Source organism: Pseudomonas sp. BS-2016 (assembly GCF_001806145.1).
Taxonomy (GTDB): Bacteria; Pseudomonadota; Gammaproteobacteria; order Pseudomonadales; family Pseudomonadaceae; genus Aquipseudomonas; species Aquipseudomonas lundensis.
This window is the reverse complement of the sequence record NZ_MLCT01000024.1, coordinates 111856-167421: the sequence shown is the minus strand read 5'-3', so window position 1 is coordinate 167421 and position 55566 is coordinate 111856. Positions and strand designations below refer to the sequence as shown.

The following is a 55566-nucleotide window of genomic DNA, read 5'->3' as shown; positions in this document are numbered from 1 at the left end:
TGCCATTTTGCGTGAACAGAATGACCCGGGCTCGTTTGCTGCGCGGGAACAATTGGCCAAAAGCCTCGCGGCCTTGCGCAGTGTCGAACAGCCAGACCGTACCGGCCTGTTCCTGCGACTGGCGGCCTTGCGCGATCAAGTCGCCCAGCTCAATGCGTTGGCCCCGGCTTATCAGGACCAGGGCGACTCATTGCTTGGCCTGACAGCAGACGGGGATGGCGCCAGCCGATGGGCGCAGTGGTGGGACGAAATCTCCCATTACATTCGCATTGATTTCAACGCGGATAAAAATGTCCGGCCCCTGCTGGCAGGGCAAAGCCTGACGCAAGTGCGTCTGGCCTTGAGCCTTGCACTGGAGCAGGCGCAATGGGCGGCGCTCAATGGTCAGGCGCCGGTGTACACCCAGGCTTTGGCGCAGGCTGAAGAGGTGCTTAAAGGCAACTTCAACCAGGACAACCCGCAAAGCCAGAAGCTGCTGGAGCAAGTGGTTGAGCTGAGCAAACAACCGGTCACCGTCAAAACCCCAGACCTGGCTGGCACGCTGAGTGCGGTGCAGGCTTACCTTGAGCGTCGCCACGTCAGTGCCGACGAACCGGGTCAGGCTGCGGGCAACCCGGCGCAGGAGACCAGCCCATGAAACGCCTCTATGTGATTGTGTTTCTGTTGATCGCAGCCGCGGCCTGCATCGGCCTGGCAATCGCCGAAGACGCGGGCTACGTGCTGATCGCTTATAAAAGTTTCCGTTATGAGTCCAGTGTGTGGGCCACGCTGGCGCTGATCGTTGTGCTGTGGCTACTGATCTGGGGCATCAAGCTGCTGGTCGAACTGGTCACCGCCTCAACCGGGCTGGTTAATCCCTGGTCGCGCCGCAACCGCAGCCGTCGTGTGCAAATAGCGATCGAACAGGGCCAGATGGACCTTGCCGAAGGACGCTGGGCCAGTGCGCAAAAGCATTTGGCACGTGCGGCCGAAGCGGAGCGCCAGCCACTGTTGTTTTACCTGGGCGCAGCGCGGGCGGCCAACGAGCTGGGTCATTACGAAGAGAGCGACAAACTGCTTGAGCGCGCGTTGCAGCGTCAGCCACAGGCAGAGCTTGCGATTGCCTTGAGCCATGCGCAGTTGCAAGTAGACCGCGCCGACACCGATGGCGCACTGAACACCCTTCAAGCCATGCACGAGCGTCATCCGCATAACGTGCAGGTGCTGCGTCAGTTACAGCGTCTGCACCAACAGCGTGGCGACTGGACAGCCCTGATCCGCCTGTTGCCGGAACTGCGCAAAGACAAAGTCTTGCCCGCCAAAGAACTTGCCGAGCTGGAAAGCCGGGCGTGGGGGCAAAACCTCAATTTGGCAGCACAACGCGAGACGGAAGGCGAAGCGGCCCTGCAATCGTTGCAGCGTGCGTGGCAGCAATTGACTTCCGCTCAGCGTCAGGAGCCGGCGCTGGTGCTGGCGTATGCAGAACAATTGCGTCAACTGGGGGCTCAAGGTGAGGCCGAAGAAGTGTTGCGAGGTGCTCTGAAACGCAATTACGACAGCCATTTGGTGCGTCTGTATGGTCTATTGCGCGGTAAGGACCCCGTCAAACAACTGCAAACCGCTGAAGGCTGGCTCAAGGCTCATCCGGCAGATCCGAGTCTGCTGTTGACCTTGGGTCGCTTGTGTTTACAAAACAGTTTGTGGGGCAAGGCCCGTGATTACCTGGAGAACAGCCTGAAACTTCAGCGTAACCCTGAGGCATGCGCCGAGCTCGCCAGGCTTTTGGCTCAACTGGGCGAAACCGATCGCAGCAATCAACTGTTTCAAGAAGGTTTGAACCTTCTGGATGAGCGTTTGCTAGCGTTGCCGCTACCGGCGACCGCACGTAGTGTCTAAGAATGGTCCGACTTGTGCGCAAGTATAAGTCGGCCCTTTTTAAAGAAATCTCGTATTAAATTTGCAGAAAGTAAAATTCCTACGAGATGTAACAAACTATCTTTCAGAGCCTGTCGGTTAATCCTTACAGCCTTAAGGACGCTTCCCCTGAGCCCCACCTTGAAAGGGCTAACGGCTTTCCACTACCGTAATTACCTGTCTATTTTGTTACGGAAAAGCCATGTTTTTGGCCGGCTCACGTTTCATATTTCTCCTGATGTTTTTGGCCAGTTCGACTGTGCTGAGCGCCTCCTTGTATCTGGAGTACGGGCCCGGTCTTAAACCGTGTTCCTTATGTTGGGTGCAGCGGTTTTTTCTATTGGCCTTTTGTATCGTGAATTTGATCGCCTATGCGCATGCCACCCGTCCCAAGCGGGTAATGAGTTATTCGATTGTGTCGTTGGTACTGGGGTTTGCGGGGGCGATGAGCGCGGTGCGCCAAGTGATATTACTGCGGGTGCCACCAGAGCAACTGATGTTCTGCCAACCCGACTTCATTTGCTTGCTTCACAACTTTTCCTTGAAAGCTGCCCTTTCCGCGCTGTTCAGAGGAGGCGAGGAATGCGTTCACGTGAGCTGGACGGTCTTCGGCCTCAGCATCCCCGAGCTCAGTTTGCTGGCATTCACCGGCCTGTGCCTGCTCAGCCTTACGCAGATCATTCGCACGCTGATTTCCCGTAAACACAGCCACCCCTGCGACCCGGCGTAGCAGGGTCTATTAAACGCTTGTATGAATTTTCTCTCGTGCGTACCTTGAAGCAGTCACCGTGCGGGCATAATCTGGCCCGCACGCATTACTGGAATATGCCGCCCAATGCCGTTGCGCTCTAGCGCACTTTTGGGTTCAGACAGGCCCGGCCAACGCAGGGTGGCATGAGCCCATAAGGGAAGAGAGATCACCATGCTAGAGAGTTGCAAGAATGCTCAGGAACGTTTCAATGGCGTCCACAAGCTGATTGATAACTGGCTGCATGAGCGCGGCGAACTTGTGAAGGCTTACGAAGCCGTCAAGGTTGAGCATCAGTCCTCGAATCCCAAACGTAAAACCCAAAAAGAGTTTTGCGAGGTGTTGGTCGACTACGTGTCGGCGGGCCACTTCGAGATTTACGATCAGCTCAATCAAGAAGCGAAAGCATTTGATGATGAGCGCGGGCTTGAACTGGCCATTAAACTGTATCCGCGCATACAAACGATCACTCAAGTCGCTCTGGACTTCAATGACCGTTGTGACGGCAAGGATCATCGTCCTGATTGCGAAAAGCTGGCCGCCAAATTCAACGAGCTGGGAGCCTTGCTCCATGAGCGCTTCGAGTTGGAAGACTGCCTGATCGAAGTGCTGCATAACGCTCACAAACAAATCGTCACGGCCAACCCTGATGCCATTCACGCCTGACACGCCGCACCGGTGTGCACGTTGCAGGAGCACCTGCGCTCCTGCGATCGAAGGCGTTGATGGGCTTTATTTTTTGGTGTCGAGCAATTCGATTTCAAACACCAGCGGTGTGTACGGCGCGATCAAATCCCCGGCGCCGTCAGCGCCATAAGCCTGACTGGACGGTATAACCAGTCGCCACTTCGCCCCGACCGGCATTTGAGTCAACGCGCTGCGCCATCCCGCTATGACACTGTCCAGGCGAAACCACTGTGGCTGCGTGCTTTGATCAAACACCGTGCCATCGGGCAGTCGTCCTACATAATTCACGTTGACCCACCCTTGGGCATCAGGCTTTGCACCTGAGCCGGGTTTGAGTTCTGTCTGGAGAATGCCATCCGCCAGTTCACGGGTAGGTGGCTGCGCTTTTTCCTTTGCTAAAAAATCGTGCTCGGCCGACAGCGCTCGTTCGCTGTCTGGCTGCGCGGAGGCTGCATCGATGTGCGCCTGATGCTCCGTCAACACTTGCTCGATGCGGGCATCGCTGAGGGCCAGCGGCTTGCCCTGATAAGCCGCGCGCAACCCTTCAATCAACGCGTTGAGTTGCAAGTCAGGCACCTCTTCGCGCAAGCGTTCTCCCAGGCTGGCACCCAGGCTGTAAGCCAGGTCATGCGCGGCATCGGGCGGTGTTGCCGGCGCTGCGTGGGCCAGCGGAGCAAGGCATAAAAAAGTCCAAAAAAGATAGCGAGCCATGGTCACTCTCCGGCCAAAAGTGCCGGGGATTATGCCAGCCGTGTTGCAGGGCATCGTGATTTATTTGCTCGGCACAATCAGGTGTGGTGAACCGGTAAAAGCACCGCGCAAATAAGGACTGTGCTTGACCAAAGCTTGATCCAGCACAACTTTCGCGACGCCATGCAACGCATAGCTATCGTTAGTGTCAACATGATCTAGCGGCGGTTCTTGCAGAGGTCTAGTATGAGCCGCACTCACTTCAGCCAGGAGGTAAACCATGTCGGCCAAAAAGAAGCCCGTTAATACCCCGTTGCACCTGCTCCAACAGCTCTCAGGCAGCTTGCTTGAGCATTTGGAAAACGCTTGCTCCCAAGCGTTGGCTGATGCTGAGAAACTGCTCGCAAAGCTTGAAAAACAGCGCGGCAAAGCTCAGGAAAAACTGCACAAGTCTCGCGCCAAACTGCAAGACGCGGCCAATTCCGGCAAGTCCAAGGCTCAGTCCAAAGCCAAGTCTGCTGTTAAAGAGCTTGAGCAACTGCTCGATGCCCTGAAAGAGCGTCAAACGGAAACTCGCGATTACATCCTGCAACTCAAGCGCGACGCTCAAGAAAGCCTGAAGCTCGCTCAAGGCGTAGGCCGGGTCAAAGAAGCGGTTGCCAAAGCGTTGACCACCCGCGAAGCCAAGCCTGCTGCCAATGCCAAGAAGTCTGCTGCCAAAGCACCCGCGAAAACAGCCACTAAGGCCCCTGCCAAGGCGCCTGTAAAAGCGGCTACGAAACCTGCGGTGAAAGCAGCAGCACAAAAGCCGGCCCCTGCACGCGCTGCCAAACCTGTGGCCGCCAAAGCCCCGGTCGCCAAGGCTGCTACGAAAACAGCCGCAGCTAAACCTGCCGCTGCCAAACCGGCGGCTAAAGCACCGGTAAAAGCCGCTGCCAAGCCTGCCACCCGAGCGGCTGCCAAACCCGCGGCGAAGCCTGCCGTTAAACCCGCTGTCGCCAAGCCCGCAGCCGCCAAACCTGCCGCCGCCAAACCGGCCGTCAAGCCCGCTGCAAAACCTGCAGTCGCCAAACCGGCTGCAAAGCCGGCTGCCAGAAAGCCTGCGGTCACCAAACCGGCCACAGCCGCCAAGCCTGCCGCAGCGCCTGCTGCAACCCCAGCCTCTGCGCCCGCCACAACGCCCGCTCAAACACCGGCCACTACCCCCGCGGTTACGCCAACCACCGCTTCTTAAGCGTGGTTGATTGCGGCACGCAGCGCCTGCAGCGTGTCGCAATCGGGTTGGCCAGCAACGCGGGCCAGTTCCCGCAGCCAGTCGCACGTCTGCGCGCGTTGGCCTGGCAGCCACTGGCGAGTCAGTGACTCCAACCGCAACAGCAACGTGCGCTCGGCCTCTAACTCCAAGGTTTTAACCTGCATGCGTAAAGTGGCGAGCGTCTCATCGTGCGCAGCCGCTTCACGCCATTGCATCCGTAAGTGGCGCAAAGGCTGTATGACGTCGCGCTGCCAAGGCCTGGCGCAATCCTGAAGCTGTGTCAGTCGGCCCTCATCGCAGTTCACGCCGCGCGTTTGCAACCATGCCGCGCACAGCAGCAGGCACACATCCATCCCCCGGTTTTGCAGCTCAAGGCAAGCGTGCTCGATGCCGGGCCGCGCGTAGAGGTGTAAACAGTAGTTCCACAGGTCAGTGTGCATAGTGCAATTAGCGCCAGTTGAGAGGGAAGCTGGTAGACTCCGCCGCCATTATGATCCGACTTCAGAACCTGACTTTACAGCGTGGCCCGCAACGTCTGCTAGAAGACGCCGAGTTGACGCTGCACGCCGGCCACAAAGCCGGTCTGGTCGGCGCCAACGGCGCCGGTAAATCCACGTTGTTCGCCTTGCTGCTGGGTGAGTTGACCCCCGATTCGGGTGATTGTCTGCTCCCCGCCGACTGGCGGATTGCCCACATGCGGCAAGAAATCGACACCCTCGACCGCATTGCGATCGATTACGTGCTCGATGGCGACCAGCGTCTGCGCCAGGTGCAAGCTGATCTGGCCAAGGCCGAGTTGGCAGAAGACGGCCCGGCTCAGGCACGTCTGCATGCCGAGCTGGACAGCGCCGACGGTTATACCGCCGACGCCCGAGCGCGCAAAATGCTCGCCGGTCTGGGGTTCACTAACGAACAAATGGATCGCCCGGTCGCTGACTTTTCCGGTGGCTGGCGGATGCGCCTGAACCTGGCGCAAGCCCTGATGTGCCCGTCAGACTTGTTGTTGCTCGATGAACCGACCAACCACTTGGACCTTGATGCCATTCTGTGGCTTGAAGACTTCCTCAAAGGTTACCCGGGCACCTTGCTGCTGATTTCCCACGACCGGGATTTTCTCGATGCCGTGGTGGACAACATTGCCCACGTCGAACAGCGCAAAATCACGCTTTACCGCGGCGGTTACTCAGCCTTCGAGCGCGCCCGTGCCGAACGTCTGGCCCAGCAACAGCAGGCTTACGAGAAGCAACAGGCGCAACGTGCGCACATGGAAAGCTACATCGCCCGTTTCAAGGCTCAAGCCACCAAGGCGCGTCAGGCACAAAGCCGGATCAAGGCACTTGAGCGCATGGAAGAACTGAGCGCGGCCCATGTCGATTCGCCGTTCGACTTCGTGTTCCGTGAAGCCGTCAAGCTCTCCAGCCCGCTGCTGGATTTGTCCGATGCCCGTTTGGGGTATGGCGACAAAACCATTCTGGAGAAGGTCAAACTGCAACTGGTGCCGGGCGCCCGCATCGGTTTGCTGGGCCCCAACGGGGCGGGCAAATCGACGTTGATCAAAAACCTCGCGGGCGAGCTGGCGCCGTTGGCTGGCCGGTTGGCCCGTGGCGAGAATCTGGTCGTAGGCTACTTTGCCCAGCACCAGCTCGATTCGCTGGACGCCAAAGCCAGCCCGCTGCTGCATCTGCAACGACTGGCGCCGACTGAACGTGAACAAACCCTGCGCGACTTCTTGGGTGGTTTCGACTTCCGTGGTGCGCGCATTGATGAGCCTGTGCTGAATTTTTCGGGCGGCGAAAAGGCCCGTCTTGCGCTGGCGTTGATTGCGTGGGGTCGTCCTAACCTGTTGCTGCTCGACGAACCGACCAACCACCTTGATCTCGAAATGCGTCTGGCGCTGACCATGGCCTTGCAAGAGTTCAGCGGTGCGGTACTGGTGGTGTCTCACGATCGGCATTTGCTCAAAAGCACCACGGACGAGTTTCTGCTGGTGGCCGACGGCAAGGTGCAAGCGTTCGACGGCGACCTTGAGGACTATGCACGTTGGTTGGCCGATTACCGTTTGCGCAACGCCCCTGTCAGCAATACGCCGGTCAATCCGGACAAGACTGACAAAAAGGCTCAACGCCAGGCCGCCGCTGCACTGCGCCAGCAGTTGGCCCCCCATAAGCGCGAAGCTGACAAGCTTGAGAGCGAGTTGGGCAAGGTCAACGAAAAACTGGCCAGCATTGAAGTCAGTCTGGGCGACAGCGCCGTGTACGAAGCCGCCCGCAAGGATGAGTTGCGTGAGCTGCTGGCCGAGCAGGCCCGGCTTAAAGTGCTGGAAGGCCAGTTGGAAGAGCGCTGGATGGAAGCGCTGGAAGTACTGGAAACCCTTCAGGCCGAGCTTGAGGCCTTGTCCTGATGGAGTCATTGGGCCTGCCTTTACCGGCCGAGTTGATCGCGCCGCTGTGGATTGGCGTCCAGATTCTGCTGATCCTGTTGGCGGGTTATTTCCTGCAGCGCGTCATTGCCCGCTTCCTCACGCGGCTGGGGGAACGCTACCCGCTGCCGCCGCAGTTACTGATGCCCCTGCGCGGCGGCCTGCGCTGGTTCATCATGGGCAGCGCGGTCATCTTCGTGTTGGAGCGTCTGGGTGTGTCAGCCACGGTGTTGTGGACGGCACTCTCGGGGTTCGTCGCAGTGGCGGCCATTGCCTTCTTCGCGATGTGGAGCGTGCTGTCCAACCTCTTGTGTGCCGTGCTGATTTTTACCGTCGGACCGTTCCGGATTGGCGATGTGGTCGAGCTGCTCGACACGCTGGACAAGCCGGGCGTCAAAGGCCGTGTGGTGGCAATCAACTTGCTCTACACCACCTTGATCGAACCCGCAGAAGCGGGCAGTGGCAGCAGCATGGTGCAAGTGCCCAACAGTCTGTTCTTCCAGCGTTCTGTTCGTCGCTGGCGCGAAGGTGACGTCTAAACAGTCTGCGTTCCCACAGGCTTTGCAGCAAAAAACCAGTGGTTAAATTTCAGCCCGCGCATTAGCTTTAAGGACTTGTTACTGATTTTGTCCGGGAGGTGCGTGATGTCGCTGGAAACGTGGTTGGCCTTTTTTGCGGCGTCCTGGGTCATCAGCCTGTCGCCTGGCGCGGGTGCCATTGCTTCAATGTCATGCGGCCTGCAATACGGTTTCTGGCGCGGTTACTGGAATGCCCTCGGCCTGCAACTGGGGCTGGCCCTGCAAATCGCCATTGTGGCTGCCGGGGTCGGTGCAATCCTTGCGGCCTCCTCTACGGCCTTTTACGCCATCAAGTGGTTCGGCGTGGCGTACCTCATCTACCTTGCGGTCAAACAATGGCGTGCCTTGCCCGCTGACCTCAGCGACAACGCCGCCGTTCGCCCCATCGGCAAGCCCCTGGCGCTGGTGTTTCGCGGCTTTCTGGTGAATGTCAGCAACCCCAAGGCATTGGTCTTCATGCTGGCGGTGTTGCCGCAGTTCGTTGATCCGCATGCGCCCTTGCTGTCTCAATATTTGATCCTCGGCACGACCATGATCTGTGTCGATCTGATCGTGATGGCGGGTTACACCGGGTTGGCATCCAAGGTGCTGCGCCTGTTACGCACCCCTAAACAACAGCGCCGCCTGAATCGCACATTTGCCGGGCTATTTGTGGGCGCAGCAGGTTTTCTGGCGACCTTGCACCGCGCAACGACGTAAAGCCCTTGAGAGATTGGGAAGGGAAGTGAACAATGTGTTACTTCTCATTTCCACCCGGATTTCCCCATGACCGCCCGCTCGCGTTTCTTGGTATGGCTGATGCTGCCCATGCTCGCGTTGTGCAGCTTTGTTGTGTCTGCCAACTCCCCGGAAGGTGCCTCGCAGGCACTTCATCTCATTGATTACATTGGCGCGGATTACCCGCCCACGGTCGACCAGGGAAAGGTCATCGACGAGACCGAATACCGCGAGCAACTGGAATTTCTGGCCGTTCTCAAGGGGCTGATTGCCGACTTGCCTGAACGCCCTGAGCGGGCGGAGCTGGCGCAGGGCGTGAATGCGTTGCAAACCGCCATTGAACAGCGCGAGGACGGGGCGGCTGTGGCCCGTGAAGCGCGTCAGTTGGGGGCCAAGCTGGCCGTGGCCTATGAGGTCAGCCAGGCGCCGGTCATTACGCCGGATCCCGCCCGTGGGGCGCCGCTGTATGCACAGCATTGCTCGGTGTGCCATGGCGAAACGGGTGCCGGTGACGGCCCGGCCGGGGTGGGCATGACGCCGCCACCTGCCAACCTGCGCGACGCCGAACGGCTTGATCGCCTGAGCCTCTACGCGATTTACAACACGCTTGGGTTGGGTGTCGAAGGCACGGACATGCCTTCATTTGCCGACCAGCTCGACGAACGTCAGCGCTGGGACCTGGCTACCTACATCGCGGGCCTGAGTGCCGACCCAGGTGCAGCCAAAGCAGACAAAACCTACAACCTGGCCGATCTCGCCCGTCAAACGCCGAATGAAGTCCTGGCCGCTGATGGCCCGCAGGCGGCGGCGACGTTCCGTGCGCAGCGTGCGCAGCCGCCACAGGTGGTGCGCGGGCCTGGCCAGTTGCTCGAATACACCGGTGCCACGCTCGACAAAAGCCTCGCGGCGTATCGCGCAGGCGATCGTGAACAAGCGTATGACCTGTCAGTGGCCGCCTATCTGGAAGGCTTCGAGCTGGTAGAAAGCTCGCTCGATAACGTCGACAGCAACGTGCGGAAAAACACTGAAAAAGCCCTCATGGCGTACCGTCAATCGCTGCAGGACGGCTTGCCCGTCGAGCAGGTTGAGCAGCGGCTCGAGGCGGCCAAAGTGTTGCTCAAGGAATCAGCCGGTTTGCTGGGCAGCGATGGCCTGAGTTGGTCGCTGAGCTACATTTCGGGCTTGTTGATCCTGCTGCGCGAAGGCCTGGAAGCCATTCTGGTGCTGGCGGCAATCCTTGCCTTTTTGCGCAATACCGGGCAGCAGTCGGCCGTTCGCAGCGTCAACATCGGCTGGGGGCTGGCACTGCTGGCGGGTCTGGCGACGTGGGCGTTGGCGGCGTATGTGATCGACGTCAGCGGCGCACAGCGCGAACTGCTCGAAGGTTGTACGGCGTTGTTTGCCAGCGTCATGGTGCTGTGGCTCGGGGTGTGGATGCATGACCGCCGGCATGCTGCGGCATGGCAGGACTACATCAAAAGCAGTCTTGTCAGCGGTGGCGGGCGCTTCGGTTTCGCGATCCTGGCCTTTTTCTCGGTGTACCGCGAGCTGTTTGAGGTGATCCTGTTTTACGAAACCCTGTGGCTGCAAGCAGGTCCGGCCGGGCACAACGCAGTGCTGGCAGGCGGCGCGACGGCCCTGGTGCTGTTGATTGGCCTGGCATGGATCATCCTGCGCGGTTCGGCCAAGTTGCCGTTGGCGTTGTTCTTCGGTATCAACGCGGCATTGCTGTGCGCGTTGTCGGTCGTGTTCGCGGGGCATGGTGTGAAAGCGCTGCAAGAGGCCGGGATTTTCGGCACGCGTCCTGTTCCGTTCTTCGAATTCGACTGGCTGGGCATTCATGCTGATGCGTACTCGTTGGGCGCTCAGGCCATTGCACTGCTGGCGATCATCGTGCTTTACGGGCGCAGCAAACTGGCCGAAAAGCGCAGACTGCCTGCCTGACGTTCACGCCTTGCCATGCTCACAGGTGTCGTCGCTGCGCGGCAGCGATGACACCTCATTAACAGGAGAGTTTGCCCATGCGGGTCTGGATCGACGCCGACGCTTGCCCCAAGGCTGCGAAGGATCAAGTCATCAAGTTCGCTTTAAAGCGTCAGTTTGAAGTGGTGCTGGTGGCCGGGCAGAGCCAGGTCAAGCCGACCTATGCGTTGGTCAAACTGATTGTGGTGCCCAGCGGCCCGGATGCTGCCGACGATTATCTGGTTGAGCACGCGGTGCCCGGCGAGTTGGTGATTTGCAGCGACGTGCCGTTGGCGGACCGGTTGGTGAAGAAGGGCGTGGCCGCACTCGATCCGCGCGGTAAACCGTTCGATGCCCACAACATGGGCGAGCGGTTGGCGGTGCGTAACCTGTTTACGGACCTGCGCGAGCAAGGTCAGGTGAGCGGCGGGCAGGGTGCGTATGGCGAACGCGAGAAACAGGCGTTCGCCAATGCGCTGGACCGTCTATTGACGCGCCTGACGCGCGCCTGATTAATCGTCTTCGTGAGTCAGTTCCAGCACCCGGTCAACCATCTTGTTGATGCCTGAAGCCGCTTCACTGATGGATTGCGCCAGCATGTAGGCCGGGGTGCTCACCAGTTTCCGGGCCTTGTCTTCGACGATATCGCTGACGTCGCACTCTTGGTGAGTGGCGCCCATTTTATTCACGACGGTGGCCGTGTCCGCGTCATTGCCAATGGTGCAGATCACGCCAGGGCCATAAATTTTGGCGGCCATGGCCGGTGAGATGCACATCAACCCCACGGGTTTGCTCGCTTCGGCAAAGGCTTCGGCCAGTGCTAGCACATCAGGCTGCACGGTACATTCAGCGCCTTTAACAGCGAAATCAGACAGATTTTTCGCGGCGCCAAATCCGCCGGGTACGATCAATGCGTCGAAGTCCTCAACGTTCGCCTCGCGAATATCCTTGACCTCGCCACGGGCGATGCGCGCGGACTCCACCAATACGTTACGCGACTCAGGCATCTGTTCGCCGGTCAGGTGGTTGATGACGTGCATTTGCGCCACATTGGGTGCGAAGCATTGTGCATGGGCGCCACGCTGATCGAGGCGCAGCAGGGTGATAACGCTTTCGTGGATTTCGGCACCGTCGTAGACGCCGCAGCCCGACAGAATCACGGCAACTTTTTTCTGGGTCATATGGGTTCTCCTCAAAACGTGATACGTGGCGTTAATGTCGCCTGATTTGGCATCAGATGCCAGAGCGGACAAGTCGGGCGCACGTCGCTGAATGCATGACTAATGGATCGCTTTCAAACGTCAGTGTTCAGTTTAGAAGAGAGAACGCAGGCGCTGTCATGGGCAGCGCCTCGGGAGGTGCGAGTGCGGGCGCACACGCGGTGTTACTCGACGGGCGGGGTGTTGGCGTCGGCGGCTTTGTTTTTTTCATCCAGCGCGGTCTGCCGGGCGATGCGCGCATTCTTGAAGCGACGGCGGATCCACAGGCACACGCCCAGTACCAGCAGCGCACCCAGCACCCACAATTCGTACTTTTTAACGCTGCCGAGCAAGCCTTCCAGCACGGCGCCAAAGTGGTAGGCGGCGGTGGCCAGGGCGATGGCCCAGATGGCGGCACCAATACCGTTGAGCAGCAAATAGCGGCCCGGCGGATACCCGGACAGGCCAATCGCCACCGGCATGACGGTGCGCAGCCCATAGACAAAACGGAAGCTCAGGACCCAGATGTCCGGATGCTTGCGAATGTGCTCCAGCGCCTTGTCGCCCATCAGTTGCCAGCGCGGCTTGCGCGCCAACAGTTTGCGGCCGTGCTTGCGCCCCAGGAAGTACCACAGCTGATCGCCGGCATAACTGCCGAGGAACGCCACGATCATCACCAGTTTGAGGTCCATGTATCCGCGGAACGCCAAGAAGCCTGCGAGTACCAGAATGGTCTCACCTTCAAAGAACGTCCCTAGAAACAGGGCGAAGTAGCCGAATTCTTGAAGAAATTGTTGGAGCATTGTCTGGATGCTGGCGAAATGAACGCGCAGCCTACGCCTTCAAGCGCGTGTATGAAAGTATCGAAATGTGTCTTGTCGTGAACAAATCCTACAATGCACATGGTTTTGACTTACGTCATGCGCGTTGTCATCTGGCGTTCATGACGCGCCGTTATAAAGGTCGCGCGCGTGCAGGCCGAGGTTGTATCGGGTTTTTTTGCAGTCGCAAGCGATGTGCCCCTACGCACCGAAGGCTCTACTAAAGTCGCAGTGGATGACGGGCGGGTGGTGGTGATGCAACGCAGCCTCAGAACAATTTGGCCAAAACACCCTCTAACCAGGCCTCAGCCCGCATAAAGCGCCTCTGAGCGGTTTAATCCCGCAGGCGTTGGTGGCATTCTGGCTGTCAATTTGACTGGCCGCGCCGCTTAACTGTTACGAGAGTCAAACCCGCTCTTATCAGGAACAATCAATGAATACCGAAGGACAGACAGAACTCGTTGCCACCGAACCTCAACCGATCGTTGAGCAGGCCCCCGAACCCCAGCCCGAGCCGCAAGCGCAAGCCCCGGCCGAGAGCCATGGCGCGGCGCACCCGGTGATTACCATTCCGGGTCTGGATGACAGCAGCCTGTATATCCATCGTGAGTTGTCGCAATTGCAGTTCAACATTCGCGTGCTGGAGCAGGCGCTGGATGAGTCCTACCCGTTGCTGGAGCGGCTGAAGTTTCTGCTGATCTTTTCCAGCAACCTCGACGAGTTCTTTGAGATCCGGGTGGCGGGCCTGAAGAAGCAAATTACCTTCGCCCGCGAGCAGGCCGGTGCGGACGGTTTGCAGCCGCATCAGGCGCTGGCTCGCATCAGTGAGCTGGTGCATGGCCATGTTGATCGCCAGTACGCGATTCTCAACGACATTCTGCTGCCCGAGCTTGAAAAGCATCAGGTGCGCTTCATTCGTCGGCGTCACTGGAACACCAAAATCAAGGCGTGGGTACGCAAGTTCTTCCGCGATGAAATAGCACCGATCATCACGCCTATTGGTCTGGACCCGACGCACCCGTTCCCGTTGTTGGTCAACAAAAGCCTCAACTTCATCGTGGAGCTGGAAGGCATTGATGCCTTCGGCCGCGACTCGGGTCTGGCGATCATTCCAGCCCCGCGTTTGTTGCCGCGTGTGATTAAAGTGCCGGAAGACGTTGGCGGGCCGGGCGACAACTATGTGTTCCTGTCGTCAATGATTCACGCCCATGCCGATGACCTGTTCCAGGGCATGAAAGTAAAAGGCTGCTATCAATTCCGACTGACCCGCAACGCCGATCTGGCGGTCGACACCGAAGATGTCGAAGACTTGGCCCGCGCGTTGCGGGGCGAGTTGTTCTCGCGTCGTTACGGCGATGCGGTGCGTCTGGAAGTGGCCGACACGTGCCCTAAGCACTTGTCCGACTACTTGCTCAAGCAATTCAACCTGCACGAAACCGAGCTGTACACGGTCAATGGCCCGGTGAACCTGACGCGCCTGTTCAGCATCACCAGCCTGGACAGCCACCCCGAGCTGCAATACACGCCGTTTACGCCGGCCATCCCGAAGCTGTTGCAGAACAGCGAGAACATTTTCAGCGTGGTCAGCAAGCAGGACATTTTGCTGCTGCACCCGTTTGAGTCGTTTACCCCGGTCGTCGACTTGCTGCGCCAGGCCGCCAAGGACCCGCATGTCTTGGCCGTGCGCCAGACCTTATACCGCAGCGGTGCCAACTCCGAGATCGTGGATGCGTTGGTGGATGCGGCGCGTAACGGCAAGGAAGTGACGGCGGTGGTGGAGCTGCGTGCGCGTTTTGACGAAGAGTCCAACCTGCAACTGGCCAGCCGTCTGCAAGCTGCGGGCGCAGTAGTGATCTACGGGGTGGTGGGGTTCAAGACCCACGCCAAGATGATGCTGATTTTGCGCCGTGAGGCGGGCGAAATCGTGCGCTATGCGCACTTGGGCACGGGCAACTACCACGCCGGCAACGCCCGTCTGTACACCGACTACAGCTTGCTGACCTCGGATGACGCGCTGTGCGAAGACGTCGGCAAGCTGTTCAGCCAATTGATCGGCATGGGCAAAACCTTGCGCATGAAGAAGTTGCTGCATGCGCCGTTCACGCTGAAGAAGGGCATGCTGGACATGATTGCCCGGGAAACCCAGTTCGCCCTGGAAGGCAAGCCCGCGCACATCATCGCCAAATTCAACTCACTGACCGATCCCAAGATCATTCGAGCGTTGTACAAGGCCAGCCAGTCCGGGGTGCGGATTGACCTGATCGTGCGCGGGATGTGCTGCCTGCGCCCGGGCATCCCCGGCGTGTCGCATAACATTCACGTGCGCTCGATCATCGGCCGCTTTCTGGAGCACACGCGGGTGTTCTACTTCCTTAACGGCGGGGAAGAGCAGATGTTCTTGTCGAGTGCCGACTGGATGGAGCGCAATCTCGATAAGCGCGTCGAAACGTGCTTCCCGATTGAAGGCAAAAAGTTGATTCTGCGGGTCAAGAAAGAGCTTGAGTGCTACCTGACAGACAACACGCACAGCTGGAGCCTGCAGTCGGACGGCCGTTATATCCGCAACACGCCAACCGGCAACCAAAACCCGCGCAGTGCCCAGGCCACGTTGCTGGAGCGCTTGAGCCTGCCGGTATTGACCGTCAGCACCGGCCCGTCGGTGTAAGCCTGAAGGTGGCTGGCGCAGGTTGCGCCAGCCACTGCATCACCGCCTCAGGACACCGTCAGCACAATCCCGACTCGGGTTAACCATTGAGCTTCTTGCTCAAAGTCGGCCTGGGTCAGCGGGTTCTGTTCCAGCCAGCCTTCGGGGAATATCACGTCAAGGTGATCGCCATCGGCGCGCAGTTTGACTTGGGAGGCCTGCTGATCGCCGCGAATGTGGTGATACAGAATCGCAAAGCGCAACAACACGCACAGGCGAATCAGCTTGATGCCGTCATCCCCGAACTCGGCAAACTTGTCTTTAGGGATGTTGCGGCGGTGCCCGCGAACCAGCAACGCGAGCATTTGCTGATCTTCGCGTGAGAAACCGGCCAGATCGGAGTGCTCGATCAGGTAGGCGCCGTGCTTGTGGAAGTGATAGTGGGCGATGTCGAGGCCGACTTCGTGCACCTTGGCCGCCCAGCTCAGCAGTTCACGCCACACGCCGTCTTTCAGGTCCCATGACTTGGCCACTTGATCGAAGGCGCGCAGTGCTTTGCGTTCGACCCGTGCGGCCTGTTCGCGATCGACATGGTAACGGTCCATCAACGAGCTGAGTGTGCGCTCGCGCACGTCTTCATGATGGTGACGGCCCAGCAGGTCGTACAGCACGCCTTCGCGCAGCGCGCCGTCGCAATGATCCATACGCTGCAATTCAAGGGCGTCGAAGATGGCTTCCAGAATCGCCAGGCCAGCGGGGAAGATGGTCCGGCGATCCGGCTTGATGCCTTCAAAGTCGATCTTGTCGACTTCACCCAGTTTGAAGAGTTTGCGCTTGAGCCAGCTCAGGCCTTCGGCGTTGACCTCGCCATTACCGTGACCACCTGCCTTGAGGGCCAGGCCAATGGCGCGAATGGTGCCTGACGAGCCGATGGCTTCATCCCAGCCCAGTCGGTGCAGGGCGTGTTCGATGCTCATGATCTCCAGGCGCGCTGCGGTGTAAGCCTGTGCATAACGTGCCGGGGTGATCTTGCCGTCGCGGAAATACCGCTGGGTATAACTGACGCAACCCATTTGCAGGCTTTCACGCAGCAGGGGCTCAAAGCGTTGGCCGATGATGAATTCAGTGCTGCCACCGCCGATGTCTGCCACCAGGCGCTTGCCCGGCGTGTCCGCGAGGGTGTGTGAAACGCCCAGATAAATGAGGCGCGCCTCTTCCCGTCCGGAAATGACTTCAACGGTGTGCCCGAGAATTTCTTCGGCGCGCACGATGAATTCGTTGCGGTTGCGGGCTTCACGCAAGGCGTTGGTGCCGACGATGCGCACGGCGCCCAGCGGCATACCGTTGATCAGTTGGGCAAAACGCTTCAGGCAATCGAGCCCGCGCTGCATGGATTCTTCATTGAGTTTGCGTTCTTCGTCGATGCCGGCAGCTAACTGCACCTTTTCACCAAGACGTTCAAGAATACGGATTTCACCGTTCTGAGCCTTGGCCACCACCATGTGAAAGCTGTTAGAACCCAGATCAATGGCGGCGATCAGGGATGGATTCTTGGCTTGGGATTGGGGCATGGTTGAGGGGTCTCGGTCGATAACGTCGCCATCGTGCCACGATCACAGGCTCGCGCCAACGCGTGATGTCGGATGGCTTGATAGGGATCAAAGTTATTTTCTCAGTGCACGTCAGCGGTTATCTGACCGGCTGAACGGCAGCCCCTGCCTTAAAACCTTCTGCATACGCCGGCTCATGGCTGACTATAGTTATAGTCAATCAAGCGTCAGCTTCCTGAACGCAGTGATGACGGCTATGATGTGCTACGTTTTTGCTTACCACCACGGAGACTTCCATGAGCAGCGATCTTATTAAACACGTCACCGACGCTAGCTTTGAGGCCGATGTTCTCAAGGCTGAAGGCGCCGTACTGGTCGACTACTGGGCTGAATGGTGTGGCCCTTGCAAAATGATCGCGCCAGTTCTGGACGAGATCGCTGAGACGTACAAAGGCAAGCTGACCGTTGCCAAGCTGAACATTGATGAAAACCAGGAAACCCCGGCCAAGCATGGCGTACGTGGTATTCCGACGTTGATGCTGTTCAAGAACGGCAATGTCGAAGCCACCAAGGTGGGTGCGCTGTCGAAGTCGCAATTGGCTGCATTCCTCGACGCCAACATCTAAGTGTCGATAAAAGCCCTGCTAAATGCGGGGCTTTTTCATGGCTCAAGGACTAGACGCTATGAAAAGCAAGTGTTACATTCGGCCCCGCACTGGTTTCTCCACTGCCCCCTGCAAGCCGTCGCCGACGCACTCCTTATCGAATTAGTACGCGATCCTGTCGCCTTCTCTGCGGCGCGGCCTCATTAAGCCAAAAGCTTAATTTCCCCCCTCCATAAATGATTACGTCATTCCTATATGAACCTGACTGAACTCAAGCAAAAGCCGATTACCGAACTGCTCGAATTGGCCGAACAAATGGGCATAGAAAATATGGCCCGTTCGCGCAAGCAGGACGTGATTTTCTCCCTGCTGAAAAAGCACGCGAAAAGCGGCGAGGAAATCTCCGGTGATGGCGTGCTGGAGATCCTCCAGGACGGCTTCGGCTTCCTGCGCTCTGCTGACGCTTCCTATCTTGCCGGCCCTGACGATATCTACGTCTCGCCCAGCCAGATCCGTCGCTTCAACCTGCGCACCGGCGACACCATCGTCGGTAAAATCCGCCCGCCAAAAGAAGGCGAGCGTTACTTCGCCCTGCTGAAGGTCGACACGATCAACTACGATCGTCCTGAGAACGCGAAAAACAAGATTCTCTTCGAGAACCTGACCCCGCTGTTCCCGACCGTTCGCATGAAGATGGAAATCGGTAACGGTTCCACCGAAGACCTGACCGGTCGTGTGATCGACCTCTGCGCGCCAATCGGTAAAGGTCAGCGCGGTCTGATCGTTGCTCCGCCAAAAGCGGGCAAGACCCTCATGCTGCAGAACATCGCGTCGAACATTTCGCGTAACAACCCTGAAGTTCACTTGATCGTTCTGTTGATCGACGAGCGTCCTGAAGAAGTGACCGAAATGCAGCGCACCGTACGCGGCGAAGTGGTTGCGTCGACCTTCGACGAACCGCCAACCCGTCACGTGCAAGTGGCTGAAATGGTGATCGAGAAGGCCAAGCGTCTTGTTGAGCACAAAAAGGACGTGGTGATCCTGCTTGACTCCATCACCCGTCTGGCCCGCGCCTACAACACCGTGATCCCGAGCTCCGGCAAGGTCTTGACCGGTGGTGTTGATGCCCACGCCCTTGAGAAGCCAAAGCGTTTCTTCGGTGCGGCACGTAACATTGAAGAAGGCGGGTCGCTGACCATCATCGCCACCGCGCTGGTTGAAACCGGCTCGAAGATGGATGAAGTGATCTACGAAGAGTTCAAAGGCACCGGCAACATGGAACTGCCTCTGGACCGCAAGATCGCTGAAAAGCGCGTCTTCCCTGCGATCAACATCAACCGCTCCGGCACACGTCGTGAAGAGTTGCTGACCGCGGACGACGAGCTGCAACGCATGTGGATCCTGCGCAAGCTGTTGCACCCGATGGACGAAGTAGCCGCCATTGAGTTCTTGATCGACAAGCTGAAACAGACCAAGACCAACGACGAGTTCTTCCTGTCGATGAAACGCAAGTAATACGGTTTCTCGACTCAAAAAATGGCGCCCTCCAGGGCGCCATTTTTTTTAAACATAAAAAAGGGAGGTTTGTGCTTAACTCCGGTCAACAAAAACAATGTATTAGCGAGTTTCGAGCGTTATGACTTCTCTTGTTTATCGCAGGGATATTGATGGCCTGCGTGCAGTTGCCGTGATTGCTGTCGTGCTGTTTCACTTTGGTGTACCCGGTTTTTCCGGCGGCTTTGTGGGCGTCGATGTGTTCTTCGTCATTTCCGGTTATCTGATCACTTCAATCATCTGGCGTCAGCGTGAAGCCGGACGTTTCAGTTTCGTCGAGTTCTGGGCACGTCGCGCGCGACGGATCTTGCCCGCCTTGTTCGTCTTGCTGATGGCGGTATTGGTGGCGGGTTGGTTCCTGATGGCGCCCAAGGACTACGAAGAGCTGGGGCGCTCGGTGCGCTACCAGGTAATGTTCGCGTCCAACCTGTTGTTTATGCGCCAGGAAGGCTACTTCGACGCCGCCAGCGATCTGAAACCGTTACTTCACACGTGGTCATTGGCGGTTGAAGAGCAGTTCTACATCGTCTTCCCGCTAATACTGACGTTGCTTTCCAGCCGTTTCAGGCACTGGCGCATGGCCTTGTTCAGCCTGTTACTGATTTCATTTGGCTTGAGCGTCTGGGCTGTGGCGCATCACCCGGAGAAAGCGTTTTTCCTGCTGCCGATGCGCGCATGGGAGCTATTGGCTGGCGCCATGCTGGCCATCGCGCCTGAACCCAAGAAACGCCTGACGCCAGCTGCGGCGCAGTGCTTCAGCCTGTTGGGGTTGGCGCTGATACTGGTGGCAGTGTTCGGCTATGAAAAAAGCACCCCTTTCCCCGGTGCCGCAGCGCTGTTGCCTGTCATAGGAGTGGTGGCCCTGATCTGGGCCAACGAGCATCACCGCACGTGGGTCGGTCAGGTATTGAGCACCCGCGTGATGGTCGGGCTGGGTCTGATTTCTTATTCCTGGTACTTGTGGCACTGGCCGGTGTTCGTGTTTGGCAGTTATGCCAGTGTGGATGACTTCGGCCCCGTGTTGACCGCTGCGCTGATCGCGCTGACGTTGATCCTTGGCTATTTATCCTGGCGATTCGTTGAAACCCCGTTCCGTGAACGTCGATGGCTGGCCGGGCGTCGTCAGATTCTGACCGCCGCAGCGCTAGGCATTGTGGTGTTGGGGCTGGCGGGGCAAGCGCTGCGCTGGACGGATGGCTTGCCGTCCCGTTTGTCAGAGCAGGCATTGCAATACGCCAACGCCAGCAAATGGCGGCCCGAACTGATGGCCTGCATCACCGATGACAAAAGCCCGGCAGACACACCGTTTTGCCGCTACGGCACGCCCGATGCGCCAGCGCAGTTGTTGGTGTGGGGCGACAGTCATGCCACGGCGTTGATTCCGGCGCTGGACGCAAGCGCCCGGCAGTACGGGGTCAATGTCATGTTGGCCAGTTCGGCCGGCTGTTTGCCGCTGCAAGGGCTAGAGCATGGTGAGCGGTGTGCCCACTACAATCGGCGCGTGGAACAGACGCTCAATGCCGAACCGGTTGGCGACGTAATGCTGGTGGCACGTTGGAGCCTGTACCTCGACGGCGACGCCAAGGGCGACAAGGGCCATGCGCTCAAGGCGGCGGACGGCCACTATGACCGGGCCATCGCTGAGCAGCGTCTGGCAGACGGGTTGCGCACGCGCATTGATGAGCTGCGCAGGGCCGGCCATCGGGTCTGGCTGATGAAAGAAGCCCCGTTGCAACCGTTTAACCCCCCGTATCGCTTGAGTCGGCTGGCGATGTTGCATCAGCCGACCTCGGGCACCGGTTTTGCCCTGGCCGAGCACCTCAAGCAGAAGGCGTTTATCAACCAACTGTTCGCTCAACTCGCTGCCAACGACCCCGGCGTCAAGGTGTTGGACCCTACGCCGCAACTGTGTGATGACACGGGTCTGTGCCGGGCCGAACAGGAGGGTCATTCGTTGTATACCGATGACAACCACCTGTCCGAGGTCGGTGCCCGCTTACTGCTTCCTGTGCTCGCCCCGCTGTTCCAAGAGGTGGCAGGCGCCAGGGCGCTGGGCGTGAAGTGAGTTCAAATCCGCCCGCCCAGCAGCGATAAGCTGCCAGCGGGCGGCATTGCAGGTAGGATGTACGCCTATTTTGAGGGTGCCAACGTCAATGAAATTCAAGGATCTTCGGGATTTCGTGCAGCAGCTAGAGCAGCGCGGAGAGTTGAAACGCATCCAGATTCCCGTCTCTCCAGTGCTGGAGATGACCGAAATCTGTGACCGCACGTTGCGCGCCAAAGGCCCGGCGTTGCTGTTCGAGAACCCGACCGGCCACACGATCCCGGTACTCGGTAACCTGTTCGGCACGCCAGAGCGCGTGGCCATGGGCATGGGGGCTGAGTCTGTCAGCGAATTGCGTGAAATTGGCAAACTGCTGGCGTTCCTCAAGGAGCCAGAGCCGCCGAAAGGTCTGAAGGACGCGTGGTCGAAACTGCCGATCTTCCGCAAGATTATTTCCATGGCCCCGAAAGTCGTTAAAGACGCGGTGTGCCAGGAAGTCGTGATTGAAGGCGACGATGTCGATTTGGCCATGTTGCCGGTGCAGCACTGCTGGCCGGGCGATGTGGCGCCGCTGATTACCTGGGGCCTGACCGTCACCAAGGGCCCAAACAAGGATCGCCAGAACCTCGGCATCTACCGGCAGCAAGTGATAGGCCGCAACAAAGTCATCATGCGCTGGCTGAGCCACCGGGGCGGTGCGTTGGATTACCGCGAGTGGTGCGAAAAACACCCCGGTCAGCCATTCCCTGTTTCCGTGGCGCTCGGCGCTGACCCCGCGACCATCTTGGGTGCCGTGACGCCAGTGCCTGACAGCCTGTCCGAATACGCGTTTGCCGGTCTGTTGCGCGGCAACCGCACCGAACTGGTGAAGTGCCGCGGCAACGATCTGCAAGTGCCCGCCACGGCGGAAATCATCCTTGAAGGCGTGATTCATCCGGGTGAAATGGCACCGGAAGGACCGTACGGCGACCACACCGGTTACTACAACGAAGTGGACAGCTTCCCGGTCTTCACCGTTGAGCGCATTACCCATCGGATCAAGCCGATTTACCACAGCACCTACACCGGCCGTCCACCGGATGAGCCTGCGATTTTGGGCGTGGCGCTCAACGAAGTGTTCGTACCGATCCTGCAAAAGCAGTTCCCGGAAATCACCGACTTCTACCTGCCGCCTGAAGGCTGCTCGTATCGCATGGCCATCGTGACCATGAAGAAGTCGTACCCAGGGCACGCCAAGCGGGTCATGCTCGGCGTGTGGTCATTTTTGCGTCAGTTCATGTACACCAAGTTCGTGATCGTGACCGATGACGACATCAACGCCCGCGACTGGAACGACGTGATCTGGGCCATTACCACGCGCATGGACCCCAAGCGCGATACGGTGATGATCGACAACACGCCGATCGACTACCTCGATTTCGCCTCGCCGGTGTCCGGTCTGGGTTCGAAGATGGGGCTCGATGCGACCAACAAATGGCCGGGTGAGACCACGCGCGAATGGGGGCGGGTCATCGTCAAGGACGAAGCAGTGACCCGCCGTGTCGATGACATCTGGAACCAATTGGGAATAGATTGATGCGAGTTACCTTGCAGCCGTCAGGCGCGGTGTTGGACACCTTGCCCGGCGAGCCGATTCTGAATGCGGCGCAGCGCCTGGGCTATGAATGCCCGCAAAGCTGTCGCAATGGTAATTGCCATGTGTGCGCCGCCTTGCTGGTTGAAGGACGCGTCCAGCAGGCGGGCGAAACGCGTGACCATGGCGAGATCTACACGTGCCTGGCGCAGCCGCAGGAAGACTGCGTCGTGTTGTGGGACGGTGTGCTTGCCTTGGGAGAGTTGCCGGTGTGCAGCGTGGTCTGTCAGTTGACCGAATGCAGCGAAATGGGCGGCGATGTGTGGCGCGTGCGTCTGCGTGCGCCTGCGGGCAAGCCACCGCGCTATTACGCGGGCCAATACGTGATGCTGGAGCGTGAGAACGGTGAAAAATCCGCCTTTTCGCTGGCCAGCGCCCCACACGCCGGGCGCGACCTCGAACTGCATGTGCTAGTGCGCGAAGACAGCGCCCGTCGCCTGATCGAGCAACTGCAACGCAACGCAATGATCCGGGTTGAAATGCCGTTCGGTGATACGCACTTGTCCCAATTGCCCGACGGCCCGCTGGTGTTGATCGCCGCGGGCACCGGCATGGCGCAAATGCACAGCCTGATCGAGCATTGCCGGGAGAAAGGATTCCCGCATCCGGTGCATTTGTACTGGGGCGTTCGTCGTCCTGAAGACTTCTACACCCTGGAAGAGTGGGACGCGTGGCAGAGCATTCCGAATCTGCATTTGCACAAGGTGGTCAGTGACCTGTGCGGATGGGAAGGACGTTGTGGGTTGTTGCACGAAGCCGTGTGCGAAGACATCCACGACCTGAGTGCTGTCTACGTGTATGCAAGCGGGTCCCCGGCCATGGTGTACGGCACCTTGGACGCGCTGGTCGCCGCAGGCATGGACGCCCACCAGATGCGCGCTGACGTCTTTGCGTACAGCCCACGGCCCTGATGCCTCGTGTGCAGCCTGTCGCAGCCCCGCGCCGCGACAGTGGCTGCACCGGCGGGTGCCCGCGCACGCCTTGAGTTCACGCCTGCCAGGATTAAAAACGTAACCCCGTGGTCACCATGGCGGCGTTGAAGCCGAGCAATACCAGCTCGCTGGCCATCGGGCCGTAATGAACGCCCACGGACGGGATGATCACCGGCGCCACGCCAAAACGATTGAGCGGGATTTTGTCCTGATACTTCCCGTGGTAGCCCTCCAGCAACCCGCCCGTCAGCTTCAAGTACAGGGGATAAGACTCGCTGTCGAAGCGCTTGCCGCCGTATGCGTAGTAAGAACGTTGCCTGAACGAGTTGCGAAAGGTCGCCGCACCCGCCAGCCAGTTTGAGCGGTGGTGGTATTCGAGTCCGATCAGGTCCTGATGGTTGTTGTGCTCGGGGTCGGGCGAAAAATGCCGGGTGTAGACGCTGGTCTGTGCATACCAAAAATCTCGACCCTGCTGTTGCGCTTCATCGTGCGCCATCGCGGCGCTGGCGTTGACCAACATCAACACGCCACAGATTCCGGATTTCTTCATGGGTGGGCCTCTGTCGGCAGTTTGGCGTGCGCCAGTGGCGGGCCACTATAAAGAGGTGGGTGGCCGTTAACCTGAACGTGACCGGAACAGGTCGACGCCCGACGGTTTGGCATCGCGTTGTTTGCGTGACCCAGTGGCCATATGTCAGGCCAAGCGCGTCATTTCGCATTCAGTGCTATAAGATTCAGCACGTTATGTTGTGGACATCCTGCAAGTGCGCAAGGCCTGTACCCATTCGTTATGACTGTCATTGAATCAACCTGCTTGACCCCCGCTTACCCGCCGCGACTTGATCTCGGGGCGCCGTTGACCCCTGAACAATTGCGCAGCTCGCTGCACGGCACCATGGCGCGCCATAAAGGTGGACCGGTGTGGTTGTTCGCCTATGGCTCACTGATCTGGCGCCCGGAGTGTTCAGCGGTTGAACGCGTGCGCGGTCGGGTGCATGGCTATCACCGTGGGCTGTACCTGTGGTCACACGAACATCGTGGTACCCCGCAATTGCCGGGTTTGGTGTTCGGACTGGACCGGGGTGGCTCATGCAGCGGCTTTGCCTATCGGCTACCGGAAGAGAACCTCGACGCTGCCCTCTATGCCTTGTGGCTGCGGGAGATGCCCGTGCCGTCGTATCGGCCGCACTGGCTCACCTGCCGGCTTGAAGACGGTTCGCAGGTACAAGCGTTGGGGTTTGTGCTGGAGCGGCACCTGCCCAGCTATGCGGGCAATCTGCCAGATGACGTATTGGGCCAGGTGCTGGCCAACGCTTGCGGGCGTTACGGCACCACCCGCGACTATGTGGAGCAGACCGTAAACGCCCTGCGCAGCCACGCCATGCCAGACCGTCATCTGGAGGCGCGGCTCAAGCGCTGTGGATCAATCAAGCCTTAAGCGTTACGCGCTTCGCTGGCTGTTTTCTTGTGGCGCAGGGTGGGGATCATGAACGCGATCGCCAGCAGGCATGCACTGATCAACAGTACGAAGCCGCCATCCCAGCCGAAGTGGTCAACCAGATAGCCCATGGCCGCGCTGGCCGCCACCGAACCGCCCAGGTAACCGAACAGCCCCGTGAAGCCAGCCGCCGTGCCTGCGGCTTTTTTGGGTGCCAGTTCCAGCGCCTGTAAACCGATCAGCATCACTGGCCCGTAAATCAGGAAGCCAATGGAGAACAGCGCGATCATGTCGACGGTCGGGTTGCCCGGCGGGTTGAGCCAGTACACCAGCGTCGCCACTGTCACCAGTGACATGAACACGATCCCGGTCAGCCCGCGGTTGCCGCGGAAGATTTTGTCCGACATCCAGCCGCACAGCAGCGTCCCCGGAATACCTGCCCATTCATAGAAGAAGTACGCCCACGACGTGGTGTCCACGGTGAAGTGCTTGGCTTCTTTGAGGTAGGTCGGTGCCCAGTCCAGAACCCCGTAGCGCAGCAGGTAGACGAAGACGTTGGCCAGGGCGATGTACCACAGCATTTTGTTGCGCAGCACGTATTTGACGAAAATCTCTTTGGCGCTGAATTCGTCTTCGTGGCTGGCGTCGTAACCGGCCGGGTAATCGTTTTTGTACGCCTCAATCGGCGGTAAACCCACGGATTGAGGCGTGTCGCGCATGGTGATAAACGCAAACAGTGCGACCAGCAGCGCAACGGTGGCCGGTACGTAGAACGCGGCGTGCCAGTCGTTGAACCATGCCATGCCCAGCAAGAACAATGGGCCGATCAAACCGCCACCCACGTTGTGGGCCACGTTCCACACAGACACCACGCCGCCGCGTTCTTTCTGCGACCACCAGTGCACCATGGTCCGGCCACTGGGCGGCCAGCCCATGCCCTGTGCCCATCCGTTGATGAACAACAGAATGAACATCATGGTCACGCTGGACGTGGCCCAGGGCGCGAAACCGAAAATGAACATGACGGCCGCTGAAATCATCAGGCCAAACGGCAGGAAGAACCTCGGGTTGGAGCGGTCGGACACCAGGCCCATGAGGAACTTCGACAAGCCATAAGCAATGGCGATTGCAGACATCGCTACACCCAACTGACCCCGGGTATACCCCTCGTCAATCAAGTACGGCATGGCCAGCGAGAAGTTTTTACGCAGCAGGTAGTAGCCTGCGTAACCAAAAAAGATACCGGCGAAAATCTGCCATCGCAGGCGTCGATAAGTGCTGTCTATTTTTTCAGCAGGCAGCGGTGCCTGATGAGCGGCAGGTCGGAAAAAAGCAAACATTCAAGAGCTCCAAATTTCTTGTTATATCGGCGGGCCCGAACGTTACATTTTCGTTACCGAAAATGACAGGCCTTCTCAACTGAAACGAACGGAAACAACCCACATGGCATGTTCACTTATGAACATGTCGCACAGGTGTAAAAGCGTGGGGTTGTCCACAACGATCTTGCGAGTACGAAAAGGCTTGGACACTTGAGTTATCAAGGCACTCAAGGGTGTTTCAGTTGCAGGCGCTGTCCGTTTAATCGGAACGCTCCGACGTTTAGTTGGGAACCTGAGACCTGAAAGAATTAGCGACAAATTTCTATCATGTGTGCCCTCTGCACTGATGCAGGCGTTCAACGCGCAGCTTGGGAGAAAGCATGAAGAAATGGATCGGGTTGGTCGTATTGGCGGTGTCGCTAAAGGGGTGGGCTGGGGATTTCGTGCCCTCGCTGCACTATCTGGTGAAACCTGCTTACCCTCAGGAGTTGGAGCGAGTGGGCTTGCCCGGTGAGGTGCGGGCAAAGTTCAAGGTCAATGCCGATGGCTCGGTGGTTGACCCCAAAATTCTGTACAGCACCCATCCGGAATTCGCGGGCGCCGTCCTTGAAGTGGTGCGCGAATGGCAGTTTGCGAGCTGGACGCCGGGAAACGGCAACCCGCAGCAGGTCGAGATTTTATCGCCACTGGTGTTCAGTCTTAACGACAGCCGTGAAGCCCGTGGCAGGCTGCAGGGGGTCGATCTGGCGGGCGCCACTTGTCGCAAACACGTTGAGGAAATCCACCGGTTTGAAAGGCGCAACCTGAAGATGCCGCTGGGGGGGCTGACCTTGTTTATGGTAGCCCGCAGCCGTTTGATCGATTTGTATGTCGCGCAAGATCTGACCTTGGAGCAATTGTCCGAGGCCTTGTATGAGCTGTCACAAGACATGGAGAAGATCAGCCGCACCTGTGAGAAAAAACGGGGCAGCCGATTTGTCGATACGTTGCCGGAGGGGGTGAAGGACCTGCTGGCGAGGTCTCTCGAGCGTGATCACATTCAGGTGGCCAGTGAAATGTTGTAAACCCTGACAGCCGCTTCAGGCAGCTGAGTACGGGTGCTCTCGAAAAGACGGCACCCGTGTTGACTCATGAGGTTTTGTACCCTGGCTTGCCATTGGCAAGTCGCCATTCGTTCACGATTCGAATGACATCCTGCGGGTCCTTTGCAATACCCGCTTCGATGTAGACGGTCAGTTGTAAACCGTCCGGGTGTTCAGTGATCCTTAAAAAATGCTCCACCAGGGCACTGTGTTCTTCTTCAGAGAGGAAGTTGATGCACCAAATGTCAGTGAACAGTTTTACGAGTTCATGCTCTGTGTACGCTTCGTATTGAGTTTTAATGTTGTCTCTCCGCTGTCTTTATTCAGGTTTTCCCGTTATTGGGAAGACAAACCTACGTGCGCTTGAAACAGCGGGTGAGGTACATAGTTATGCCATTTGCCCGAAGAAGGGGTGTCGCAGATCGGCGCGTTATTGCTTTGCTTACCTTGGCCGATAACCTCGAAGAGGCTGCCCGCAGCCGTCTGTTGGTGATCTGCCCATCCGCTATACCCCTTGGGCCAGGGCCAAACGACCCGTATGCTTGCCCCCAACCGTAAAAAGGAGCGAATTGTGAAAGCGTGGATCTTGATGATGCTGGCCCTGTCCTTGCCGATGGCAGCGGTAGCCGAAGAAGCGAAAGAAGGCGAGGCCAAGGTCAGCTACATCAGCCTGAGCCCGCCGTTTGTAGGCAATTACGGTCTGGATGGCAGCCCGAAGCTCAAGGTCTACAAGGCCGATATCGCGTTGCGCGTCACGGGCGACGAAGCGGCCAAGGCCGTGAAGGCAAACGATCCGCTGATTCGCAACCAATTGGTGGGTCTGTTTACTCAGCAGACCAGCGAAACCCTGGGCAATGTCGAGAATAAAGAGAAGCTGCGCCAGGAAGCGCTGAAGCAGATCCAGCAGGTTCTGACCGACGAGACCGGCAAGCCGCAGGTTGATGATCTGCTGTTCAATAACTTGATCGTTCAGTAAGCCTGGCCCAGCGCTCGTCTGGCAGGCAGTGGTTTTGTTCGCGCCCATCGCGTCGCGAACAAAACCGGTGTCAGTCGTTCATGCCCTGCACGAACGTTACGACGCCAGGCTCTTGCGAAACCGCGCCAGGGCAATCGCGAAAAACAGCAGCCCGATGGTCGCCAGTGCCAGTAAGTCGGGCCACACCACGTCCACCCCGGCTCCCCTGAACAGAATCGCTGCGCTCAAACTCACGAAGTGGGTCGAGGGTGAGCACTGCATCACCCACTGCAACCATTCAGGCATGCTGTCCAGCGGCGTGCTGCCACCCGAGAGCAACAGCATCGGGATGATGACGGGGATGGCCAGCAAGCCGAACTGCGGTGTTGAGCGGGCGAGGGTGGCGAGGAAAATCCCCAGGGCAGTACTGGCAAACAAGTAAAGCGCCGTCACCCCCAGAAACAACGCCAGTGATCCGGCCAGCGGCACGCCCAGCGCCCATTTGACGATGACCTCCAGCGACACCCAGGTGCAGAGCACCACGACCAGCATGTTGCTCCAGATTTTTGCCAGCATGATTTCCAGCGCTGTAAGGGGTAACACCAGCAAGTGATCGAGGGTGCCGTGCTCTCGCTCGCGCAACAGCGCGGTGCCGGTCAGCACAATGGCCAAAATGGTGATGTTGTTGACGATCTGAATCACCGCCAAAAACCAGCCGCCCTCAAGGTTCGGGTTGAACAGCGCACGGCCGCTGATCCGTACTGGCGTGTTCGCGGCAGCGTCGGCCTGGCCGGTGTAATTGAGCAGCTCACGTTGAAAGATGCGCCCAATGTAGCCCGCGCCCATAAACGCCTGACTCATGGCCGTGGCATCCACGTTGACCTGCAGACCCGGTTCACGCCCGGCCAGCAGGTCCGCCTGAAAGTTGGCCGGTACGTTGATGACGAAAGTGTATTGGCCGCCATCCATGGACGCATCCAGCTGATCGTAAGGCAACGCTTGCGGGGTTTGGAATTCTGGCGGCAGCAACGATTCGCTGAGTTTGCGTGACAAGGCGCTGTGGTCTTCATCGACAATCGCGACGCTGGCGTTATGCACGCCAATAATTGACCCCGCCGCCGGCATGTAAATCGCCACCGTGAAGGCGTAGAACAAAAACAGCAGCAGCACGCTGTCATGGCGCAGGCTCGTGAGTTCTTTGATCCCCAGGCGCAGGATGTGCGAGAGCTTGTGCATCAAACCTCCTGCTTCTTGAGCATGATGAGACTCAAGCCGGTAAAGGCGACGAAGAAGCCCAGTAACGCCAGGCATTGCGGCCACAGCTGGCGCAAATCCAGGGCTTTGGTAAACGTACCGACCGCAATATCGAGAAAGTGCCCGGCAGGGAACAGCATGCCCATCAGCGCCGCAGAGCCGTCCAGTGACGAGCGCGGCACGATCAGCCCGGAGAATTGGATCGTCGGCAGGCTGGTGATGATCATGGTGCCGAGAATTGCCGCGATCTGGGTGCGGGTGAACGCTGAAATCAACAGCCCCATGCTGGTGGTCGACAACACATACAACAGCCCACCGAGCGCCAGCGTCAGTGCGCTGCCTTTGAACGGCACGCCGAACAGCCAGCGGTTCATCGCCACCAGCAGCGCCAGATTGACCAGACTCACCACCAGGTACGGCACCTGTTTGCCCAGCAAGAATTCAAGCCGGGTCAGGGGCGTGGCGTAGAAGTTGGTGATGGACCCCAGCTCTTTTTCCCGCACGATGCCCAGCGCCGTCAGCATGGCCGGGATAAAGGCGAGAATCAGCGCCATCACGCCCGGGCCGATGGCATTCACGCTGACCACGTCCTGGTTGTAGCGAAAACGGGTTTCGAGCTTGGCGCCGCCTTGTTTGTTTTGCGCCAGACTGCTCAGCGCGGCCAGTTGTTCAAGGTTGGCCTGGTGCACGGATTCAACATAGTTACGGCTGGTTTCTGCACGGAACGGCATGCCGCCATCCAGCCAGGCGGCGACGGTGGGCTGGCGCCCGGCGTACAGGTCGCGGCCAAAACCCGGCGGGATTTCCAGTGCGATTTTGATTTCTGAACGTTGCAGACGCTTGTGCAGTTCTTCTGCACTGTAGATGGGCGCGTGTTCTTCGAAGTAACGCGAGCTGCGGAAGGCCTCCAGATACGCGCGGCTTTGCGGGCTTTGGTCCTGGTCGTAGACGGCGAACGCCAGGTTTTCCACGTCCAGTGAAATGCCGTAGCCAAAAATCACCATCATGAACAGCGCGCCCAGCAAGGCGAACGCCATGCGGACTTTATCGCGTAGCAGCTCTTTGGATTCGCGGCTGGCGACGGCTATCAGCCGGGTCAGGCTGAAGCCGCTTTTGCTGGGCGGTGGTGGCGCATTGATCACCGCCGCAGCCGCTTCGGACGCGGGCGCCGCACTCGACTCCTGCTCGTTTTGCGCCTGCTCCAGGCACGTGACGAATGCGGCTTCCAGCGTCTCGCCGTGAAACTGCTGCTGCAACGCATCGGGGGTGTCGCAGGCCAGTACTTTGCCGGCGTGCATCAACGAAATACGGTCGCAGCGCTGGGCTTCGTTCATGAAGTGGGTGGACAAGAAAATCGTCACGCCCTGATCGCGCGACAGTTCGATCAGCAGTCGCCAGAAGTCGTCGCGCGCGGCCGGGTCAACCCCCGAGGTGGGCTCGTCAAGGATCAGGACTTCGGGGCGATGCAATACCGCCACGGCCAGCGACAGACGTTGACGCAACCCCAGTGGCAACTCGCCGGACTGTTGCTCGGCAATATCAGCCAGATCAAAACGCTCGATCAGCTCTTCAATCCGCGCGCGGCTGTCTTCTTTGGGCAAGTCGAACAACTGGGCGTGCAAGACCAGGTTTTGCCGCACGCTCAACTCGCCATACAGCGAGAAACTCTGGGACATGAAGCCCACGCGTTTGCGCGTGGCCAGGTCTTTGGCATCCACCGGATTTCCGAGCAGTTTGGCACTGCCTTCGGTGGCGGGCATCAACCCGGTCAGCACTTTCATGGTGGTGGTCTTGCCACAGCCGTTGGAGCCCAGAAACCCGAAGATTTCACCGCGTCCGATAGCGAAGCTGACGTTGTTCACGGCGATAAAGTCGCCGAATTTGAGGGTCAGGTCATGGGCTTCGATGGCGATATCGCTGTTGTCGCTGACCCGTGGCGGAATCACCAGCGGCTCGTTGCTGTGGCCGGTGTCGCCCTGATAGTGGGTAAACGCTTCGTCCAGTTTGCCGGTGGAGGCGACCGCCGCCAGTTCCTGCGTGAGCCCGGTCGCAATCAATGTGCCGCGGTCGAGCATCAGGCAGTGCTCGAACTGTTCCGCTTCTTCCATGTAGGCCGTGGCAACCAGCAATGTCAGTTGCGGGCGCTGGCTGCGTACGTCGTCGACCAGCTCCCAAAAGCGCCGACGGGACAGCGGGTCGACGCCGGTGGTCGGTTCGTCAAGGATCAACAGGTCGGGCTCGTGAATCAGCGCGCAACACAGCCCGAGCTTTTGCTTCATACCGCCGGACAACTTGCCCGCGGGTCGTTCGGCAAATCGCTCCAGGTCTGTGGCCTTGAGCAAGTTGGCCATGCGTTGTTCGCAGTCGTCTTTGGACAGGCCGAACAACGTGCCGAAAAAGCGAATGTTTTCGCTGATCGACAACTCCGGGTACAGGTTGCCGCCGAGCCCTTGGGGCATAAAGGCAATCAACGGGTAAAGCGTGTTGCGATGGCGGCGATCGTCAATCGGCCCGCCGAGCACCTCTAGGCTGCCTTGCTGGAGCTTTTTGACCCCGGCAATCAGCCCCAGCAAGCTCGACTTGCCCGCGCCATCCGGGCCAATCAGCCCGCAGCGCGTGCCTTTAGGCAAGCTGAAGGTGATGTCGAGCAGCGCCTGCTGTTTGCCATACCGGTGGCGGATGCCACTGGCGTTGAGCGCCAGGTCGCTCATTGCAGATTGGCCGGCCAGTCCACGTCGGCAGTGCGCACATACCCGGCGCCGGGCATTCCGGGTTTAGCCTGAGGCACGGCGCTCGGGTCGGTGAGACGAAGTTTGACGCGGAACACCAGTTTTTGACGCTCGTCGCGGGTTTCGACCTCTTTGGGGGTGAACTGCGATTTGGCGGCCACGAAGCTGATTTTTGCGGGCAGTGGCGTTTCGGGCAGGGCGTCGAGCAGGATGCGCGCCTGCGCGCCGACGGTCAGCTTGCCGACCACCGAAGCGGGTAAATACAGGTTCATGTACTGGTCGCTGGGGTCGATCATCATGAACACGCGTCCGCCCGCGCCCAGCACTTCGCCGGGTTCGGCAAGGCGCAGCTGGATCACACCGTCGATGGGCGCCCGCAGGCTGCTGTCGTCAATCTCGCTGGTGAGCTGTGCCACTTGCGCTTCGCTGGAATGGATCGCGGCCCTGGCAGCGGCGACCTGAGCCTGCGCGGCGACCACGGCAGCATTGCTGGTGTCAAAACGCGCTTGTTGCTGATCGAGTTGCTGGCCGCTGGCAAAGCCGCGCTGGGCCAGTTGGCGGAAGCGTTTGAGTTCCTGGCTGGCGAGCAGTTTTTCGCTTTGGCGCAGTTGTACGTTGGCCTCGTTGGCGGCCAGGTTTTGCCGGGCCCGCAGCACTTCGGACTCGGCCTGATTGCGCGAGGCTTCGAGGGTGCGGGTGTCCATGCGTGCCAGCAGTTGACCCTTGGTCACGCGATCGCCTTCGTCGACCAGCACTTGCGCGAGGCGACCGGGGATTTTGGCGGCGATCTGGACTTCAGTGGATTCAAGTCGGCCGTTGCCCATGCTGATGCCTTCGGGGAGTCGGTCATGCTGGGATTTCCAGTAACCGAACCCGCCTGCCGCCACCAGCAGGATCACCAACGGAATAACGAAATAATGGGATACACGGTGGTTCTTCGACATGCAAACATCCTGTCTCACAGAGCGCTCTAGTTTGACGGTCTCACTGCCGGGGCGGTTTGATGCCAGTCAAAGGAAGGTCAAAGCCTAGACGCTATTGAGCGAGGTTGCCGAAGTGATTTGCCCGTTTACAGGCGCGCGCCTGTGCCTGCAGGGCGTGGCTGCCCGTCAGAGCAGCCCCAGCACCGTCGCCCATTGTTCGTCTGTGACGGGCATGACTGAAAGGCGGCTGCCTTTTTGGACCAGAGGCATCTCGGCCAGCGCCGTCTGTTGTTTGAGGTAGTCGAGCTTGATCACCTGAGGAAACGTGTGCACGTGGGCCACTTGCAGCGCACTCCACGGGTTTTTCTCGGCACTGGCTTTGGGGTCGTAGTAAGGGCTGTCGGGGTCGAGCGCGGTGGGGTCGGGGTAGGCCGCTTCGACGATGCGGCCAATCCCGGCAATGCCGGGTTGCGGGCAACTCGAATGGTAGAAAAAGAACTCATCGCCCACCGTCATGGCACGCATGAAATTACGCGCCTGGTAGTTACGAACGCCGTCCCAGCGCGCCTCACCGACTTTCTGTAAGTCCTTGATCGAGAACTCGTCAGGCTCGGATTTCATCAACCAATGGGCCATTTTTCTTCTCCTGAAACATGATGTGAATCATCTTTCTTGAAACATTTCGATAAACCGACAGCCGGTTGACGCCATCGTTTGCGTGTCGTTACGGGTTGTCGCAGAATGCCGGGATTTTAAGCTTGACGCTGCTGCACGGCCTATAAAAAAACCGTTGCTGTCATCGTGTTGATTTGCCTGAAGGGGGGCAATCGATGAAACGCAAACCGGATGTACTGTGGGTGTTGGCTTTTTTGTTCGGTTTGGGCGTAGTGACGACGGGGTATGCGCAAAGTTTGTGGTCCAACTCGACCGACGCGCCGATTGAACTGGCTCAACAGCAAGTACAACCTTTCAAACGCTAAACTTTCTTGCGCTAACGCGTTTCAGGCATCGCTCTCAACGTGATGCCTTGGCGATGTGTGGGCGACGTACCACTGTTTGTCCGACACCGTGCCTTGTAACGGTACGTCCCAACTGGCTTGTGTCAGGCTTTCGACCTTTTGGCATTCGTGGGCCAGGCCTAACAGTGTCGGTTTGCGCCAGCTCTGACGGCGTCCCAGATACGCCAGGCTGCGGTCGTAAAACCCGCCACCCATGCCCAGCCTTCCACCCTTCGCATCGAACCCCACCAATGGCAGCAACACCAGGTCGAGTGTCCAGACCTTGCGTTGGCGTGCGGGGTTGATGCGCGGCTCCAGAATACGAAAGCGGTTGGGGATCAGCTTCTCGCCAGGGGCGATGCGTTGAAACACCATTTTGGTCCGCGGCCACGCGCTGAGTACCGGCAGGTAGGTGATCTTGCCCCGGCGTTGCGCTTCGCGCAGCAGCAGGCGCGGATCGATCTCACCGTCGGTGGGCAGATATAGCGAGAGGTGTTTGGCGCGGCGAAACAAAGGATGTTGCGCCAGTTGCCGGTACAGGCCGCGGGCGGCCAGGCGTTGCGCGCAGGGCGACAGTTCGCGGCGGGCATTGCGCAGTTGTCGGCGAAGTTGCGGGCGGGTAGGTGGCGTGCTGTTCAAGGTCGACACCGAGAAAGCCAATGCCAGCAGAGGGCTGGCATTGCACTGGAAAAATCAGGCTCCCCGACGTACCGCTGTCGGCTTGGCCCTTGAACCCGAAAGTTCAAGGTGGAAGTTGCAGTAGACCTTAAGGCTTTCCGTCTAGCGGACATGCACACCGGTCCAACGTGCAAGCTCCAGGGTAGTGCGAATCGGCTCAGGGACATCGCTAACTGGCGAATACTCCAGGGAGTGGCGCGAGTATACCCCAAAGAAACCTTTTGAATCAGCTTTGACGTTCGTTCGGATCAGTGGCAAGCACCAGATCCACGCGTTCCAGCAGGTCGCGCACTTGTTCGCGGGTGGAGCTGTTGGTCTGAACTTCGGCGACCTCCTGCTTGTGCAGCAGATCGTGAGTGATATTGAGCGCGGCCATGACGGCGATGCGGTCGGCGCCAATGACTTTGCCGCTGCTGCGGATTTCGCGCATTTTGCCGTCCAGGTAACGGGCGGCGCTCACCAGGTTGGTCCGTTCTTCCTGGGGGCACATGATCGAATATTCTTTATCGAGGATATGCACGGTGACGCTATTGCTTGAACTCATGAGTCTTGCTCCAGGGCTTTGAGGCGCGAAATCATCGATTCCACCTTGTGTCGGGCGATTTCGTTTTTTTCAATGAGGTGCGCGCGTTCCTCGCGCCAAGTCTTTTCCTGAGCTAGTAAGAGTCCGTTTTGACTTTTAAGTTGCTCGACCCGGCTAATCAAGCGTTCGAGTCTAGCCATCAGTTCATGCAGGTCGGTGTCTTCCATTGTGTCCTACTGTGTATTTTCTGATGGAGGGTGACAATCAGGGGTGTTGACGCCTTGATGGTCTGGCTCGTCTGCCGATGCTAGGATACAAGGCCTCCATTCTAGACATAGCGCCGCTTGGCGCCTAGCTGACCATGCCTATTCAGAACTCCCCGTACCAAGCCTTTGCCGCCCTGCTGAGCACCAGCGGCATTAACGTATCGCCTGCCGAGTTGCACGGCCTGTTGCTGGGTCGCAGTGCGGCCGGTGCCGGCTTTGAACCTGACAGCTGGCTGGCCGATGCCAAAGAGCTGTTCCAGAGCGAAAATGAAACCAGTGACAACGTACGCAATGCCTTGATCGGTTTGCAAGAGATGGTCAAGGGCGAACTGACCAGTGACGACATGACCGTCGTGCTGTTGCTGCCAACAGACGACGCGTCGCTGCCTGATCGCGCCACTGCATTGGGAGAGTGGTGCCAGGGTTTTCTGGTCGGTTTCGGGCTTAACTACCGTGATAACGCGTTGAGCATCGAAGGCAAGGAAGTGCTGCAAGACCTGGCGGCCATCGCACAGGTGCAGGACGCGCTGGAAGAATCTGAAGACGGTGAAAGCGACTACATGGAAGTGATGGAATACCTGCGCGTTGCGCCGCTGTTGCTGTTCACCGAAACAAAAAAGCCTGAAGCGCCAGCGGCCGCCAAGCCTTCGTTGCACTGATCGATCACCAAGAGGAAACCCGTCTGCCCATGATCCATATCCCGAAATCGGAATACGCACGCCGCCGCAAGGCGCTCATGGCGCAGATGGAACCCAACAGTATCGCGATATTGCCCGCGGCCCCCGTGGCGATCCGCAACCGTGACGTCGAGCACGTCTACCGTCAGGAAAGTAACTTCCAGTATTTGAGCGGTTTCCCCGAGCCTGAAGCGGTGATCGTGTTGATCCCCGGCCGGACTCATGGCGAATTCGTGCTGTTTTGCCGCGAACGCAACCCTGAGCGCGAGCTGTGGGACGGTTTGCGGGCCGGGCAGGAAGGCGCCATGCGCGATTTCGGTGCGCACGATGCATTCCCCATTACCGACATCGACGACATCCTGCCGGGGCTGATTGAAGGCCGCGACCGGGTGTACTCAGCGATGGGCAGCAACCCGCAATTCGATCGCCATTTGATGGAGTGGATCAACACCATCCGCTCCAAGGCCAGCCTCGGCGCTCAGCCGCCCAACGAATTTGTTGCCCTGGATCATCTGCTGCATGACATGCGCCTGTATAAATCGGCGGCAGAAATTAAAGTCATGCGCCACGCGGCGCAGATTTCGGCCCGTGCCCATATCCGTGCCATGCAAGCCAGCCGTCCGGGCTTGCATGAATACAGTCTGGAAGCCGAGCTGGATTATGAATTCCGTAAAAGCGGGGCAAAAATGCCAGCGTATGGCTCGATTGTCGCTTCGGGTGACAACAGCTGCATCCTTCACTACCAAGAGAACGACGCCCTGCTCAAGGACGGCGATCTGGTGCTGATCGATGCGGGTTGCGAGATCGACTGTTATGCCAGCGATATCAGCCGCACCTTTCCGGTCAACGGGACCTTTTCGCCCGAGCAAAAAGCAATTTATGACCTGGTGCTGGCGTCGCAAGAAGCCGCGTTCGCTGAAATCGCGCCGAACAAGCACTGGAATCAGGCCCACGAGGCGACTGTTCGCGTGATAACGGCGGGGCTGGTGGCGCTGGGGTTATTGCAGGGCGAAGTCGACGATCTGATCGCCAGCCAAGCCTATAAAGCGTTCTACATGCACCGCGCCGGTCATTGGCTGGGGCTGGATGTGCATGACGTGGGTGAGTACAAGGTCGGGGGTGAGTGGCGCGTGCTGGAAGTCGGCATGACCCTCACCGTTGAACCCGGCATCTACATCAGCCCTAACAATCAAACCGTCGCCAAAAAATGGCGCGGCATCGGTGTGCGGATCGAGGATGACGTAGTGGTCACCAAAAACGGTTGTGAGATTTTGACCGGCGATGTGCCGAAAACGGTGGCCGATATCGAGGCCTTGATGGCTGCGGCCAAGGTGAACGCAGCATGAGTCGGGTCAATCTGGCCATCATTGGCGGCGGGCTGGTGGGTGCGAGCCTTGCGCTGGCGTTGCAGGCTGGCGCCAAGGCGCGGGGCTGGAAAATCGTCCTGATCGAACCCTTCGCTCCCGGCAATAGCTACCAGCCCAGCTACGACGCGCGTTCCTCGGCCTTGAGCTATGGCGCCCGGCAGATCTATGAGCGACTGGGGCTGTGGCAGTCCATCGCCACCCGCGCCGAACCGATCAAGGACATTCACGTGTCCGACCGCGGGCGTTTTTCGACCGCACGCTTGTCCGCCATTGAAGAAGGCGTGCCAGCGCTGGGGTACGTGGTCGAAAACGCCTGGCTGGGCCAGTGCCTGTGGAAAAACCTGGACCCTGACGTCATTACCTGGCGCTGCCCCGCTGAAGTTATCCACCTGCAGCCGCTTGAAGACGGCTATCGCCTGACCCTCAACGATGAAACCACGCTTGACTGCGACCTCGCCGTGCTGGCCGATGGCGGGCGTTCGGGCTTGCGCGAGCAGTTGGGGATTCATGTCAGCAAGCGTCCTTATGACCAAAGTGCGCTGATCGCCAACATCACCCCGAGTGAAGCCCACGGCGGGATGGCCTTTGAGCGTTTCACCGACGAAGGCCCGATGGCCTTGCTGCCGCTGCCGGAAAACCGCTGCGCGCTGGTGTGGACCCGCCTGGGGATGGACGCCGAGCGTTTGGCCGCGCTGGATGAGCGCAGCTTCCTCAGTGAATTGCAGGGCGTTTTCGGCTATCGCCTGGGCACCCTCAAGCAAGTCGGCGCGCGGCATTTGTATCCGCTGACGCTGATCGAGGCGCAAGAGCAAGTACGCCCGCACCTGACTGTGCTGGGGAATGCCGCCCACAGCCTGCATCCCATTGCCGGTCAGGGTTTTAACCTGTCACTGCGCGATGCCCAGGCGTTGGCCGACGCGTTGTTGGCGAGCGACAAACACCCCGGCGATCTGGCCACGTTGTTGAGTTATCAACAGCGGCAAAAACTCGACCAGCAATTGACCATTGGTTTTTCGGACCAGGTGACGCGGTTGTTTGGTAGCGATCAGACCCTGGTGTCGTTCGGCCGCAACTTGGGCTTGCTGGGGCTTGATCTGCTGCCTCCAGCCAAACGCTGGTTTGCCCGTCAGGCCATGGGCCTGGGCACCCGCGCAGACAGTTGATGATGGCCGGGGGCGTTCGCGCCCCTTGTCGATCCTTTTTTCACGTGCGGCGCTTGCCGCTCACGACACAGGCTTAAAGCATGGAAATGCGCGCAGATCTGCTGATTGTTGGGGCCGGAATGGTCGGAAGTGCCTTGGCGCTGGCGCTCAAGGACAGCGGCTTGAAAATCCTGCTGCTCGATGGTGGGCCGCTGAGCGTCAAACCGTTCAGTACCGACGACGTCTTCGAGCCTCGGGTCAGCGCCTTGTCGGCCGCCAGCCAGCGCATCCTGCAACGCCTGGGTGCGTGGGACGGTATCGTCCGGCGTCGCGTCAGCCCCTATTCGCACATGCACGTGTGGGACGGCAGCGGTACAGGCCAGATCCATTTCTCGGCGGCCAGCGTGCACGCCGACGTGCTGGGTCATATCGTAGAAAACCGTGTGGTGCAGGATGCGCTGCTGGAGTGTTTGCAGGGCAGCGACATCGAATTGCTGGCCAATGCGCGGCTGGAACAGATGCGCCGCTCAGGGGACGAGTGGCTGCTGACGCTGGCGGACGGTCGCACCTTGCGCGCGCCGCTGGTGATCGCAGCCGATGGCGCCCACTCGGCGGTGCGCCGCCTCACGGGCTGTGAGACCCGCGAATGGGACTACATGCATCACGCCATTGTCACCAGCGTTCACTGCGCCCAGCCGCATCAGCAAACCGCCTGGCAGCGATTCACTGACCACGGGCCCTTGGCATTTTTGCCTTTGGAACGCGATGGCCAGCAGGACTGGTGCTCGATTGTCTGGTCCACCACGCCTGAAGAAGCCCAACGTTTGATGGCGCTGGATGACGACGGTTTCTGCCGTGAGCTTGAGCGGGCGTTCGAAGGGCGGCTCGGGCCGGTACTGAGCGCAGACCCGCGGGTCTGCGTGCCTTTGCGCCAACGTCACGCCAAACGCTATGTGGCCGAAGGGTTGGCACTGATCGGCGATGCCGCCCACACCATCCACCCGTTGGCCGGGCAGGGCGTCAACCTCGGTTTCCTTGATGCGGCGGTGTTGGCCCACGTGTTGTTGCACGCGGTCGATCGTGGCGAACGTCTGGCCGACATCAAAGTATTAAGCCGTTTCGAGCGTCGTCGCATGCCGCACAACCTGGCGTTGATGGCGGCGATGGAAGGCTTTCAGCGACTGTTTCAGGCGGATTCGCTCACCGCGCGCTTGCTGCGCAACAGCGGCCTGAAGTGGGTCAACCAAATGCCCGAGGCCAAAGCGGTGTTCGTGCGTCAGGCGCTGGGGTTGACCGGGGATCTGCCGCCGCTGGCCAAGCCCTGATCGGAGCCTGCCCCGGCCTTTGCAACATCTGGTAACGCCTCGGGGGCGAGTTAGGTTGAGCTGGCAAATGTGATTCACTACCATTTACGCCCGATTCGCATCTAGAGAGACCGCCCCCCATGTTGGCACCCAAGCGTCTACTGACTGCCCTGGCCCTGAGCGTTTTTGCGAGCAGCGTCTACGCTGCCGACGAAGTGGTGGTGTATTCCTCGCGCATCGACGAACTGATCAAGCCGGTATTTGACGCCTACACCGCGAAAACCGGGGTCAAGGTCAAGTTCATCACGGACAAGGAAGCGCCGCTGATGCAGCGCATCAAGGCAGAGGGCCAAAATGCGACTGCCGACCTGTTGTTGACCGTGGACGCGGGCAACCTGTGGCAAGCCGAGCAAATGGGCATCCTGCAGCCGTTCACGTCCGAAGTGATCGATAAAAATATCCCGCCGCAATACCGCTCTTCTTCCCACGCATGGACGGGCCTGAGCCTGCGTGCGCGGACCATCGCCTACTCCACGGACCGGGTCAAACCTGAAGAGCTGTCCACCTACGAAGCGCTGGCCAATAAAGAGTGGGAAGGCCGCCTGTGCCTGCGCACCGCCAAAAAGGTGTACAACCAGTCGCTGACCGCCACCATGATCGAAGTGAACGGTGCCGACAAAACCGAAGAGATCCTCAAAGGCTGGGTGAACAACCTGTCCACTGATGTGTTCTCGGATGACATCGCGGTGCTGGAGGCGATCAACGCCGGTCAGTGCGATGTGGGCATCGTCAATACCTACTACTACGGCCGCCTGCACAAGCAGAAGCCTGACCTGGCCGTGAAGTTGTTTTGGCCCAATCAGGCTGATCGCGGTGTACACGTCAACCTGTCGGGTATTGGTTTGACCCAATACGCTCCGCACCCGCAAGCCGCCAAGGCGCTGGTCGAGTGGATGACCACGCCGCAGGCGCAGTCGATCTTTGCAGGCACCAATCAGGAGTTCCCGGCGAACCCGAGCGTTCCGCCTTCTGCCGAAGTGGCCAGTTGGGGTGAGTTCAAGGCAGACGCCTTGCCAGTCGAAGTGGCCGGCAAACGCCAGGCTGAAGCCATCCGCATGATGGACCGCGCGGGCTGGAATTAAGCCCGGTGTAAAGCCAGCCCTCTCCCTCGCGCAGAGGGCGCTGACGGGCGGTCTGTTCGAAGGCGCGCGGCCTCTATTCGGGCCGCGCGCAGCCTTCCCCCTCCACATCGTGTAACAACGCAACATACAATCGCTGGTTCTTCCCTCCTTCCGAGAGTCTTTTGTGGCACATCCCGCCCAACGTCGCTGGTATCCGCTGGTTTTTAGCATCGCTGCCCTGGTGCTTTTGCCCCTGAGCGTTTTGCTGTTGTCCTGGCAAAGCGTGGACAGCCAGATCTGGAACCACCTGTGGGACACACAAATGCCGCGTCTGCTGGGCAACACGCTGACGCTGATCATCGGGGTCGGGATCGGCGTCACCCTGCTGGGCGTCAGCCTTGCGTGGCTGACCAGCTTGTGCGAATTCCCGGGCAGACGCTGGCTCGACTGGGCGCTGATGTTGCCGTTCGCGATCCCGGCCTACGTGCTTGCGTTTGTGTTCGTCGGCTTGCTGGACTTCGCCGGGCCGGTTCAAACACTGCTGCGCGAATGGTTCGGCACGGGGCTGCGTTTGCCTCGCGTACGCTCCACCGGTGGCGTGATCATCGTGCTGATTCTGGTGTTCTACCCGTATGTCTATTTGCTGGCGCGCACTGCATTTTTGGCGCAGGGCAAAGGGTTGATGGAGGCGGCGCGGGTGCTGGGGCAAAGCCCGTGGCAGGCGTTCTGGCGCGTGGCCTTGCCCATGGCGCGCCCCGCCATCGGCGCCGGGGTGGCGTTGGCGCTGATGGAGACGCTGGCTGATTTCGGCGCCGTGTCGGTGTTCAATTTCGACACGTTCACCACGGCGATCTACAAAACCTGGTACGGCTTTTTCAGTCTCTCAACCGCCGCGCAACTGGCCAGCCTGCTGTTACTGGTGGTGATGATCGTGCTCTATGGCGAACGCCGCGCCCGGGGCGCCAGCCGTGCCAGTAACGAGCGTCCGCGCGGTAAGGCCCTCTATCACCTCACCGGGCCTAAAGCCTGGTTGGCCAGCGGGTGGTGCGCGCTGGTGTTTGCGTGTGCGTTTGTGATCCCGATGCTGCAACTGGTGGTGTGGTTTTGGCAACGTGGGCGCTTTGACCTCGATGAGCGTTACACGGGTCTGATATTGCACACCTTGTACTTGGGCGGCATGGCGGCGCTTATCACGGTCTGTGTGGCTCTGGTGCTGGCGTTTGCCCGGCGTCAGGCGCCGACACCGACCATCCGTGCCGGGGTGAGCCTGGCCAACCTGGGTTACGCGCTACCCGGTTCGGTTTTGGCGGTGTCGATCATGTTGGCCTTCAGTTATCTCGATCGCGAACTGGTCATTCCGGTTTCCGGCTGGCTGGGCGGGGCAGGCAAGCCCTTGCTGCTGGGCAGCCTTTCAGCCTTGTTACTGGCGTATCTGGTGCGCTTTATCGCCGTCGCTTATGGCCCGCTCGAAAACAGCCTGGCGCGCATTCGTCCGTCGTTGCCCGAAGCAGCACGCAGCTTGGGCGTGAGTGGCCCGCGACTGTTTTTCAAAGTGTATCTGCCGTTGTTGTTGCCGGGGACATTGAGTGCGGCGCTGCTGGTGTTTGTCGACGTGCTCAAGGAAATGCCCGCAACCCTTCTAATGCGGCCCTTCGGCTGGGACACACTGGCCGTGCGCATCTTCGAAATGACCAGTGAAGGCGAATGGGCTCGTGCTTCACTGCCCGCCCTGACGCTGGTACTGGTGGGACTGTTGCCGGTCATCGGGTTGATTCGACGCTCGGCCCATCGAATCGGCTAGGTGTCAGTGCTCCGGCATGCGGCTACAATGCGCGGCATTCGGTGCGGTCTGTCAATCAGGCCAGGTTCCCTGCGCAGTGTACGAAAGCTAACTTAACTAGCTTGAAACACTTTGCACGCCTGTCCGCACCTTCGCCAATCCCGGAAGGAGGAACCCATGGGACAGCGTACGCCTTTGTATGACCTGCATCTCGCCCTCGGCGCGAAGATGGTCGATTTTGGCGGTTGGGACATGCCTTTGCATTACGGCTCGCAGGTGGAGGAACACCACGAAGTGCGTCGGGACTGTGGAGTGTTTGATGTCTCGCACATGACCGTGATTGACGTCGGCGGCGTGCAGGCCAAGGAATGGCTTCAGCATTTGCTGGCCAACGATGTCGAGCGTCTTCACACCCCTGGCCGTGCGCTCTACAGCGCCATGCTCAATGAAAAGGGTGGCGTGGTCGACGACATGATCGTTTACCTCAGGGCCAACGGTTACCGGTTGGTGGTCAACGCAGCGACCCGCGACCAGGACCTGGCGTGGATGACGGCCCAGTCCCGCGGTTTTGACGTGCAGTTGCAGGAACGCCCGGAGCTGGCGCTGCTGGCGATTCAGGGCCCACAGGCCCGGCACAAGGTCGCTGAACTGGTGAGCCAGGCCCGCAGCGATGTGATTCACCAGCTCAAACCCTTCGAAGGACTGGACGCAGGGGACTGGTTCATTGCCCGCACCGGTTACACCGGCGAAGATGGGCTGGAAATAGTGCTCCCCGCCGATCAGGCGCCAGCGTTCTTCAACGATCTGGTCGGTGCAGGTATCTCCCCAATCGGCCTCGGTGCGCGTGACACGTTGCGCCTGGAGGCGGGCCTTAACCTCTATGGTCAGGACATTCACCTGTCTGTCTCGCCCCTTTGCGCCAACATGGAATGGACCATCGCCTGGGAACCGGCTTCGCGCCTGTTCATCGGACGCGAAGCGCTGGAGGCCGAAAAAGCAGGGGGCGTGCCGCTGAAACTGGTGGGTTTGGTGCTCGAAGAGCGAGGCGTCCTACGGGCTCATCAGGTTGTTCGTATTGCTGGTGTTGGCGAAGGAGAGATAACCAGTGGTAGTTTCTCTCCTACGCTAAGCAAATCGATTGCCTTGGCCCGCGTTCCGATCGCCACGGGTGACCGTGCTGAAGTCGAAATTCGCGGCAAGTGGTACCCGGTTCGCGTGGTCAAACCCACGTTTGTACGTCTAGGCAAAGCCTTGATCTAACGTTTACCGGCAGGCTTGCGCTGTGTGCAAGCGGCTGACATTTCTTATTGAGGACACTGAATATGAGCAATATCCCCGCTGAGTTGCGCTTTGCCGAAAGTCACGAGTGGGCCCGTCTGGAAGCGGACGGCACTGTCACTGTGGGTATCAGTGATCACGCTCAGGAAGCGTTGGGGGATGTGGTGTTCGTTGAGTTGGCCGAAGTGGGCAAAGTGTTTGCCGCAGGCGACACCGCAGGCGTCGTGGAGTCGGTAAAAGCCGCCTCGGACATCTATGCGCCAGTGTCCGGTGAAGTGATCGCGGTCAATGAGACGCTGGCCGACAGCCCTGAAAACCTGAACAGCGATCCTTACGCGAGCTGGATCTTCAAGCTCAAGCCAAGCAACACCGCTGAGCTGGACAGACTGCTGGATGCTGCTGGCTACAAAGCCGCCATTGGCGAGTAAGCCTCGGCGGGACGGTCGCTGCCGGTAGACCTCTCTACCGGCAGCGAAATCGGTTACGCGTTCTGCAACACGGCCTTGACGGCTTTAACCGACCGCTCCACATCGGCTTTGGTCATCGCTGTGAACATCGGCAATGACACAATCAGCCGCCCTACGCGTTCTGCGACGGGGAACATCCCTTCTTTGAAACCTTGCGCGCGATACAGGCTCAGCAAGTGAATGGGCGGGTAGTGATAGCCCACGCCCACGCCCAATGCCTGCATGTCTTTCATGAACGTAGCCCGTGCCGGTTGGCCGTCCTTGCGCTCAGGCAGCACTAGCTGGAACAAGTGCCAATTGGTAGTGCTGAAATCAGCCACAGGCAATTGCGCGCCGTATTCGGCTTCAAAGTCAGGGCCGAAACACTCGAAATAATGCTTGGCCAATTCACGGCGGTGCGCGGTAATCGTCTCGATATGGGCGAACTGCCCGAGACCGATGGCAGCCGCAATGTCAGTCATGTTGAACTTGCCGCCCAGAACGTCGACATCCAGGCCATCGAATCCGGTACGGGTGACACCTTGCAGGCGGTATTTCTCAGCCAGACGCGCTTCTTCTTCGTTATTGAGCACCAAACACCCGCCTTCGGACGAGGTGATGTTCTTGTTGGCCTGGAAACTGAACGACACGAAATCCCCGCGTGCGCCGATGCGCTGCCCGTTCCAGCTCGCGCCTAGGGCCTGAGCGGCGTCTTCGACCACGCGCAGGTTATGTTTTTTGGCCAGAGCGTACAGGGCGTCCATGTCCACCGGCAGGCCGGAGAGGTAAACCGGAATGATGGCTTTGGTGCGTGGCGTAATCGCGGCTTCGGCTTTCTTCAGGTCAATATTGCGGGTGATCGGATCAATATCGGCAAACACCGGCGTAGCGCCGACCTCGAGAATCACATTGGCAGTGGCGACCCATGAGATCGGCGTCGTGATGACTTCGTCACCTGCACCGATCCCTGCGATGCGCAGGGCGATTTCCATGGTGCACGTGCCGGAGTTGAACGTGCGCACCGGGCGACCGCCCACGTACTCGGACAATTGCGCCTCGAATGCCTGAACCTTTGGCCCGCTGGTGATCCAGCCCGAGCGCAACACGTCGCCCACGGCAGCAATGGTGGCTTCATCGATGGTTGGTTTGGAAAACGGCAAGAAGGGCAGCGAGCTCATAAAGGCGTGACGTCCGATGTGAATGAGTAATGAGAGACCATAGAGCAATAACACATGGCCCAAATCATACCCAGAGCATGGATCACATCAGGTGAAATTTCTGTATGAAGGCTGAATGAAGCGCGTTATGAAGGGGGCTATCAACCAGCATGGAGCCGTTGAGGTCTGCGACAAGCAAGGTAAACCCTTCGGTAAGTAAGACGACACCGCGGGTGCATAAACTGCCAAATCGATCAAACAGTAGTCAAGCAGAAGGGCTTATGTACCTGTGTATCAGTGGTTTTTGCCTGCCGCTCCAGACGATCGTTTGATTAAGTTTGAGCGTGATCGCGACCACTTTTTAACGATCAAATCGTTCAAGCGCTCGGCCATATAAAGTCTTAACGCAATGGCAGAAGGTGAATGGCTATTAAACAGTGAGCAGACCGCGCAGATTTAAAACATCTTAGGTCAGGCCCTTCCAACAGGCTTGAAGTTATTCAGGGATGTTGAGGCATAGCGATCATATGGCAGTACATTCGGGGAATTTTCTTACAGTCTAACTTTGTTGTCGGATTAACAGTGTTTGACGGTGTTGTGCATTATCCAACTCACTGACATCGAGGGATTAACAGGTAGGCGTTTAAGTGACGATGAGCACCTCTTTCATCTCACGTGTAATACGCCTTGAAAATCGGCTTTTGAAAGTGAAGGTCAGCGGTACTGACTCATTCCCTTTGGATACTCACACCCAAACAACATTTCCGATGGTGTCGATGAGCACTTTATAAACACCCATCAGCGTTTGCCACCGAGGGTGTACCAAACGTCTGGCGGTGAAGCAGGACAACGCTTCACTGCCAGACGACTAAACCGGCACGCCAGAGGCGACAGGCCGGTTTTATTCAGCGGTCGCGTTTTTTGCCAGAATCGCGTTGGCCAGGTCCATGTCACTCACTTTCAGGTTCGGGTTCTGCGCGCGAACCTCCTGCATGGCCGATTCCAGGTATGGCCCACGGATCTCGCCGTTGCTGGCCACAAAACTGCCTGCGTCATCTTGTGCGGCGATGACCTTACGGTCTTTTTTGAACGTCAGGTAGGTGGAACCGGTGGTCGCACCGGACGACAGGACGTTGCGCCAGAAGCTGTCGGCCATCGCTGAGCCAACAGGAAGGGTCAACAAAGCGGCAGCGGCAACAGCATATTTGAGACGCATGATGGGAAACTCCGGATAAATGAACTACCAACTTTGATTCTAGTCAGTGTTAGAGAGTTCCGTAACCTTACGTCACAATTTCTACGGTGAGCACGACCCCATTCTGAGCGACCACCCGCACGGCCGTGCCCACCTCGGCGTCAGGCCCTTCGGCCATCCATACACTGTCGCCCGCTTTGATTTTCCCTCGTCCATCCACAATGGCTTGTTGAACGAGGAATGTGCGGCCGATGAGTTCATGCCCCCTGCGGTTGAGGAAAGGTTGATCGCTCAAGGCGGGCGAAGTGCGCTGGCGTTTCCACCAGTACACCGCAGTCAGGATGGCCAGTACGCCAAACAGCGGCAATTGCAGCGTCCAGGCCAGCTCGGGTATCAAAAACTTCAACCCGGCCACAAGAGCAGCGGCAAGCCCGGCCCACAGCAAATACCCGCCTGTACCGAACACCTCCAAGATCAGTAGCACTGCTGCCAGAGCCAGCCAGTCCCAGTGGTTGAGGTTTTGCAGGAGTTCCAACATGTCTTAGCCCTTCGTTTTATCGAATGAGGCTCTGACTATTTCGCCGATTCCACCCACTGCTCCGATCACTTGGCTGGCTTCCAGTGGCATGAGGATCACTTTGCTGTTGTCGGCAGACGCGATTTTGCCCAAGGCATCAACGTACTTTTGCGCCACAAAGTAATTGATGGCCTGCACGTTGCCGGTTGCAATGGCCTCGGAAACCACTTGGGTCGCGCGCGCTTCTGCTTCCGCCTGACGTTCACGGGCTTCAGAGGCAAGAAATGCTGCCTGCCGACCGCCTTCGGCTTCGAGAATCTGGGCTTGTTTTTTACCTTCAGCCGTCAAAATTGCAGAGGCGCGCAAGCCTTCAGCTTCAAGGATTTGCGCCCTTTTGATGCGTTCGGCTTTCATTTGGCCTGACATGGCGGCCATCAAATCCGCAGGCGGGCTGATGTCTTTGATCTCGATTCGGGTGATTTTGATCCCCCATGGCGCTGTTGCTTCATCTACCGTGCGCAGCAGTTTTTCATTGATACCGTCACGCTGGCTGAGCATGGCATCCAGCTCCATTGAGCCAAGCACCGTGCGAATGTTGGTTTGCAGAAGGTTGCGAATGGCATGTTCGAGGTTGTTGACCTCATAGGCCGCCTGGGCGGTGTTAACGACCTGGAAAAAACATACGGCATCTATCTGTACCGTAGCGTTGTCGGACGTAATGACCTCTTGTGGCGGGATATCCAGCACACTTTCCATGACATTAAGCTTGCGTCCAATGCTATCCATGACGGGAATAATAATGTTCAGACCGGGTTTAAGCGTATTGGTGTAACGCCCGAAGCGCTCTACTGTCCACTCATAGCCTTGGGGCACAACTTTGAACCCCATAAAAAGCAAAGACAGCGCCAATACGACAAAGAGCAAAACAACATAGCTGAATTCCATAACCATTCCTTGTTTGAGGTGACTCGAGATAAATCCGGAAAAAATTGTATCCCCCGAGCGCACGCCTTAATCGGTTAAATATTATTCAAAATAATTCAACTAAGCGGTAATGACGCGCAAGACTTCATCCATGGAAGTTACGCCCGTCGTTACTTTGTGCTCCGCCACCAGTCTTAATTGGCGCATGCCTTCTTCACAGGCCGCTCTGCGCAGGGCGTTAATATCGGTGTCGTGGTTAATCAATGCTGTGAGCGTGTCAGTCATCAACATGATCTCGTAAATGCCAGCTCGGCCGTTGTAGCCAGTCTCCCGACAGTGATCACAGCCTGTGGCGGCAAAAACGCTGGAGGGCGCCGGGCTGCCGGGTGCGAAGTTGTGCCAGTCATCGGGTGACACGCGGTGTTCGCTTTTGCAGTCCGGGCATAAGACTCGTATCAATCGCTGGGCCATCACGCCCAGCAAGGTTGCTTTGATCAAATAGGGCGCCACCCCGAGTTCCTGTAAACGGTTAATGGCGCCGGGTGCATCGTTGGTGTGCAACGTCGACAACACCAAGTGCCCGGTCAGTGCGGCTTGAATCGCCATTTCAGCGGTTTCCAGGTCACGTATTTCACCGAGCATGATGATGTCCGGGTCTTGGCGCATGAGCGCACGCACCCCGTTGGCAAAGGTTAAATCTATGTTGGGCTGCACCTGTGTCTGGTTGAAGGCAGGCTCAATCATTTCAATTGGATCTTCCAGCGTGCACAAGTTGATCTGCGGTGAGGCCAATTGCTTGAGCGTTGCGTACAACGTGCTGGTTTTGCCCGATCCCGTTGGGCCTGTGATCAAAATAATGCCGTTGGGCTGACGGGTCATACGGTCCCAGCGCTGCATGTCTTCAACGCTGAAGCCGAGTTGGTCAAAACCCTTGAGTAAAACGTAGGGGTCGAAAATGCGCAGCACCATTTTTTCGCCAAAGGCGGTGGGCAGGGTGGCCAGACGCAGCTCCACCTCGGCCCCTGCCGGTGTTTTGGTTTTGATGCGGCCGTCTTGAGGTTTGCGTTTTTCAGCGACATTCATGCGGCCCAGGCTTTTCAGGCGGCTGACCACTGCGGTCGTGACCTGCGGCGGAAAGTGATAAACGCTGTGCAGCATGCCATCAATGCGCAAGCGCACGGCCCCTTGCTCGCGCCGGGGTTCGATATGGATATCGCTGGCCCGCTGTTCGAACGCGTGCTGAAACAGCCAGTCAACGATATGGATGATATGGGCATCGTTGGCATCGGGTTCCTGATTGCCCGCGCCAAGGTTTATCAACTGCTCAAGGTTGGGCAAATGGGTGTTTTTTTGATCCGTGAGTGCAGCCCCGGTGACGGATTTGGCCAAACGGAACAGTTCCGTTCCGAGTCGGGCAATCTCAAGGGGGTTGGCAAATACCCGCTTGATGGGGCGATTGAGGGCCTGGCGCAAATCGGCCTCCCACCCCCTCACATTGGGTTGCGCACTGGCAACGGTGATCGCGTGTTGATCGGCTGCAATCGCAAGAATTTGATGACGCTGCGCGAACGCGCTGGACATGAGCCCGGTGACGCTGGCGGCATCGATTTTCAAGGGATCGAGGCGCACGTAGGGCTGCCCGCATTGTTGCGCAAGCCAAGCCGTGAGGTGCTCAAGCGTGAGGGTTTTGCCGGGGCGCATCAGGTCGGGTAATTGCTGCGCCGCCAGAAACACCAGCGGGTGGACGGGGTCCAGGCTGGAGGTGCGATAACGCGTCAACACCTGATCGGCCAGTGGCTGGGCGATTAACCCTTGAGCAACAAGACCCGGCAGCAGCTGTTCAAGGTCAAGCGGGCGATCGGCGGCAGGATGGGCGTGCATGAAGACTCCTTGGCAATGCACAAGCGCAGACAGGTCCTTGTCTGGCCATGAATACCCAAGCCTAGCCGCGCCCCGGGCTGTGGCGACTGCCAATCAATACCAGCTATTGCGAGCGCTTTTGCAGGCGGGAGGGGCTGCACGTCACCTGATACATCACCAGTTCACAGACACTCACCAGATTGCGCAGTTTTTCGCCGATCACCTGGGCGCGGTGCCAGCTTTGCTCATCGCTGACGATGTCTATGCGTAATACATCGTCTTCGCGCATGACCTCTACCTGCTGGGGAATCAATTGCTGCAAGGCAAACAGGTTCAGTGCGCGGCATAGCACATCGGCTTCAGCCTCCGCCACAATCTGATAACGCACTGTGCAGGGGGCAGTGTTTACGGCCCAGACATCGGCGCGTGTCGCGGTGGGTACGGCTTCAAGATGTGGCATGCAATGACTCCTGATTTCGGCTGGAGAAATATTCACATGCACTGTAGGAAATTATTTATCTATGATGATCGGAATTTGATCAATTAAGACTTGATCAATTCCTAATGAGCTAATAATCGGGAATATTTATGCAAGGTGAACTGGACGCTTACGACCGCAGGATTTTGGCCCTTCTGCAAGAAGACGCTTCACTGTCCAGCGCACAGATCGCCGAAAAAGTGGGCTTGTCGCAGTCCCCCTGCTGGCGCCGGATTCAGCGCATGAAAGAGGAAGGCATCATTCGGGGGCAGGTGACCTTGCTGGATCGCAAGAAGGTGGGCCTGAATACGCAGATCTTTGCTGAGGTCAAACTCAATGCTCATGGACGCTCCAACTTTACCCAATTCACGGATGCGATCCGTGGGTTCCCGCAGGTGCTGGAGTGCTACGTGCTGATGGGGTCGGTGGATTTTTTGTTGCGGATCGTGACCCCGGACATCGAGGCCTATGAACGTTTCTTCTTCGAACAACTGTCGATGGTGCCCGGCATTCAGGAAGTGAACTCGATTGTGGCGCTGTCTGAAATCAAATCGACCACGTGCCTGCCGGTGTAGCGCAAAAAAAACGGCCTTCACAAGGAAGGCCGTTGGTGTGCTGTCAGTGAACAAACAGCGCAATCAGGATGATGATCGGGATTGGGATACCGAGGAAAAACAGCAGTAATGAGCGCATTTTTATTCTCCTGAATTAACGGACAACCGTGGTGGTCGTGGTGTGGTCGATGTAAGTCACTGCGTCGCGACGGCGACCGCCGAACGTGGCACATAGGCTGGCGAAGAACGCACCAATCAGCAGGGTGATGAACATCCACAGGGTGGTCCAGGCAGCGACCTTGGCAGCCGTGTCAGCCGCTTCTTTGGCTTTGATTTTGGCCTCTTCAATGGCCTGATGGGCCTTGGCGTAGACCTGGTCAACCCGTTGCTCGGCTTCTGGCTGAGTCAGGTTGGTACGCTGAGCGACGATTTGGGCCAGGTAGGTACGGTCGTCTGCACTCAGTTGGCCATCATTGCCCAGGCTGCGGACGAAAATGCGCGTCACTATGCCGTGGGCAGCGTCTTCGCTGACGGCGGTGCCGCGATCATCGCGAAACAGCGTGTCGATGAAATAATCCGAGCTGTTGCCCGCACCGTTGTTGGCGTGGTTGCCCGCAGCGCTACCGGCTGCACTGCTCATGGCGGTAGCTGCACCTGACGCGACGTTCGCACCGGCTTGTACGCCGCTGCCAATCACACTGCTGACCGAGCCGGCAACCAAGGTGGCGGTCACCAGTGTGGCCACTGCCCACGCGAGGAAACCATGGGCGGTATCGCGGAAATACACTTCATCGCCATGCATGTTGGCCCATTTGACCCGCAGACGACCGGCCAGATAGCCGCCCATGCCCGAGGCAATAATTTGTGTCACGGCCAGCCAGATGATGGCGGTGATGCCCAATCCTTTGGCGCCTACGCCCTCACCTGACCACGGCGATACGGCTGAAAAGCCCAAGCCTGCGCCCAACATCAGCAGCAAGAGGGAAAGTGCAGCGGCAGCGGCGGCACCTGCAAAGATCGCGGCCCAGGACACACCGGAGTGGCCAGAGCTGTCTTGCAGGGCAGCGGGATAGTGTTCTGTAGTCCCGATCATTATTGTTGTGCTCCTGAAATGGTGAGAAGTGCAGCCTTCATTCAAGAGATTGCAGGGGTTGTGCCAACACCGTATTTATAAAAATTCTATGTTTAACAATAGGTTAGAAGTCTGAGTGTTTTGCTTGGTCATGCAGGTTGCATGATTGACGCGAAAGGGGCGGGCGTAATGCATTGAAACAATTTAGAGGGGAAAGACGGCTTGCCTACAAACAAAAACGGGAGCCTGTGTGGGCTCCCGTTTGGGTGTCATCAATGATGACGATGTTTGTTCTTCTTGCGATGGCCGTAAGCATGACCCCGGCCTGGGTGATCGTCGCGGTAGTAGCGACGATTGCCACGATCACGGTAATCGCGATCATCGGCATCGCTTTTGTTGCCCATGTAGTTGCCCAGCGCGCCGCCTGCGCCGCCGCCAGCGGCTGCGCCGACCAGGCCGCCCGTGCTGCCGCCCATGCTGCGGCCCAAGACGTTACCGCCTGCGGCGCCGAGGGCACCACCGATGGCCGCTTCGCCACGGCTGCGTTTGTCGGCACCCACGGCACTACCGGCCGCGCCGCCTACGCCTGCGCCGATGGCCGATCCGGTCGAGCCGCCGAGTTGTTGCCCAACCACGGCGCCAAGAACCCCGCCTAATGCGCCGCCTACACCGGCTTCGGTGGTGCCACCGGCCGAGGCTACGCCACTGACCAGGCCAAGGGACAACAAGAGAATCGAGGTGAGCTTCATAAGTAAGCCTCAAAGGGATGACGGCGCGATCCTGAGGCTGTACGCGGTTGGTTACAATCAAAATCCGACCAGTAGCACGAGTTGTACACAATTTACTAAGTTATTGTTTTTACAAGGGAACTTAATGGGTTTTGCACGGTCTGAGCATTAGTTCGGACAGGCCGCTTTCTCAGGAAAGCGGCCTTTTTTGTGTCCAAAAAAAAGCGTCGTGTCATGTGGGTTCAGGCGAGGGTAGGGGGAAGACAGCGCGCGCCCGGTCGTTGCACGCTAAATCCCCCTGTTGCCCTTCACTTATAGACACACACGGTTACGAGGTCGAATTGGCCACACCTCAGATTCAACTTCAGCCTTCGTGCTTCAAATGAATTGACAGGCGATTCGCATGAAGAAGGAAGGTAAAGACGACTCTTTTTTCGAGCCCCTCTGGAAACCGAAACGTTCAAACGGTGGTGCCTGTTGGGCTGCTTGGCAAAAACCGCTCCGCCAGAGCCGGTGTATCGCTCAAAAGATGAGTGGCCATCTCCCAAGCCACGCACTGATTTGGTCTTCACCCAATCCTGCGTGGCTGAAAACGGGTGCTGCATAGATGCAAGAACCGCCACCGAGCCAGCTTCCATGCTTTTGCCTTCCGCGTCAGAGGTCATTGCAGTGGCCATCGGTGCGGATGCCGGACTGGCCCGTGTTGCGAGTGACGGCACATTCCATACCGACGAACAACTGTGCTGCATGTGCAAGGCCACCACGCGGGTGCGCTTTCAGTTCCGACGGTCATGCAGATTTACGGCATTCACACTGGCGCGTCAGGTGATGACTCAGTACGCACCGTGCAGGTGAAATGGAGCGCAAGCAAGACTGCATTGGAGGCCGAATTAAACGGGATCACCCTCCTCTGGACGCCACACCAAAGTAAATGGAGAAACACATGTTTTTAGAAATTACAGGATTCCTTGCAGACGATTGTGAAGATAGCTCAATCAAATTTGAGCTGGACGTGCGACCTGAGTTTGAAAAAAAAGTCATGGATATTCTAGGCTGGGAAAATTTAGCTGCCGAGTGCGATGGCGAGCTACCTTTGACCGAAGAGCAAGTTCGAAAAATATCCTCAGCTATAAATGAACAACTGCCAGTGACGTTAAACATGTTTATCGGTGTACGCGCTTAAAATCTTTCCCTGACTAGACGTGCCCGGGAGATTAACCAGTAGAGAGAAGGGTCTCATGCAAAATCAGGTGTCGATAATCTGGCGGTACTCGACGCGCCCATCAACAGTGGCCTGGCTTACTGCCCTGAGCTTTGCTGTTATGGATTAATTGACGACTACAAGCAGGCATCAGTTAAGAACCCTGATATTGATCGTCGAGGCATTTCCAGGGTGAGTAAACGCAGCGTGCTTTACAAGCCCAACCCATCGTTGCGCATGGGGCATTGCGCAATAGTTAGCGCTGATCGCTGTGTTTTTTTCAATGTGCCGCGCAGATGCGGCACGTGGATCGGAGCTCCCCTAAGTGAATCAGGCGTGTCGCCATTAGTCTTTATTGCAATCAGTGGCTTTTACCCAGAGTCCCACCCGGACCATTCAATACAGGACAAAAAACGTGCCCAAAGAGTTGGAGACAGCAATTCTCGCTGTATTGGGTTGGACCCGCTTATGGGATGTTCCGATGGGGGGAAATGAGCTAACCCAAGATCAATCGATCTTGGTTATGGCGATACTGGGCGAACCCTTCAATAGTGAGCTGGTTTACTTCTTGGGACTTTGCAGCTAACTGTTGAGGCCGTGTACCAACGCCTACCCGCCCACTCCCGCGTCACCGCCGCCAAGGTTGTCCTCGAATCGCAATGGGAC

At 58.4% G+C, this 55566-nt stretch carries 56 protein-coding genes and 1 other RNA gene (1 of these 57 only partly in view); 33 read left to right on the top strand and 24 right to left on the bottom strand.

The annotated features are described in order from the left end of the window. From BKD70_RS14505 to BKD70_RS14490, 4 genes are all read left to right on the top strand, one after another. Positions 1-637, top strand: partial view of a uroporphyrinogen-III C-methyltransferase gene (locus BKD70_RS14505; RefSeq protein ID WP_047272801.1) — the 3' portion only. The gene continues 491 nt to the left of window position 1, outside the view; 637 of the gene's 1128 nt are visible here — the last part of the coding sequence; its start codon lies off the left edge, out of view; its stop codon occupies positions 635-637. Beyond that, positions 634-1875: a heme biosynthesis protein HemY gene (locus BKD70_RS14500; protein WP_047272802.1), complete on the top strand. Its 1242-nt coding sequence runs from the start codon at positions 634-636 to the stop codon at positions 1873-1875. Before BKD70_RS14505 ends, BKD70_RS14500 begins: the two co-directional genes overlap by 4 nt. Positions 1876-2095: 220 nt before the next feature. Beyond that, a complete protein-coding gene (locus BKD70_RS14495) occupies positions 2096-2623 on the top strand; it encodes a disulfide bond formation protein B (RefSeq protein WP_047272803.1) in 528 nt (175 codons plus the stop codon). A gap of 192 nt (positions 2624-2815) precedes the next feature. After that, positions 2816-3307 (top strand): Rsd/AlgQ family anti-sigma factor, encoded by a 492-nt coding sequence (locus BKD70_RS14490; protein ID WP_047272804.1) that lies wholly within the window; start codon positions 2816-2818, stop codon positions 3305-3307. 66 nt (positions 3308-3373) lie between these two features. Here BKD70_RS14490 and BKD70_RS14485 read toward each other — a convergent pair whose 3' ends face one another. Beyond that, positions 3374-4039: an FKBP-type peptidyl-prolyl cis-trans isomerase gene (locus BKD70_RS14485; RefSeq protein WP_047272805.1), complete on the bottom strand. Its 666-nt coding sequence runs from the start codon at positions 4037-4039 to the stop codon at positions 3374-3376. 259 nt (positions 4040-4298) lie between these two features. On the opposite strand from BKD70_RS14485, the gene BKD70_RS14480 reads away from it, so the two are divergent. After that, positions 4299-5252, top strand: a complete 954-nt coding sequence (locus BKD70_RS14480) for an AlgP family protein (protein WP_047272807.1) — start codon at positions 4299-4301, stop codon at positions 5250-5252. Here the strand turns inward: BKD70_RS14480 and BKD70_RS14475 are convergent. Further along, the gene (locus tag BKD70_RS14475) at positions 5249-5713 is read right to left on the bottom strand and encodes a TIGR02444 family protein (RefSeq protein ID WP_047272808.1); all 465 of its coding nucleotides are present in this window, start codon (positions 5711-5713) and stop codon (positions 5249-5251) included. The genes BKD70_RS14480 and BKD70_RS14475 overlap by 4 nt on opposite strands. Before the next feature lie 50 nt (positions 5714-5763). Between BKD70_RS14475 and BKD70_RS14470 the strand changes: the two genes are divergently transcribed. The 5 genes from BKD70_RS14470 (at position 5764) to BKD70_RS14450 (ending at position 11461) form a co-directional block, all read left to right on the top strand. Continuing rightward, a complete protein-coding gene (locus tag BKD70_RS14470; RefSeq protein ID WP_047272809.1) occupies positions 5764-7674 on the top strand; it encodes an ATP-binding cassette domain-containing protein in 1911 nt (636 codons plus the stop codon). Next, on the top strand, positions 7674-8231 hold the full coding sequence (locus tag BKD70_RS14465) for a mechanosensitive ion channel family protein (RefSeq protein ID WP_047272810.1): 558 nt from the start codon (positions 7674-7676) through the stop codon (positions 8229-8231). The genes BKD70_RS14470 and BKD70_RS14465 overlap by 1 nt, the downstream gene beginning before the upstream one ends. A 105-nt stretch (positions 8232-8336) precedes the next feature. Continuing rightward, complete coding sequence (locus BKD70_RS14460) at positions 8337-8969, top strand: LysE family transporter (protein WP_047272811.1); 633 nt, start codon at positions 8337-8339, stop codon at positions 8967-8969. Between the two features lie 66 nt (positions 8970-9035). Next, entirely contained in the window at positions 9036-10931 is a 1896-nt protein-coding gene (locus BKD70_RS14455; protein WP_047272812.1) for a cytochrome c/FTR1 family iron permease, read from the top strand. 77 nt (positions 10932-11008) lie between these two features. Further along, positions 11009-11461, top strand: coding sequence for a YaiI/YqxD family protein (locus tag BKD70_RS14450; protein WP_047272813.1), 453 nt, complete (start codon positions 11009-11011; stop codon positions 11459-11461). Here the strand turns inward: BKD70_RS14450 and elbB are convergent, their stop codons facing one another. After that, complete coding sequence (elbB, locus tag BKD70_RS14445; RefSeq protein ID WP_047272814.1) at positions 11462-12130, bottom strand: isoprenoid biosynthesis glyoxalase ElbB; 669 nt, start codon at positions 12128-12130, stop codon at positions 11462-11464. Between the two features lie 203 nt (positions 12131-12333). Continuing rightward, the gene (locus tag BKD70_RS14440) at positions 12334-12951 is read right to left on the bottom strand and encodes a DedA family protein (protein ID WP_047272815.1); all 618 of its coding nucleotides are present in this window, start codon (positions 12949-12951) and stop codon (positions 12334-12336) included. Between the two features lie 451 nt (positions 12952-13402). Between BKD70_RS14440 and ppk1 the strand changes: the two genes are divergently transcribed. Further along, positions 13403-15634, top strand: a complete 2232-nt coding sequence (ppk1, locus tag BKD70_RS14435) for a polyphosphate kinase 1 (RefSeq protein WP_047272816.1) — start codon at positions 13403-13405, stop codon at positions 15632-15634. 47 nt (positions 15635-15681) lie between these two features. On the opposite strand, the gene ppx is transcribed toward ppk1, so the two are convergent. Beyond that, positions 15682-17184, bottom strand: a complete 1503-nt coding sequence (gene ppx, locus BKD70_RS14430; RefSeq protein WP_047272817.1) for an exopolyphosphatase — start codon at positions 17182-17184, stop codon at positions 15682-15684. Positions 17185-17459: 275 nt separating this feature from the next. Between ppx and trxA the strand changes: the two genes are divergently transcribed. The 5 genes from trxA to BKD70_RS14405 all read left to right on the top strand — a co-directional run bounded on the left by trxA (position 17460) and on the right by BKD70_RS14405 (position 23910). After that, positions 17460-17789: a thioredoxin TrxA gene (gene trxA / locus BKD70_RS14425; RefSeq protein WP_016783018.1), complete on the top strand. Its 330-nt coding sequence runs from the start codon at positions 17460-17462 to the stop codon at positions 17787-17789. A gap of 234 nt (positions 17790-18023) precedes the next feature. Further along, positions 18024-19283, top strand: coding sequence for a transcription termination factor Rho (rho, locus tag BKD70_RS14420; RefSeq protein WP_047272818.1), 1260 nt, complete (start codon positions 18024-18026; stop codon positions 19281-19283). A gap of 121 nt (positions 19284-19404) precedes the next feature. Then, on the top strand, positions 19405-21387 hold the full coding sequence (locus BKD70_RS14415; protein ID WP_047272819.1) for an acyltransferase family protein: 1983 nt from the start codon (positions 19405-19407) through the stop codon (positions 21385-21387). Between the two features lie 88 nt (positions 21388-21475). Further along, positions 21476-22942 carry a 4-hydroxy-3-polyprenylbenzoate decarboxylase gene (ubiD, locus tag BKD70_RS14410; RefSeq protein ID WP_047272820.1) on the top strand — a complete coding sequence of 489 codons (1467 nt, stop codon included), beginning with the start codon at positions 21476-21478 and terminating at the stop codon, positions 22940-22942. Further along, the gene (locus tag BKD70_RS14405; protein WP_047272821.1) at positions 22942-23910 is read left to right on the top strand and encodes a CDP-6-deoxy-delta-3,4-glucoseen reductase; all 969 of its coding nucleotides are present in this window, start codon (positions 22942-22944) and stop codon (positions 23908-23910) included. Before ubiD ends, BKD70_RS14405 begins: the two co-directional genes overlap by 1 nt. A gap of 91 nt (positions 23911-24001) precedes the next feature. Here BKD70_RS14405 and BKD70_RS14400 read toward each other — a convergent pair whose 3' ends face one another. Further along, the gene (locus tag BKD70_RS14400; protein WP_169859556.1) at positions 24002-24481 is read right to left on the bottom strand and encodes a sn-glycerol-3-phosphate transporter; all 480 of its coding nucleotides are present in this window, start codon (positions 24479-24481) and stop codon (positions 24002-24004) included. A 240-nt stretch (positions 24482-24721) separates the two neighbouring features. Between BKD70_RS14400 and BKD70_RS14395 the strand changes: the two genes are divergently transcribed. Beyond that, positions 24722-25369, top strand: a complete 648-nt coding sequence (locus tag BKD70_RS14395; protein WP_047272822.1) for a gamma-glutamylcyclotransferase — start codon at positions 24722-24724, stop codon at positions 25367-25369. Here the strand turns inward: BKD70_RS14395 and glpT are convergent. Next, on the bottom strand, positions 25366-26709 hold the full coding sequence (gene glpT / locus BKD70_RS14390) for a glycerol-3-phosphate transporter (RefSeq protein ID WP_047272823.1): 1344 nt from the start codon (positions 26707-26709) through the stop codon (positions 25366-25368). The genes BKD70_RS14395 and glpT overlap by 4 nt on opposite strands. 362 nt (positions 26710-27071) lie before the next feature. Here glpT and BKD70_RS14385 point away from each other — a divergent pair, with 362 nt between their 5' ends. Continuing rightward, complete coding sequence (locus BKD70_RS14385) at positions 27072-27755, top strand: energy transducer TonB (RefSeq protein WP_052892125.1); 684 nt, start codon at positions 27072-27074, stop codon at positions 27753-27755. Between the two features lie 64 nt (positions 27756-27819). Here the strand turns inward: BKD70_RS14385 and BKD70_RS25685 are convergent, their stop codons facing one another. Continuing rightward, positions 27820-28074, bottom strand: coding sequence for a bacteriocin immunity protein (locus BKD70_RS25685; protein WP_080960265.1), 255 nt, complete (start codon positions 28072-28074; stop codon positions 27820-27822). Between the two features lie 270 nt (positions 28075-28344). On the opposite strand from BKD70_RS25685, the gene BKD70_RS14380 reads away from it, so the two are divergent. Continuing rightward, a complete protein-coding gene (locus BKD70_RS14380) occupies positions 28345-28749 on the top strand; it encodes a flagellar basal body-associated protein FliL (RefSeq protein WP_047272824.1) in 405 nt (134 codons plus the stop codon). 96 nt (positions 28750-28845) lie between these two features. Here the strand turns inward: BKD70_RS14380 and BKD70_RS14375 are convergent, their stop codons facing one another. The 4 genes from BKD70_RS14375 to BKD70_RS14360 form a co-directional block, all read right to left on the bottom strand. Beyond that, positions 28846-29964: an ABC transporter permease gene (locus BKD70_RS14375; protein WP_047272825.1), complete on the bottom strand. Its 1119-nt coding sequence runs from the start codon at positions 29962-29964 to the stop codon at positions 28846-28848. Beyond that, a complete protein-coding gene (gene rbbA, locus BKD70_RS14370) occupies positions 29964-32693 on the bottom strand; it encodes a ribosome-associated ATPase/putative transporter RbbA (protein ID WP_047272826.1) in 2730 nt (909 codons plus the stop codon). Before rbbA ends, BKD70_RS14375 begins: the two co-directional genes overlap by 1 nt. Further along, a complete protein-coding gene (locus tag BKD70_RS14365) occupies positions 32690-33655 on the bottom strand; it encodes an HlyD family secretion protein (RefSeq protein ID WP_047272827.1) in 966 nt (321 codons plus the stop codon). The genes rbbA and BKD70_RS14365 overlap by 4 nt, the downstream gene beginning before the upstream one ends. Positions 33656-33820: 165 nt before the next feature. Then, positions 33821-34270 carry an EVE domain-containing protein gene (locus BKD70_RS14360; protein WP_047272828.1) on the bottom strand — a complete coding sequence of 150 codons (450 nt, stop codon included), beginning with the start codon at positions 34268-34270 and terminating at the stop codon, positions 33821-33823. 194 nt (positions 34271-34464) lie between these two features. On the opposite strand from BKD70_RS14360, the gene BKD70_RS25045 reads away from it, so the two are divergent. Then, positions 34465-34614 carry a hypothetical protein gene (locus tag BKD70_RS25045; RefSeq protein ID WP_088500203.1) on the top strand — a complete coding sequence of 50 codons (150 nt, stop codon included), beginning with the start codon at positions 34465-34467 and terminating at the stop codon, positions 34612-34614. Positions 34615-34635: 21 nt separating this feature from the next. On the opposite strand, the gene BKD70_RS14355 is transcribed toward BKD70_RS25045, so the two are convergent. The 4 genes from BKD70_RS14355 to BKD70_RS14340 form a co-directional block, all read right to left on the bottom strand. Next, on the bottom strand, positions 34636-35271 hold the full coding sequence (locus BKD70_RS14355) for a 5-formyltetrahydrofolate cyclo-ligase (protein WP_047272949.1): 636 nt from the start codon (positions 35269-35271) through the stop codon (positions 34636-34638). A 56-nt stretch (positions 35272-35327) separates the two neighbouring features. After that, a non-coding RNA gene (gene ssrS / locus BKD70_RS14350) (6S RNA) lies at positions 35328-35505 on the bottom strand. Between the two features lie 31 nt (positions 35506-35536). Continuing rightward, the gene (locus BKD70_RS14345) at positions 35537-35854 is read right to left on the bottom strand and encodes a cell division protein ZapA (protein ID WP_047272829.1); all 318 of its coding nucleotides are present in this window, start codon (positions 35852-35854) and stop codon (positions 35537-35539) included. After that, positions 35851-36060, bottom strand: coding sequence for a TIGR02449 family protein (locus tag BKD70_RS14340; RefSeq protein WP_047272830.1), 210 nt, complete (start codon positions 36058-36060; stop codon positions 35851-35853). The genes BKD70_RS14345 and BKD70_RS14340 overlap by 4 nt, the downstream gene beginning before the upstream one ends. 134 nt (positions 36061-36194) lie before the next feature. Here BKD70_RS14340 and BKD70_RS14335 point away from each other — a divergent pair, with 134 nt between their 5' ends. From BKD70_RS14335 to gcvH, 8 genes are all read left to right on the top strand, one after another. Further along, the gene (locus BKD70_RS14335; protein WP_047272831.1) at positions 36195-36758 is read left to right on the top strand and encodes a YecA family protein; all 564 of its coding nucleotides are present in this window, start codon (positions 36195-36197) and stop codon (positions 36756-36758) included. Between the two features lie 29 nt (positions 36759-36787). After that, positions 36788-38122, top strand: a complete 1335-nt coding sequence (gene pepP, locus BKD70_RS14330; protein ID WP_047272832.1) for a Xaa-Pro aminopeptidase — start codon at positions 36788-36790, stop codon at positions 38120-38122. Further along, entirely contained in the window at positions 38119-39306 is a 1188-nt protein-coding gene (gene ubiH / locus BKD70_RS14325; RefSeq protein ID WP_047272833.1) for a 2-octaprenyl-6-methoxyphenyl hydroxylase, read from the top strand. The genes pepP and ubiH overlap by 4 nt, the downstream gene beginning before the upstream one ends. An 86-nt stretch (positions 39307-39392) precedes the next feature. After that, positions 39393-40610 (top strand): 2-octaprenyl-3-methyl-6-methoxy-1,4-benzoquinol hydroxylase, encoded by a 1218-nt coding sequence (locus BKD70_RS14320; RefSeq protein ID WP_169835847.1) that lies wholly within the window; start codon positions 39393-39395, stop codon positions 40608-40610. A gap of 119 nt (positions 40611-40729) precedes the next feature. Continuing rightward, positions 40730-41731, top strand: a complete 1002-nt coding sequence (locus BKD70_RS14315) for an extracellular solute-binding protein (protein WP_047272835.1) — start codon at positions 40730-40732, stop codon at positions 41729-41731. Between the two features lie 163 nt (positions 41732-41894). Next, complete coding sequence (locus BKD70_RS14310; protein WP_047272836.1) at positions 41895-43511, top strand: iron ABC transporter permease; 1617 nt, start codon at positions 41895-41897, stop codon at positions 43509-43511. A 156-nt stretch (positions 43512-43667) separates the two neighbouring features. Beyond that, a complete protein-coding gene (gene gcvT / locus BKD70_RS14305; RefSeq protein ID WP_047272837.1) occupies positions 43668-44750 on the top strand; it encodes a glycine cleavage system aminomethyltransferase GcvT in 1083 nt (360 codons plus the stop codon). A 62-nt stretch (positions 44751-44812) separates the two neighbouring features. After that, positions 44813-45196, top strand: coding sequence for a glycine cleavage system protein GcvH (gene gcvH, locus BKD70_RS14300; RefSeq protein ID WP_047272838.1), 384 nt, complete (start codon positions 44813-44815; stop codon positions 45194-45196). Positions 45197-45249: 53 nt separating this feature from the next. Here gcvH and BKD70_RS14295 read toward each other — a convergent pair whose 3' ends face one another. The 6 genes from BKD70_RS14295 to BKD70_RS14270 form a co-directional block, all read right to left on the bottom strand. Next, positions 45250-46392: a DegT/DnrJ/EryC1/StrS aminotransferase family protein gene (locus BKD70_RS14295; protein ID WP_047272839.1), complete on the bottom strand. Its 1143-nt coding sequence runs from the start codon at positions 46390-46392 to the stop codon at positions 45250-45252. A gap of 880 nt (positions 46393-47272) precedes the next feature. Continuing rightward, positions 47273-47587, bottom strand: coding sequence for a DUF2388 domain-containing protein (locus BKD70_RS14290; protein WP_047272840.1), 315 nt, complete (start codon positions 47585-47587; stop codon positions 47273-47275). Positions 47588-47654: 67 nt separating this feature from the next. Beyond that, complete coding sequence (locus tag BKD70_RS14285; RefSeq protein ID WP_047272841.1) at positions 47655-48104, bottom strand: NfeD family protein; 450 nt, start codon at positions 48102-48104, stop codon at positions 47655-47657. Positions 48105-48107: 3 nt separating this feature from the next. Beyond that, entirely contained in the window at positions 48108-49028 is a 921-nt protein-coding gene (locus BKD70_RS14280) for an SPFH domain-containing protein (RefSeq protein ID WP_047272842.1), read from the bottom strand. A 99-nt stretch (positions 49029-49127) separates the two neighbouring features. Next, positions 49128-50888: a GspE/PulE family protein gene (locus BKD70_RS14275; RefSeq protein WP_047272843.1), complete on the bottom strand. Its 1761-nt coding sequence runs from the start codon at positions 50886-50888 to the stop codon at positions 49128-49130. A gap of 103 nt (positions 50889-50991) precedes the next feature. Continuing rightward, positions 50992-51327, bottom strand: coding sequence for a hypothetical protein (locus BKD70_RS14270; protein WP_047272844.1), 336 nt, complete (start codon positions 51325-51327; stop codon positions 50992-50994). A 128-nt stretch (positions 51328-51455) separates the two neighbouring features. Here BKD70_RS14270 and BKD70_RS14265 point away from each other — a divergent pair, with 128 nt between their 5' ends. Continuing rightward, positions 51456-51920 (top strand): Lrp/AsnC family transcriptional regulator, encoded by a 465-nt coding sequence (locus BKD70_RS14265; protein ID WP_047272845.1) that lies wholly within the window; start codon positions 51456-51458, stop codon positions 51918-51920. A 133-nt stretch (positions 51921-52053) separates the two neighbouring features. Here BKD70_RS14265 and BKD70_RS14260 read toward each other — a convergent pair whose 3' ends face one another. Next, positions 52054-52992, bottom strand: a complete 939-nt coding sequence (locus tag BKD70_RS14260; protein ID WP_047272846.1) for a hypothetical protein — start codon at positions 52990-52992, stop codon at positions 52054-52056. 251 nt (positions 52993-53243) lie between these two features. Beyond that, positions 53244-53720 carry a glycine zipper domain-containing protein gene (locus BKD70_RS14255; protein WP_047272847.1) on the bottom strand — a complete coding sequence of 159 codons (477 nt, stop codon included), beginning with the start codon at positions 53718-53720 and terminating at the stop codon, positions 53244-53246. Positions 53721-54335: 615 nt separating this feature from the next. On the opposite strand from BKD70_RS14255, the gene BKD70_RS25385 reads away from it, so the two are divergent. The 4 genes from BKD70_RS25385 (at position 54336) to BKD70_RS25680 (ending at position 55486) form a co-directional block, all read left to right on the top strand. Then, entirely contained in the window at positions 54336-54554 is a 219-nt protein-coding gene (locus BKD70_RS25385; protein ID WP_230683825.1) for a hypothetical protein, read from the top strand. Then, positions 54491-54652 (top strand): S-type pyocin domain-containing protein, encoded by a 162-nt coding sequence (locus BKD70_RS25380; RefSeq protein ID WP_230683822.1) that lies wholly within the window; start codon positions 54491-54493, stop codon positions 54650-54652. Before BKD70_RS25385 ends, BKD70_RS25380 begins: the two co-directional genes overlap by 64 nt. Continuing rightward, complete coding sequence (locus BKD70_RS14250; RefSeq protein ID WP_047272848.1) at positions 54643-54882, top strand: pyocin S6 family toxin immunity protein; 240 nt, start codon at positions 54643-54645, stop codon at positions 54880-54882. The genes BKD70_RS25380 and BKD70_RS14250 overlap by 10 nt, the downstream gene beginning before the upstream one ends. Before the next feature lie 382 nt (positions 54883-55264). After that, on the top strand, positions 55265-55486 hold the full coding sequence (locus BKD70_RS25680; RefSeq protein ID WP_350449317.1) for a pyocin S6 family toxin immunity protein: 222 nt from the start codon (positions 55265-55267) through the stop codon (positions 55484-55486). Positions 55487-55566: the final 80 nt, after the last annotated feature.

What these genes read in the sequence shown, in the direction of transcription:
- BKD70_RS14415 (WP_047272819.1), top strand. Translation starts at nt 19,405, where the DNA reads ATGACTTCTCTTGTTTATCGCAGGGATATTGATGGCCTGCGTGCAGTT.
- BKD70_RS14345 (WP_047272829.1), bottom strand. Translation starts at nt 35,854, where the DNA reads ATGAGTTCAAGCAATAGCGTCACCGTGCATATCCTCGATAAAGAATAT.
- BKD70_RS14455 (WP_047272812.1), top strand. Translation starts at nt 9,036, where the DNA reads ATGACCGCCCGCTCGCGTTTCTTGGTATGGCTGATGCTGCCCATGCTC.
- BKD70_RS14440 (WP_047272815.1), bottom strand. Translation starts at nt 12,951, where the DNA reads ATGCTCCAACAATTTCTTCAAGAATTCGGCTACTTCGCCCTGTTTCTA.
- BKD70_RS14340 (WP_047272830.1), bottom strand. Translation starts at nt 36,060, where the DNA reads ATGGAAGACACCGACCTGCATGAACTGATGGCTAGACTCGAACGCTTG.
- BKD70_RS14290 (WP_047272840.1), bottom strand. Translation starts at nt 47,587, where the DNA reads ATGCGTCTCAAATATGCTGTTGCCGCTGCCGCTTTGTTGACCCTTCCT.
- ubiD (WP_047272820.1), top strand. Translation starts at nt 21,476, where the DNA reads ATGAAATTCAAGGATCTTCGGGATTTCGTGCAGCAGCTAGAGCAGCGC.
- BKD70_RS14500 (WP_047272802.1), top strand. Translation starts at nt 634, where the DNA reads ATGAAACGCCTCTATGTGATTGTGTTTCTGTTGATCGCAGCCGCGGCC.
- BKD70_RS14495 (WP_047272803.1), top strand. Translation starts at nt 2,096, where the DNA reads ATGTTTTTGGCCGGCTCACGTTTCATATTTCTCCTGATGTTTTTGGCC.
- ppk1 (WP_047272816.1), top strand. Translation starts at nt 13,403, where the DNA reads ATGAATACCGAAGGACAGACAGAACTCGTTGCCACCGAACCTCAACCG.
- BKD70_RS14470 (WP_047272809.1), top strand. Translation starts at nt 5,764, where the DNA reads ATGATCCGACTTCAGAACCTGACTTTACAGCGTGGCCCGCAACGTCTG.
- rbbA (WP_047272826.1), bottom strand. Translation starts at nt 32,693, where the DNA reads ATGAGCGACCTGGCGCTCAACGCCAGTGGCATCCGCCACCGGTATGGC.
- BKD70_RS14475 (WP_047272808.1), bottom strand. Translation starts at nt 5,713, where the DNA reads ATGCACACTGACCTGTGGAACTACTGTTTACACCTCTACGCGCGGCCC.
- ubiH (WP_047272833.1), top strand. Translation starts at nt 38,119, where the DNA reads ATGAGTCGGGTCAATCTGGCCATCATTGGCGGCGGGCTGGTGGGTGCG.
- BKD70_RS14405 (WP_047272821.1), top strand. Translation starts at nt 22,942, where the DNA reads ATGCGAGTTACCTTGCAGCCGTCAGGCGCGGTGTTGGACACCTTGCCC.
- BKD70_RS14395 (WP_047272822.1), top strand. Translation starts at nt 24,722, where the DNA reads ATGACTGTCATTGAATCAACCTGCTTGACCCCCGCTTACCCGCCGCGA.
- BKD70_RS14250 (WP_047272848.1), top strand. Translation starts at nt 54,643, where the DNA reads ATGTTTTTAGAAATTACAGGATTCCTTGCAGACGATTGTGAAGATAGC.
- BKD70_RS14400 (WP_169859556.1), bottom strand. Translation starts at nt 24,481, where the DNA reads ATGAAGAAATCCGGAATCTGTGGCGTGTTGATGTTGGTCAACGCCAGC.
- BKD70_RS14490 (WP_047272804.1), top strand. Translation starts at nt 2,816, where the DNA reads ATGCTAGAGAGTTGCAAGAATGCTCAGGAACGTTTCAATGGCGTCCAC.
- gcvT (WP_047272837.1), top strand. Translation starts at nt 43,668, where the DNA reads ATGGGACAGCGTACGCCTTTGTATGACCTGCATCTCGCCCTCGGCGCG.
- trxA (WP_016783018.1), top strand. Translation starts at nt 17,460, where the DNA reads ATGAGCAGCGATCTTATTAAACACGTCACCGACGCTAGCTTTGAGGCC.
- BKD70_RS25380 (WP_230683822.1), top strand. Translation starts at nt 54,491, where the DNA reads ATGCAGATTTACGGCATTCACACTGGCGCGTCAGGTGATGACTCAGTA.
- BKD70_RS14285 (WP_047272841.1), bottom strand. Translation starts at nt 48,104, where the DNA reads ATGTTGGAACTCCTGCAAAACCTCAACCACTGGGACTGGCTGGCTCTG.
- BKD70_RS14485 (WP_047272805.1), bottom strand. Translation starts at nt 4,039, where the DNA reads ATGGCTCGCTATCTTTTTTGGACTTTTTTATGCCTTGCTCCGCTGGCC.
- BKD70_RS25045 (WP_088500203.1), top strand. Translation starts at nt 34,465, where the DNA reads ATGAAACGCAAACCGGATGTACTGTGGGTGTTGGCTTTTTTGTTCGGT.
- ppx (WP_047272817.1), bottom strand. Translation starts at nt 17,184, where the DNA reads ATGCCCCAATCCCAAGCCAAGAATCCATCCCTGATCGCCGCCATTGAT.
- BKD70_RS14315 (WP_047272835.1), top strand. Translation starts at nt 40,730, where the DNA reads ATGTTGGCACCCAAGCGTCTACTGACTGCCCTGGCCCTGAGCGTTTTT.
- BKD70_RS14365 (WP_047272827.1), bottom strand. Translation starts at nt 33,655, where the DNA reads ATGTCGAAGAACCACCGTGTATCCCATTATTTCGTTATTCCGTTGGTG.
- BKD70_RS14385 (WP_052892125.1), top strand. Translation starts at nt 27,072, where the DNA reads ATGAAGAAATGGATCGGGTTGGTCGTATTGGCGGTGTCGCTAAAGGGG.
- BKD70_RS14320 (WP_169835847.1), top strand. Translation starts at nt 39,393, where the DNA reads ATGCGCGCAGATCTGCTGATTGTTGGGGCCGGAATGGTCGGAAGTGCC.
- rho (WP_047272818.1), top strand. Translation starts at nt 18,024, where the DNA reads ATGAACCTGACTGAACTCAAGCAAAAGCCGATTACCGAACTGCTCGAA.
- BKD70_RS14450 (WP_047272813.1), top strand. Translation starts at nt 11,009, where the DNA reads ATGCGGGTCTGGATCGACGCCGACGCTTGCCCCAAGGCTGCGAAGGAT.
- BKD70_RS14375 (WP_047272825.1), bottom strand. Translation starts at nt 29,964, where the DNA reads ATGCACAAGCTCTCGCACATCCTGCGCCTGGGGATCAAAGAACTCACG.
- BKD70_RS14480 (WP_047272807.1), top strand. Translation starts at nt 4,299, where the DNA reads ATGTCGGCCAAAAAGAAGCCCGTTAATACCCCGTTGCACCTGCTCCAA.
- elbB (WP_047272814.1), bottom strand. Translation starts at nt 12,130, where the DNA reads ATGACCCAGAAAAAAGTTGCCGTGATTCTGTCGGGCTGCGGCGTCTAC.
- BKD70_RS14270 (WP_047272844.1), bottom strand. Translation starts at nt 51,327, where the DNA reads ATGCCACATCTTGAAGCCGTACCCACCGCGACACGCGCCGATGTCTGG.
- glpT (WP_047272823.1), bottom strand. Translation starts at nt 26,709, where the DNA reads ATGTTTGCTTTTTTCCGACCTGCCGCTCATCAGGCACCGCTGCCTGCT.
- BKD70_RS14460 (WP_047272811.1), top strand. Translation starts at nt 8,337, where the DNA reads ATGTCGCTGGAAACGTGGTTGGCCTTTTTTGCGGCGTCCTGGGTCATC.
- BKD70_RS14275 (WP_047272843.1), bottom strand. Translation starts at nt 50,888, where the DNA reads ATGCACGCCCATCCTGCCGCCGATCGCCCGCTTGACCTTGAACAGCTG.
- BKD70_RS14465 (WP_047272810.1), top strand. Translation starts at nt 7,674, where the DNA reads ATGGAGTCATTGGGCCTGCCTTTACCGGCCGAGTTGATCGCGCCGCTG.
- BKD70_RS14295 (WP_047272839.1), bottom strand. Translation starts at nt 46,392, where the DNA reads ATGAGCTCGCTGCCCTTCTTGCCGTTTTCCAAACCAACCATCGATGAA.
- BKD70_RS14335 (WP_047272831.1), top strand. Translation starts at nt 36,195, where the DNA reads ATGCCTATTCAGAACTCCCCGTACCAAGCCTTTGCCGCCCTGCTGAGC.
- BKD70_RS14280 (WP_047272842.1), bottom strand. Translation starts at nt 49,028, where the DNA reads ATGGAATTCAGCTATGTTGTTTTGCTCTTTGTCGTATTGGCGCTGTCT.
- gcvH (WP_047272838.1), top strand. Translation starts at nt 44,813, where the DNA reads ATGAGCAATATCCCCGCTGAGTTGCGCTTTGCCGAAAGTCACGAGTGG.
- BKD70_RS14265 (WP_047272845.1), top strand. Translation starts at nt 51,456, where the DNA reads ATGCAAGGTGAACTGGACGCTTACGACCGCAGGATTTTGGCCCTTCTG.
- BKD70_RS14360 (WP_047272828.1), bottom strand. Translation starts at nt 34,270, where the DNA reads ATGGCCCATTGGTTGATGAAATCCGAGCCTGACGAGTTCTCGATCAAG.
- BKD70_RS14260 (WP_047272846.1), bottom strand. Translation starts at nt 52,992, where the DNA reads ATGATCGGGACTACAGAACACTATCCCGCTGCCCTGCAAGACAGCTCT.
- pepP (WP_047272832.1), top strand. Translation starts at nt 36,788, where the DNA reads ATGATCCATATCCCGAAATCGGAATACGCACGCCGCCGCAAGGCGCTC.
- BKD70_RS25385 (WP_230683825.1), top strand. Translation starts at nt 54,336, where the DNA reads ATGCTTTTGCCTTCCGCGTCAGAGGTCATTGCAGTGGCCATCGGTGCG.
- BKD70_RS14255 (WP_047272847.1), bottom strand. Translation starts at nt 53,720, where the DNA reads ATGAAGCTCACCTCGATTCTCTTGTTGTCCCTTGGCCTGGTCAGTGGC.